The organism is Halalkalicoccus tibetensis, from assembly GCF_037996645.1.
Lineage (GTDB): Archaea > Halobacteriota > Halobacteria > Halobacteriales > Halalkalicoccaceae > Halalkalicoccus > Halalkalicoccus tibetensis.
Window position 1 is genome coordinate 114,302 of record NZ_JBBMXV010000006.1, and the last position, 57,671, is coordinate 171,972.

Annotated in this window: 50 protein-coding genes and 2 pseudogenes (2 of these 52 running past the window's edge); 29 read left to right on the plus strand and 23 right to left on the minus strand. The window is 50.6% G+C overall.

Going from position 1 to position 57,671, the window contains the following annotated elements; all coding sequences use genetic code 11:
• Positions 1–199, minus strand: a pseudogene (locus tag WOA58_RS17025) (IS5 family transposase); its annotated part reaches 556 nt to the left of the window's first position; the annotation flags it as partial.
• 172 nt (positions 200–371) lie between these two features.
• Positions 372–2,957 carry a penicillin acylase family protein gene (locus tag WOA58_RS17030; RefSeq protein ID WP_340605486.1) on the minus strand — a complete coding sequence of 862 codons (2,586 nt, stop codon included), beginning with the start codon at positions 2,955–2,957 and terminating at the stop codon, positions 372–374.
• 703 nt (positions 2,958–3,660) lie between these two features.
• On the opposite strand from WOA58_RS17030, the gene WOA58_RS17035 reads away from it, so the two are divergent.
• The gene (locus WOA58_RS17035; RefSeq protein ID WP_340605487.1) at positions 3,661–4,752 is read left to right on the plus strand and encodes a hypothetical protein; all 1,092 of its coding nucleotides are present in this window, start codon (positions 3,661–3,663) and stop codon (positions 4,750–4,752) included.
• Positions 4,753–5,196: 444 nt separating this feature from the next.
• On the opposite strand, the gene WOA58_RS17040 is transcribed toward WOA58_RS17035, so the two are convergent.
• Entirely contained in the window at positions 5,197–6,519 is a 1,323-nt protein-coding gene (locus WOA58_RS17040) for an adenine nucleotide alpha hydrolase family protein (protein WP_340605488.1), read from the minus strand.
• A 161-nt stretch (positions 6,520–6,680) separates the two neighbouring features.
• Positions 6,681–6,884: an HVO_0649 family zinc finger protein gene (locus WOA58_RS19125; protein WP_390220975.1), complete on the minus strand. Its 204-nt coding sequence runs from the start codon at positions 6,882–6,884 to the stop codon at positions 6,681–6,683.
• A gap of 338 nt (positions 6,885–7,222) precedes the next feature.
• Between WOA58_RS19125 and WOA58_RS17045 the strand changes: the two genes are divergently transcribed.
• The 3 genes from WOA58_RS17045 to WOA58_RS17055 all read left to right on the plus strand — a co-directional run bounded on the left by WOA58_RS17045 (position 7,223) and on the right by WOA58_RS17055 (position 7,906).
• Positions 7,223–7,396, plus strand: a complete 174-nt coding sequence (locus tag WOA58_RS17045) for a hypothetical protein (RefSeq protein ID WP_340605489.1) — start codon at positions 7,223–7,225, stop codon at positions 7,394–7,396.
• Positions 7,393–7,527 carry a hypothetical protein gene (locus WOA58_RS17050; protein ID WP_340605490.1) on the plus strand — a complete coding sequence of 45 codons (135 nt, stop codon included), beginning with the start codon at positions 7,393–7,395 and terminating at the stop codon, positions 7,525–7,527. The genes WOA58_RS17045 and WOA58_RS17050 overlap by 4 nt, the downstream gene beginning before the upstream one ends.
• Before the next feature lie 145 nt (positions 7,528–7,672).
• Complete coding sequence (locus WOA58_RS17055) at positions 7,673–7,906, plus strand: hypothetical protein (protein WP_340605491.1); 234 nt, start codon at positions 7,673–7,675, stop codon at positions 7,904–7,906.
• A 90-nt stretch (positions 7,907–7,996) separates the two neighbouring features.
• Here WOA58_RS17055 and WOA58_RS17060 read toward each other — a convergent pair whose 3' ends face one another.
• Positions 7,997–8,179: a hypothetical protein gene (locus tag WOA58_RS17060; RefSeq protein WP_340605492.1), complete on the minus strand. Its 183-nt coding sequence runs from the start codon at positions 8,177–8,179 to the stop codon at positions 7,997–7,999.
• Positions 8,180–8,670: 491 nt separating this feature from the next.
• Here WOA58_RS17060 and WOA58_RS17065 point away from each other — a divergent pair, with 491 nt between their 5' ends.
• The 4 genes from WOA58_RS17065 to WOA58_RS17080 all read left to right on the plus strand — a co-directional run bounded on the left by WOA58_RS17065 (position 8,671) and on the right by WOA58_RS17080 (position 12,245).
• Positions 8,671–9,663 carry a hypothetical protein gene (locus WOA58_RS17065; protein ID WP_340605493.1) on the plus strand — a complete coding sequence of 331 codons (993 nt, stop codon included), beginning with the start codon at positions 8,671–8,673 and terminating at the stop codon, positions 9,661–9,663.
• Positions 9,660–10,112, plus strand: coding sequence for a hypothetical protein (locus WOA58_RS17070; RefSeq protein WP_340605494.1), 453 nt, complete (start codon positions 9,660–9,662; stop codon positions 10,110–10,112). The genes WOA58_RS17065 and WOA58_RS17070 overlap by 4 nt, the downstream gene beginning before the upstream one ends.
• Before the next feature lie 180 nt (positions 10,113–10,292).
• Positions 10,293–11,255, plus strand: coding sequence for a DUF4268 domain-containing protein (locus tag WOA58_RS17075; RefSeq protein WP_340605495.1), 963 nt, complete (start codon positions 10,293–10,295; stop codon positions 11,253–11,255).
• A gap of 297 nt (positions 11,256–11,552) precedes the next feature.
• The gene (locus tag WOA58_RS17080; protein ID WP_340605496.1) at positions 11,553–12,245 is read left to right on the plus strand and encodes a hypothetical protein; all 693 of its coding nucleotides are present in this window, start codon (positions 11,553–11,555) and stop codon (positions 12,243–12,245) included.
• 291 nt (positions 12,246–12,536) lie between these two features.
• On the opposite strand, the gene WOA58_RS17085 is transcribed toward WOA58_RS17080, so the two are convergent.
• Positions 12,537–14,984 carry a protein NO VEIN domain-containing protein gene (locus WOA58_RS17085; RefSeq protein ID WP_340605497.1) on the minus strand — a complete coding sequence of 816 codons (2,448 nt, stop codon included), beginning with the start codon at positions 14,982–14,984 and terminating at the stop codon, positions 12,537–12,539.
• Between the two features lie 77 nt (positions 14,985–15,061).
• Positions 15,062–15,562 carry a hypothetical protein gene (locus tag WOA58_RS17090; protein ID WP_340605498.1) on the minus strand — a complete coding sequence of 167 codons (501 nt, stop codon included), beginning with the start codon at positions 15,560–15,562 and terminating at the stop codon, positions 15,062–15,064.
• Between the two features lie 175 nt (positions 15,563–15,737).
• Between WOA58_RS17090 and WOA58_RS17095 the strand changes: the two genes are divergently transcribed.
• On the plus strand, positions 15,738–16,610 hold the full coding sequence (locus WOA58_RS17095) for a hypothetical protein (RefSeq protein ID WP_340605499.1): 873 nt from the start codon (positions 15,738–15,740) through the stop codon (positions 16,608–16,610).
• Positions 16,611–16,677: 67 nt separating this feature from the next.
• Here WOA58_RS17095 and WOA58_RS17100 read toward each other — a convergent pair whose 3' ends face one another.
• The 5 genes from WOA58_RS17100 to WOA58_RS17120 all read right to left on the minus strand — a co-directional run bounded on the left by WOA58_RS17100 (position 16,678) and on the right by WOA58_RS17120 (position 25,235).
• Positions 16,678–17,739, minus strand: a complete 1,062-nt coding sequence (locus WOA58_RS17100; RefSeq protein WP_340605500.1) for an acetamidase/formamidase family protein — start codon at positions 17,737–17,739, stop codon at positions 16,678–16,680.
• 81 nt (positions 17,740–17,820) lie between these two features.
• A complete protein-coding gene (locus WOA58_RS17105; protein ID WP_340605501.1) occupies positions 17,821–19,143 on the minus strand; it encodes an amidase family protein in 1,323 nt (440 codons plus the stop codon).
• A gap of 251 nt (positions 19,144–19,394) precedes the next feature.
• Positions 19,395–22,379, minus strand: a complete 2,985-nt coding sequence (locus WOA58_RS17110) for a type I restriction endonuclease subunit R (RefSeq protein WP_340605502.1) — start codon at positions 22,377–22,379, stop codon at positions 19,395–19,397.
• 19 nt (positions 22,380–22,398) lie between these two features.
• Positions 22,399–23,661 (minus strand): restriction endonuclease subunit S, encoded by a 1,263-nt coding sequence (locus WOA58_RS17115; RefSeq protein WP_340605503.1) that lies wholly within the window; start codon positions 23,659–23,661, stop codon positions 22,399–22,401.
• A complete protein-coding gene (locus WOA58_RS17120; RefSeq protein WP_340605504.1) occupies positions 23,658–25,235 on the minus strand; it encodes a type I restriction-modification system subunit M in 1,578 nt (525 codons plus the stop codon). Before WOA58_RS17120 ends, WOA58_RS17115 begins: the two co-directional genes overlap by 4 nt.
• Positions 25,236–25,606: 371 nt before the next feature.
• Here WOA58_RS17120 and WOA58_RS17125 point away from each other — a divergent pair, with 371 nt between their 5' ends.
• Positions 25,607–26,149 (plus strand): TATA-box-binding protein, encoded by a 543-nt coding sequence (locus WOA58_RS17125; protein WP_340605505.1) that lies wholly within the window; start codon positions 25,607–25,609, stop codon positions 26,147–26,149.
• Between the two features lie 127 nt (positions 26,150–26,276).
• Complete coding sequence (locus tag WOA58_RS17130; protein ID WP_340605506.1) at positions 26,277–27,323, plus strand: N-6 DNA methylase; 1,047 nt, start codon at positions 26,277–26,279, stop codon at positions 27,321–27,323.
• 477 nt (positions 27,324–27,800) lie between these two features.
• On the opposite strand, the gene WOA58_RS17135 is transcribed toward WOA58_RS17130, so the two are convergent.
• Together WOA58_RS17135 and WOA58_RS17140 are read right to left on the minus strand one after the other, a co-directional pair.
• Positions 27,801–28,187, minus strand: a complete 387-nt coding sequence (locus tag WOA58_RS17135) for a hypothetical protein (RefSeq protein WP_340605507.1) — start codon at positions 28,185–28,187, stop codon at positions 27,801–27,803.
• A gap of 427 nt (positions 28,188–28,614) precedes the next feature.
• Positions 28,615–28,836 carry a winged helix-turn-helix domain-containing protein gene (locus WOA58_RS17140; RefSeq protein ID WP_340605508.1) on the minus strand — a complete coding sequence of 74 codons (222 nt, stop codon included), beginning with the start codon at positions 28,834–28,836 and terminating at the stop codon, positions 28,615–28,617.
• Positions 28,837–29,042: 206 nt separating this feature from the next.
• Here WOA58_RS17140 and WOA58_RS17145 point away from each other — a divergent pair, with 206 nt between their 5' ends.
• The 6 genes from WOA58_RS17145 to WOA58_RS17170 all read left to right on the plus strand — a co-directional run bounded on the left by WOA58_RS17145 (position 29,043) and on the right by WOA58_RS17170 (position 33,126).
• Complete coding sequence (locus WOA58_RS17145) at positions 29,043–29,249, plus strand: hypothetical protein (RefSeq protein ID WP_340605509.1); 207 nt, start codon at positions 29,043–29,045, stop codon at positions 29,247–29,249.
• Positions 29,243–29,995, plus strand: a complete 753-nt coding sequence (locus WOA58_RS17150) for a hypothetical protein (RefSeq protein ID WP_340605510.1) — start codon at positions 29,243–29,245, stop codon at positions 29,993–29,995. Before WOA58_RS17145 ends, WOA58_RS17150 begins: the two co-directional genes overlap by 7 nt.
• Before the next feature lie 175 nt (positions 29,996–30,170).
• Positions 30,171–30,890, plus strand: coding sequence for a hypothetical protein (locus WOA58_RS17155; protein ID WP_340605511.1), 720 nt, complete (start codon positions 30,171–30,173; stop codon positions 30,888–30,890).
• A gap of 948 nt (positions 30,891–31,838) precedes the next feature.
• Positions 31,839–32,393 carry a type 1 glutamine amidotransferase domain-containing protein gene (locus WOA58_RS17160; RefSeq protein ID WP_340605512.1) on the plus strand — a complete coding sequence of 185 codons (555 nt, stop codon included), beginning with the start codon at positions 31,839–31,841 and terminating at the stop codon, positions 32,391–32,393.
• Positions 32,394–32,572: 179 nt separating this feature from the next.
• A complete protein-coding gene (locus tag WOA58_RS17165; protein WP_340605513.1) occupies positions 32,573–32,833 on the plus strand; it encodes a hypothetical protein in 261 nt (86 codons plus the stop codon).
• Between the two features lie 98 nt (positions 32,834–32,931).
• The gene (locus WOA58_RS17170; RefSeq protein WP_122090876.1) at positions 32,932–33,126 is read left to right on the plus strand and encodes a cold-shock protein; all 195 of its coding nucleotides are present in this window, start codon (positions 32,932–32,934) and stop codon (positions 33,124–33,126) included.
• Positions 33,127–33,247: 121 nt separating this feature from the next.
• On the opposite strand, the gene WOA58_RS17175 is transcribed toward WOA58_RS17170, so the two are convergent.
• Together WOA58_RS17175 and WOA58_RS19130 are read right to left on the minus strand one after the other, a co-directional pair.
• The gene (locus WOA58_RS17175) at positions 33,248–33,580 is read right to left on the minus strand and encodes a DUF5789 family protein (protein WP_390220982.1); all 333 of its coding nucleotides are present in this window, start codon (positions 33,578–33,580) and stop codon (positions 33,248–33,250) included.
• 80 nt (positions 33,581–33,660) lie between these two features.
• Complete coding sequence (locus WOA58_RS19130) at positions 33,661–33,897, minus strand: hypothetical protein (RefSeq protein ID WP_390220976.1); 237 nt, start codon at positions 33,895–33,897, stop codon at positions 33,661–33,663.
• Positions 33,898–34,812: 915 nt separating this feature from the next.
• Here WOA58_RS19130 and WOA58_RS17180 point away from each other — a divergent pair.
• The gene (locus WOA58_RS17180) at positions 34,813–35,895 is read left to right on the plus strand and encodes a hypothetical protein (RefSeq protein ID WP_340605515.1); all 1,083 of its coding nucleotides are present in this window, start codon (positions 34,813–34,815) and stop codon (positions 35,893–35,895) included.
• A gap of 13 nt (positions 35,896–35,908) precedes the next feature.
• Here WOA58_RS17180 and WOA58_RS17185 read toward each other — a convergent pair whose 3' ends face one another.
• From WOA58_RS17185 to WOA58_RS17195, 3 genes and pseudogenes are all read right to left on the minus strand, one after another.
• The gene (locus tag WOA58_RS17185; RefSeq protein WP_340605516.1) at positions 35,909–36,217 is read right to left on the minus strand and encodes a hypothetical protein; all 309 of its coding nucleotides are present in this window, start codon (positions 36,215–36,217) and stop codon (positions 35,909–35,911) included.
• Between the two features lie 38 nt (positions 36,218–36,255).
• Positions 36,256–36,930: pseudogene (locus tag WOA58_RS17190) on the minus strand (cation:proton antiporter domain-containing protein); the annotation flags it as partial.
• 114 nt (positions 36,931–37,044) lie between these two features.
• Positions 37,045–37,527 (minus strand): cation:proton antiporter regulatory subunit, encoded by a 483-nt coding sequence (locus tag WOA58_RS17195; protein WP_340605518.1) that lies wholly within the window; start codon positions 37,525–37,527, stop codon positions 37,045–37,047.
• A 359-nt stretch (positions 37,528–37,886) separates the two neighbouring features.
• Here WOA58_RS17195 and WOA58_RS17200 point away from each other — a divergent pair, with 359 nt between their 5' ends.
• Both WOA58_RS17200 and WOA58_RS17205 read left to right on the plus strand, forming a co-directional pair.
• On the plus strand, positions 37,887–39,401 hold the full coding sequence (locus WOA58_RS17200) for an amino acid permease (RefSeq protein ID WP_340605519.1): 1,515 nt from the start codon (positions 37,887–37,889) through the stop codon (positions 39,399–39,401).
• 34 nt (positions 39,402–39,435) lie between these two features.
• Entirely contained in the window at positions 39,436–39,909 is a 474-nt protein-coding gene (locus tag WOA58_RS17205; RefSeq protein WP_340605520.1) for a hypothetical protein, read from the plus strand.
• A gap of 412 nt (positions 39,910–40,321) precedes the next feature.
• Here the strand turns inward: WOA58_RS17205 and WOA58_RS17210 are convergent, their stop codons facing one another.
• Positions 40,322–40,918 (minus strand): diadenylate cyclase, encoded by a 597-nt coding sequence (locus WOA58_RS17210; protein ID WP_340605521.1) that lies wholly within the window; start codon positions 40,916–40,918, stop codon positions 40,322–40,324.
• Positions 40,919–41,638: 720 nt separating this feature from the next.
• Here WOA58_RS17210 and WOA58_RS17215 point away from each other — a divergent pair.
• From WOA58_RS17215 to WOA58_RS19220, 6 genes are all read left to right on the plus strand, one after another.
• Positions 41,639–44,014, plus strand: a complete 2,376-nt coding sequence (locus WOA58_RS17215) for an amino acid permease (protein ID WP_340605522.1) — start codon at positions 41,639–41,641, stop codon at positions 44,012–44,014.
• A gap of 51 nt (positions 44,015–44,065) precedes the next feature.
• Positions 44,066–44,485 (plus strand): universal stress protein, encoded by a 420-nt coding sequence (locus WOA58_RS17220; RefSeq protein WP_340605523.1) that lies wholly within the window; start codon positions 44,066–44,068, stop codon positions 44,483–44,485.
• Positions 44,486–44,829: 344 nt separating this feature from the next.
• On the plus strand, positions 44,830–45,720 hold the full coding sequence (locus tag WOA58_RS17225) for a universal stress protein (protein WP_340605524.1): 891 nt from the start codon (positions 44,830–44,832) through the stop codon (positions 45,718–45,720).
• A gap of 1,159 nt (positions 45,721–46,879) precedes the next feature.
• Complete coding sequence (locus WOA58_RS17230) at positions 46,880–48,565, plus strand: cation:proton antiporter (RefSeq protein WP_340605525.1); 1,686 nt, start codon at positions 46,880–46,882, stop codon at positions 48,563–48,565.
• Positions 48,558–50,234 carry a cation:proton antiporter gene (locus WOA58_RS17235; protein ID WP_340605526.1) on the plus strand — a complete coding sequence of 559 codons (1,677 nt, stop codon included), beginning with the start codon at positions 48,558–48,560 and terminating at the stop codon, positions 50,232–50,234. The genes WOA58_RS17230 and WOA58_RS17235 overlap by 8 nt, the downstream gene beginning before the upstream one ends.
• A 1,888-nt stretch (positions 50,235–52,122) precedes the next feature.
• Positions 52,123–52,263, plus strand: a complete 141-nt coding sequence (locus WOA58_RS19220) for a DUF7563 family protein (protein ID WP_461782296.1) — start codon at positions 52,123–52,125, stop codon at positions 52,261–52,263.
• An 80-nt stretch (positions 52,264–52,343) separates the two neighbouring features.
• Here the strand turns inward: WOA58_RS19220 and WOA58_RS17240 are convergent, their stop codons facing one another.
• Positions 52,344–52,532, minus strand: a complete 189-nt coding sequence (locus WOA58_RS17240; RefSeq protein ID WP_340605527.1) for a hypothetical protein — start codon at positions 52,530–52,532, stop codon at positions 52,344–52,346.
• 816 nt (positions 52,533–53,348) lie between these two features.
• Here WOA58_RS17240 and WOA58_RS17245 point away from each other — a divergent pair.
• Both WOA58_RS17245 and WOA58_RS17250 read left to right on the plus strand, forming a co-directional pair.
• Complete coding sequence (locus WOA58_RS17245; protein WP_340605528.1) at positions 53,349–54,335, plus strand: ABC transporter ATP-binding protein; 987 nt, start codon at positions 53,349–53,351, stop codon at positions 54,333–54,335.
• Between the two features lie 110 nt (positions 54,336–54,445).
• Entirely contained in the window at positions 54,446–55,129 is a 684-nt protein-coding gene (locus WOA58_RS17250) for an ABC transporter permease (protein ID WP_340605529.1), read from the plus strand.
• 5 nt (positions 55,130–55,134) lie between these two features.
• Here WOA58_RS17250 and WOA58_RS17255 read toward each other — a convergent pair whose 3' ends face one another.
• Positions 55,135–55,881 carry a CPBP family intramembrane glutamic endopeptidase gene (locus tag WOA58_RS17255; protein ID WP_340605530.1) on the minus strand — a complete coding sequence of 249 codons (747 nt, stop codon included), beginning with the start codon at positions 55,879–55,881 and terminating at the stop codon, positions 55,135–55,137.
• A 207-nt stretch (positions 55,882–56,088) separates the two neighbouring features.
• On the opposite strand from WOA58_RS17255, the gene WOA58_RS17260 reads away from it, so the two are divergent.
• Positions 56,089–56,754: an HD domain-containing protein gene (locus tag WOA58_RS17260; protein WP_340605531.1), complete on the plus strand. Its 666-nt coding sequence runs from the start codon at positions 56,089–56,091 to the stop codon at positions 56,752–56,754.
• A 734-nt stretch (positions 56,755–57,488) separates the two neighbouring features.
• Here the strand turns inward: WOA58_RS17260 and WOA58_RS17265 are convergent.
• A protein-coding gene (locus WOA58_RS17265) for a hypothetical protein (protein ID WP_340605532.1) crosses the window boundary here: on the minus strand, positions 57,489–57,671 show its 3' portion. 342 nt of this gene lie beyond the right edge of the window; 183 of the gene's 525 nt are visible here — the last part of the coding sequence; its start codon lies off the right edge, out of view; its stop codon occupies positions 57,489–57,491.

The window sequence follows — 57,671 nt, forward strand, 5'->3', positions numbered from 1 at the left end:
CGGGGCATCTCGATGAGTTCGTCGAGAAGTGTTCGATACGTTGTGTCCTTCCGAACTTTGAGACACAGGAGAACGATGTGCTGATGGAGCGTGTAGCGTTGTTTCGAGAACTTCGAGGAGTATCGAGCCACGGCCCGTTGCGCTAACTGAAATGCTTCTCGACAAATCGGAACAACCGAGACTTTGGGAGGGTCTGCATCTACTCAAACTACCAACTGAATCTGTAACTCACTAAGGATTTCAACAAAGCCTCCTACCCCTCAATTCGGCGGACCACTGGCTACTCTGGTGATTCGACCCAACATTAGAAGAATAACATTTCGTAATCGCGTTTGCGATACAAATATACTCTAAATATTGTCGATCTCTGTCTATTCTTCGTCTGCAGGTTCAAGTGCGATATGTTGTGTGCATGCCCCTTCAATTGCGTTGCGAGTATACAAGAGTGGGAAGTACTCGCCAGCCACGAACTTATCAAGTAGATTGTCATAGAATGGACTTTCTGGATCCCCTGACTGGCCTGGAACGCTCATAGCCACTGAGTTGTTCCACTCGCCGACGTCAATAACCATTCGCCATGATGCTCCCGACGTCAACTGAAAGTCATCGTTGTAATTTGCGTTCCATACCGTGTATCCACTCCCGCCCATCGGTTGTGGACCCACGTTGAGCGATTCGGCCGACTCGTCGCTCACACCGGCTGCTAGTGCGTGTTCAAAGTACGCATGTTTGAGGTCGCCCCACTCCCATTCCTCGCGGTCTTCTCCTAACAGCTCTTCTACCTCACTGATCGCATCTTGGAGTGTCGAGAGCAACACGTCATCACGGGTTTCGACCGCATTTTCCTCGAAGTACTCCTCCGGATTTTCGACCGCCCCTAAAATCACCTGCACATCTGCTGTCCCAATGTGTTCAACCGCCTCTTCGTCGACGAGTTCAGCTGTAACCGCATCTTGAAGATGGTTCTCGAACCAGACTTCCGCAAGTGCTGCCTCGCTTGAGTCAGCATCAAGGACGTTATCCCACTCTGAGAGCCATTCTTGCATCTCAATCAACTGCTCTTCCTCCGGCTCTGTTTCAGCAAGCGCGTTCGTAAGGATCCGGATCGGGATCGAAAGGAAATCGGTCTGCAAGTCCGTAGAATCTTCGAGCGAGTGGGGCATCTCTTCGGAGAATTCCGACAGCACTTCCTCGATACGGTTGTAGCGATACGGTGCTGCCCAGCCGTCAAACCCGATTGGTGGGTCATCAACTGGATAGTCCTCAGGTAAGTTGAACTGGTTCGCTGTCGCAACCCACCCACGATCAGGGTTGACTTCTCGTGGGAGGTTCGACTGATGGAGATACCCATCCCATTCGTACCGTCCATCACCTGGGACAGGCAGCAAGCCGTCCCAGTTCTCGCGGACCGGTGTTCTCCCTCCAGGGAACCAACCGATGTTTCCATCTGTATCAGCAGCAACTTGGTTTTCTGGTGGCGCTCCCCAGCCTCTCATCTCATCTGTGAGTTCACCTTCCATCGCAGCCTGGAACTCATCAAGGTTTTCTGCGCGCATATAACCAAGACCACCGAAATACGCGTTCGTACCGGGATCTGTCCACACGGTACGGACGGCAAAGGCGACATTCCTCTCAGGATCCTCATGGATGACTGGGCCGTGTCTCGTGAATTTCAGTTCGATTTTACAGTCATCGCCGTCGCGGACTTCCAGAGTTTCTGTCTCTACGTCCATTGATTCCCATTCGTCCTCATAACGGTACTCGTTGGGATTATCTGGGTTCGTTTCATAGACGTACAGATCCTGCTGATCGATATAGATGATCGTTAGCCCAAATGCTGTGTGTCCGTTATGTCCAATTGAGATACCGGGGAGACCAGGTTCGCCTGCACCGATAACGTTGAATTCAGGCGAGCTGATGTGGGCTATATAGCGTAGTGAGGGGACACCATGCGCTCGGTGAGGATCGTTCGCTACGATTGGCCTCCCTGTCTCGGTCAGTTCCGGGCCAACAGCCCAGTTGTTACTCGCAGATGGACTCTCCATGTCCATCAGCTCCGGGACATCAGACGCTGTCGGTTCACCCACATTGTTCGCACGTTTTACTGTTGAGAGGTCATCAAGCACCTCTGAATTACGAACGTCTTCTTCCTCAAAGGAGATGCTCGTATGGGCCATCGTGGCCATGCTGAATACGTCGAGGACGTCTTCTGGGATGAGATCAAGGTCAAGTCCGTCCGGGATCTCGAGTTCCCAGTCTTCTGGATTGAGCCATTCTCGTACGCGTTCGACGTCTTCGTCGAACTCTCGGAGCGTTACTGCTCGTTGGACTTCATTCGATAAGTTGAGCGTAATTGCATGCGCACGCATTTGAACGATATCTTCGGGCGCCCATTGCCGGGGTTCATAGTCGAGCGCTTTGAATTCAACCGGCAACAGATCCGGGTTGTCAGCCGTTTTGTCGATAAATGCATTAACGCCATTTGCGAAACCCGTAGCAATTGTTTCGGCATCAGGTCCATATGCACCCCACTCATCATCCATGTCGTCACGATAGGTGAAGAGTCGCGCAGCGCGATCGTACTCAACCCAGTCATCTCCGAAAACTTCGGAGAGTTCACCGAGGTAGCGGCGATGCCAGAGATCGATCTGCCAGAGTCGGTCTCGAGCAGCGTTAAATCCTTGTACGAACGCAATATCCTCAATGTTATCTGCGTACATATGGGGCACTCCCCATTGATCGACGAGAATTTCTGCCGATTCTCGAAGGCCGTCTAACGTATAGGTGTCCGATTTTATTTTGCCTACTTTTTTGTCGCCACCGGCGGCGCCGACTCCAGTAAAGTATGGGGCTGTGAGTGCGCCTGCGGTGAGTCCACCGAATGCCCGGCGTGATAACCACCACTGGTTATCTTGTTGATCTTCTGCTCCTCCGTGGTTGGTGTTACCATTCACCATAATATTTCTTGATGAAGGACATCTACAAATAGTTTATTCGAACCTTTCAAAGTTTGAAGTATAGAATTAAATAATGCTACTACTATTTATCATATATTCTGATTCCACCATTGTTGAAACAGACCTATTCAACTTGAAACGAGTTTGATAGGTTCTACAGGTACTTACGGTAGGTATCCGGATCAGTAGGGCCGTATTTACCGTTCTCTTCGACACTCGTCTTCCGTACCTAGCCACTCTGTCGTGACTTGCCACTCTACTACTACTAAGGTGAGTCCAGTTCCTGCACCGATCGACTTCAGTATTTGCCTCCGATGCATAGAATACTGGAGCATAGATCATTAACAATAAGGATATGAATAGTTACTATGAAAATGACATGCTATCAATTTTCTGAAGACTGCACAGATGGTCTGTTGGAAGTGGTCAGATTGTCTATTATTTCCTTATCCGTTCTCAATTCTGTATTCATCATTGACATTTTCTCGGAACGTGATTGATACTTCAGTCCACCGGATGTGGCTGTCTTTTAGCTATTAGTAAGAAGATGAACGATTCTCATGCTATTGATAGAATAGCGCCAAAAAGCCCTGTAATCACGAGGCTAACTTTAACCGCAGAGTGTCCTACAGTTGGGGACTGGCTGTCTACAACGTAGATCATTACCGACACGTTTTATCTATCTATATATAATACTGCTCGCATGGATCGACGACAGTTCATTCAAACGAGTAGTGTACTACTGAGTGGAACGACGTTAGCAGGCTGCTTGGGTGGTGACAGTGACGAATCAGAAGACAATGGAACCGACGCAGCCGGCCCCGAGTTCCCCGCATACGATCTTCCCGGCTACAGTGCATGGCCACCGAACGATCCCCGGACAAATGATTTCGTCCTGTTCGGCCATCTCAATATCGAGCATCTTCATGGAACTGCTGGCGACGAGGAGGAGAGCCCCGATGAAGCCCCAACAGCTGCGGACGATGAGGACGTGTTACTCTCGTTGCCAGGCTACGGCTTTATTATCACAGCATTCTGGTTCCAGTTGGGACTGTGGGGCTATCCATGGGAAGGGACACTCGGTAGCGAAAACGAGCCCGATGGCATGGCGACAGAGGCACTGACAATGACCGAGGGAACGTTCGTTTTCCACGGGGAGTACGACCCGTCAGTGTTTGCAAACGAGTATGCTGAGGGGTTCGAAGAACGCGAGACCAACGAGTTCACGGTATTCGAGGGTCGAGATGGCGAAAATACGGAGGGGTTCGCATACGCCGTCTCAGAGAATGCAGTGGTGGTTGCCCTTTCCTCGGAGGATATTGAGGAACACGACGAGATCGTGGGTACTCTCGATGAGGCGCTTATGAATCGCGTTGATGAAGCCGGACGTATAGTGGATCAAGATGATGGCGAGTGGCTCTATGAGACAACTGGACCGGCGGATATGGTAACTGGGTTCTGGCGCGTCGAGGGCCTCGAAGAAGAGGATCTACAAACCGGTGACGAGGAAAGCGATGAGGTGGAGGAGGAGGCCGCCTCCATTGAGGACAATCCGGTTTTCGCTAACGTAGACAGCTTCATTAGCATGGTAGTGCTCCCTGAGTCGGAAGGAGGTGTCGGCGGTGACACTGTAGCAGCGCGATTTGCCGCACTATATCCCGAGGGAGAGGTCCCATCCGAGGACGAGCTCCGTGAAGAACTGATGGCCAGTGATCCTGACGGAGATCTCGATGTCATGACCACTGATGACCGGGCTCATGTGATGATCGAAGGCATTGACGACGATGTTCAGTAGCCAGACCGGGTTACTCTGGTCCTATTGAAATTCCCAAGGCGATGATCGGTTCAGACCTCTTCAAACTACCTCCATCGACCCAGTGGTAAGCAATGTGGTCGGGATATTATCGCAGGTAGTTGTCCTTCATTGACTCAAAAATCGGTATACGTCCTCTGGTGACGTCTGCAGCTCTCCCGTCCCTTTCAGTATCATCTCTCACATATCATCACGATGCCTCAAAATGTAGCTAGGGGACGATTCAGTTCCTCATATTTATCTCGCCGCTGTAGTGGTTTGTATGTGATACTCCAGCGGCCTACAGATATCTGATTCACTAAGCGTTTTTGGGAGTTAAGAGCATCAAGTACGGCTGATTCAAGGCTTCGAGCTTGAGTTCCTTACTCGCCTCGTTGCCGGTGTGAGATGCTTCCTCTACCGTTCACTGAAGCCTAGTATCCGTTATCAGGTATCCGTTCTGTCAAAATACCACCGAATAAGCCACGCATCAAGGGGATACGGAAGTTCTATGCAGAGCCGTCGTTTCATACTGATCTCGTACTCCGGTCTGGGTACTGGTAACGGTCGACTCCACTCGTTGGCGATCGTCGCGTCGGCGAGCCAAGCGACGAAATCCGTTACTCCCTCGTAGGGAAGGTCGACCTGTGAGGGGTCGGCCCGCTCTTGAAGCTCGAGCCAGAAGCGCAGTTTCCCGCTGTCCGAGTCGAACTCCCGGTCGCTAAGATGGGATTTGATCTCCTCGAACGTTCCTGTATCGATCTCGAATCCGAACGCTGCCGGATCGTAGTTCGCGACGATGAAGCCTGTAATCGTATGAAAGCAGGTCTCACAGTGGTTGCATGATACTGATGTGTCGCCGCCGTAGTCACAGCTACTGATCTCCCAGTTCATCTCTTTGCCTGTGAAGTGCGCACCGAGGAGTTCGATTTTGTCTTGACGCGTTAGCCCCTCTGCATCTGATTCAACTCTTGTTTTTCCCCATCGAAGATTGTCAACCAAAAGTGACTGTGTCGATTTCGGATATCGCGTATGAGGGAGATAATCCGCTGACTGGTAGATGTCCGTAAGGCCATGTTTGTATGCGAGAGGAGCCGTAAAACCGGGATAGCCGATCCCGAGAAACATCGCCCGATCCCAGGACTCGTTGAGGTGGTGGCGATGGTAGAGGTTCACCATGAACTTCTTGACCGTCGATTTGATGTTCGTCTCGATCGCGTGAGTTGTGAGTTCTTCTTCGGCCGCGAAAGCGCCGATCATCCGCCGACGTTGCTTCCATGCGTTCTCTCGAGTTTCCGTTTCCTTCCGGACCGTGATGAGATGTGGCTGCTGGTCTCGATGACGAAGGTACGTCGTCGTCGAGTCGACACCGCCTGTAAAGAGGACCCCTGAACGACTCTCTTCCGAATCGGGGTTAGATGAGCCGTTATCGACGAGGTCCTTGTAATGGAGGGAACTCTTCGCCTCGAATGGTGCAGTTGGATACAATTGTGCATATCCGTCGTGGAGTGCAGGAAGCGACCGGCAGAAGCTCTTGTCTATCTTATCAATGTAGATGTCGGCGCCTCTGATCCAGGCGACGGGACACAGCGTTGCCAAGAGGGGGACCGCAAGAATGCTTTCGGGAACGTCGGAGACGTCCTCGGAGTATCGTATATACGGGTCGATATCCCTCAAGAACCGCTGGAGACGCCGTGAATACGACAAGCTATATCGGACCTCGGTCTGGTCGTGAACAGAGATCTCGTCTACAGTGATTCGCGGTCTCATCGACACCGCTTGACCTCTCACTGTTATCAACATCTGGGATTAGGATCTACGCCGAGTTACCTGCAGACTGCTCTCGAACTGTAGTTTTGCCCCACTCTATCCAGGGATCCCCTTAGGCGTAGTATCGGTCTTCTCGCGGTGAATGACATAGTAGTGAGCTCCTATCTCTCGAGGTTGAACATATGACGACGGGTCGCCTCACAACTCGAGCATCGATACGTATACACGACGGTACGTCCGTTCGTTTCTGAGTTCCATTCGGCGTCTTCGTCGATATGACCACACTCCGGGCATTTTTTCTCCGAATTCTCGTACCGGTCGTGTACCCGTTCGAAGGGACTCCTCCCTGATAGCCTATGTGACATACTAGCACATCGCACTCGGACACCAAAAGTACCGGGGAATATTTCCGCATTACGTCTATGAGTGGAATGAGTTTCTTACAACCTGCTTTTTGCGGTGGCGAGTTCGGGAAAGGAGTCCGGTTTATTGATTCGAATAAGTATCTTTTCTCACCTATGGGGGAACACAGATTTAGTGGGTAAGATATAAGTTACTTACCCACAATAGTGTGGATAGAGACAGACCAATGATGGACTCTTCGCAGGCCTCAGCGTTCGATCAGGCCGTGATCGCTCACCTCGAAACAACGGATGACGCTGCCGCGACGTGGGCACGAAACGCACTCGGGGATAGCCAATCGATGAGTCCGACTCAGGTCGCTCGCGAAGAGTCGGTGGCGGCCGATCCTGACGATCAGGCGGCCGTTGAGACGGTTGGAGACGCCTACGAAGCCTGGGTGGGCGATATCGGCTATGATCCTGCAACGACCGATATGGCCGGCGGCGAGCTCGAAGGCCAGGAGAGCGAGGTATGAAGGTCTACGTCGAGTCGAAAGACCAGATCCTCGAGAAGCAAGCTGATAGTCGCGGCCGGGTGACGCTTGGCAGTGAGTACGCGAACAGGAAGGTGCAGTTGGCGGTGCTTGAGGTCGACGGCGAGGAGTAGTCTTCTCGGTGATCGAGCTTCGTGCCTTGTGCAACGAATTGGCTGACTATTGGAGCGTGTTGCACAAGGCAGGCTTGGAGTATGATGGTTTGCAGTCGGCTAGGAGCGTCGTCTACTGGGTATTTTCGGCGGGTACGAGGTCCTGGTGACGAAAAGCGAGTGGGAGTGTCTCGCCGGTCTCGAGTTCTTCGAGTCTGTAAGAGTAGGCATCTGTCGGCCGATCCGTTTGGACGTCGAGATCGTCGGCCAGTACGTCGACGACTTCACAGACCGTGCCGTGGGTATGGGCATCCGGATCAGTTGGATCCAGATAGATTTGGACCTCATCGCCGAGGGTGTAGGGGTCCGGTGCTGGCTGGGGGATGTCTTCCACTACTAGGGGGTGGTTCGATGTGGCGTATCAGTCTATCGCTGGGAAGAGACGGACCTGATTGGGGAGATACCTACGACCGCTTCTCGGGGTTCGCTGTCAGTGCAGTAATTGGGCCAGTTCGCGTTCGTCGAGGTCCCAATAGTGAGCAATGTCGTCGAGCAAGGCATCGATGGTATCGCACTTGTAGCACCGGCAGTTCTCGTGTGTTGCGTCGGTGAGTGCGCGGGCGATGAGTTGCCAGTCTTCGAACAGCCATTCGTCGGGAGTTCCGGCGGGCATACGCTGGAGTGGGTCCGTCTTCTGGTATACACTCTCGGAGAGTCTGGGGTGGTAGTCGAACGTGGGCGGTAATTGAGTGGGAATACGCGTCGAAAGCGGCCCACTGGGCGCGGGCCGACAGCAATCTCTGTCGATGGCAGGTACTCCGTCGACGACCGTGTTACGAGGTGACGTGAGTTAACTCCGTTGTTCTTTTTAGTGGTGCCTTGTGCAACGGCGTAGTTTTAGCACTGACGTTGCACATTTTCAACTGGACGACAACGTACTCTCGATCGGCTGTGGACCAGCTTTGAGCCAGTTGAAATCGTGGAAGATATTGGCCAGAATGGGCACGTGCATGCTATTGTGCCCCGCTCGATATCGACACGAAATTCGCGCTCGTTCAAAAACGAGGGAACACGTTTGGGACGAACTTGAGGTGGCTATAAGCGGGAGCACATCACTACCGGTGTAAGTATTATGTGTAATCGTGACGGACATGGCGGTAATAGATGCTGGACGATCAGAAAATTCAGCGGGAGATTCTAAAATTCCTCTACCAACAGTGGGTGGAAAACCCCCGCGGCCAGACGAACACTGGTGAAGTGGGTAAAGAACTGGAGGACATCTTCGAGAACGGGTATAAATACCATCTGACCCGGCTCAACGACAACGGCTATATCAACACTGAATCCTTATCGGCGCGGCACCAGTACGTGAACATCTCGATCACTGGTATCGAGAAGCTCACCCAAGACGGATACGAGACGATCCTGGTAGATGACCACCGATACGCGATTCTGCGCGTACTGTATGAGATCGATCGCCAAAAGGGAGGTGCAGCCCACAACCACGTGGGTATGGACATCCTCCAGGAAGAGATCGAGATTGACGACGAGACGTTGAAACAGAACATCTGGTACTTGGAGGAGAAAAGATTGGTAGAGACAGGGCCAGGTAGGATGTTATCCGTCCAAATCACTGCGAGGGGGCGGAACCGGTACGAAGAGCATCGGAACGACAACACGCAGATCCCACGGACCCATACTGGTGCAAGATGGACCCAGCATACAATCGCCCAGGGCGATTTCGAGAAGGCGAACAGCGTGTTCCGGGATTTCGTGGAACTCGCCCGGGATGAAGTGATTATCATCGACTCGTATGCCAAAGCAGGCCTCTACGAAATGCTCGAAGCCGTCCCGGGCACGGTTGACGTCCGGGTGATCGGTTCGGATCGACAGCTGAATGACGAACACAGGGAGGCATACCGTACATTCGCGAGGGGTCGGCCCGGGGAAACGGAACTACGATTTCTTGAGTACAACGAATGGCCGTTCCATGGCCGGTACATGATCCGAGATCGGGAGGATGGATATGTCTGGGATCACACCTTCGCCGACTCCGGTAGCGGCCATCACACGATCAGTGAGGTCCGCCCCGTGAACTTGGAAAATACCATGGCAGATTTTGACCAAGCATGGGGGCGAGGTGAGGTTGTGGAATGAAACACCACGAGGAATTCAACATCCCTATCCCGGCCGACGAGGGCGGAATGATCGGCCGTCAATGCCCACGATGCGCGAGAAAATTCGAGATCGAAGAAGAGACCTACTTGGATCAGGGTTACACGAACCTCCGGTGTCCATACTGTGAACTAATCGCAGAGCTTGATGCCTACTTTACCGAGGAACAAATCGAATATGTATATGGAGTGACCCAAGAACAGGGACGGCGAATCATGGAGGAGGTCATCGAAAGCACGCTCGGAGAGGTCCCCGAGGTGAAGGGCGACTTTATCGAATTCACCCACAACTTCGATGATGTCGATCTCGGGACAGTCGGTGCAGAATCCCCGCACCTCTCGATCGAGATGGACACCATTGAGTGCGATGAGTGCGGCTTTCGATATGCTGTCGAGGAAGGCCGAACCGGCGTGTGCCCCGTTTGCCGATAGAATTGTTATTCAAAAATTCGGAAATAGTACTCTGATATGCGCTCTATTATTTTACACGCCCCCTATGAACCATCTAATACAAACAGGTAAATCAGCCGAGTTCGGCCCTTCCAAGCCACAGTTGAAGCTACATTAAGACTACCCTGAAGGCTTTTGTAACTACATTGGCCAGTAGAGGCCATGAGACAAGGGTCACCCGAGGAATTCCATGAACTGGAACCACAGGACGTGCGCGAATATTGGACTCACGAGGCTCACGATTTCACGCCATGGTTGGCGAACTCAATCGAATCTGAAGAGGTCTCTCATCTCGAGGATATCCTCGGACTGGATTTGGAGGTGACCGAGATAGAGAAGAGTGTCGGAAAATACAATGTCGATATCGTAGCCGAAGTCGTCGACGACAGTCGCCAGGTCGTCATCGAGAACCAACTGAGTTCTTCCGATCACGACCACTTGGGGAAGTCTATTGCTTACGCGGCCGGTGTCGATGCGGACATTATCGTTTGGATCTCGCCGACGTTCAACGACGAGCACCGAGACGCTATCCAATGGTTGAACAAAAACAGCCGGGAGGGCGTCGACTTGTTCGCCATTCGGCTCGAAGTATGGCGGATCGGCGAATCACCTCCAGCAGTCCGATTCAATCCAGTCGAAGACCCCAGCGAGTGGAAGGAGAAAGCCAAGCGGTCTGAGGGCGAGTTGACGGAGACAAAGAAACTCCAGGAGGAGTACTGGACGCAGTTCCGCGATCTGATCGACAGCAAGGATACCCCGTTACGAGCGCGAAAGCCGAAGCCACAGCACTGGTACAACAATCCGATCGGGAAATCGGGCTACAAACTCCAGTTCACGGTCAACACGGTGGAGAATAGGCTGTACGCTCAGCTCATTATCAAGGACGACTCGGAGGCTTTCCAGTCCTTGGAGCAACAGAAAGAGCAGATCGAGGAGGAGATGGGTGAGTCGTTCATCTGGCACCCGCCAGAGGAGGCTCAGGGAGAGAGTAACCGGAGCAAGATTACGCTTCGTCGAGAGGGTCATCTAACGGAAAAGGGCGACTGGGATCAGTACCACCAATGGATGCTGAAGCGAGGAGAACAATTCCATGAGGTATTCGCTGGTCGGATTCAGACCGTTTGAAAAGATACAATAAGATCCTATTGACGATAGGTGCACGCTTTGCCGCTAAAACCTTACTTTACCGTACACTTATCTTATATACCGTTACCTGCTAGCCACTCACAAGACGATAGGTAACCTAACACTCATAAGCAGGTTAGTGCACCAGAGGCCCGAATCCCGCTGGCACGGGTGGCGGGCCGTCCCCGACCAATGGACCTCTGTTACGGTAGGATTGCATCCGACCCTCCACACCGGATCAAATTAAGGTTTTCTACCGTCGGGAGCATCATTTGCAGACCCCCAACGACAGACTACATGCAATATCCCAGTATAGAACACTGGATTCGAGTCGAAAACGAGCGGCAAACTAGCGTTGACGATCAGGTTACAACGGCAAGCTGGCTATACGAACGCGCGTATACCGCCCCAAATGAGCGGCAGATACGACGGCGAGAACTCAAAGAAGAGATTGGTGACCGTCTCGATCATACTCTCAAGACGATTCTCGACAACCTACTCGAGATCGGCGTTATCGAGAAAATGACTCTCCCGGGAGCACAGGCATTTGTTCTTCACGAACGGACCGGTAAATCCTTCTTCGGAGTGCAGTCGAGTCAGAACGAGATCCAAGTACTGCTGAACGAAGAGGTCTCACGACTCCTCGCGGATATTCGAGAGCAGAACCGTCCTCCTCGAGTTAGTGCTACCGCTGATGGTGGTACCATTGAGGGAGATTCGTCAGTTACTCTCCGTGAGTTCGTTGCTGATACACTTGATATCCCACCTGAGTCCGTTGAGTCGGAGTTGACCGCTATTGACGAGACAAATGAAGATCTGGACGCTACCTTTGATCGAATGACTCAGTTTGACGCGGTAGTTGCAGCGATAAAGGATAGTGACGAATTCTCACGTCAAAAGAACTATGACCAGATGGGATGGAGAAACCGAGCTCATCGTTGGACTCTCTCCGAGCAAGCTGTGAGAGTTGAAGCACAGGGACAAGCATAATGATCTGAGGATACGAGCGGTACATATCTACAGATTTCTTTTTAACAGCTCCGTCAGCCATCGAGCCGATTATTGACCTCTATCGACTATGATAGAACCAATCGTACCACTTACTGATGCCTACGAACTCATTTTTGAATTCCCTCGTGTCGTACTATTCGATCACTGCTATAACCGCTCTCGCGAATTCTTCTAGATCGCGATCAGGCAGCTTCCGGTTGAAGAACACAAAGACCCTGATAATTGCGCTGGTTGTAGAGTGGTTTGGGCTTCTTGAGACCGTTTGCATCCCTATAGTACGCTGTGTTCTGAGTCAGTGAGGTTCTGCAATTCGGAGTAGTCTATCTTGACAGATAGTTTAACATTTAGTATATTTTTGCCTTTGATAATAGAAACTGATGGGTTCTGTAGAGCATCCCTAACTATATATAAATAGTAGTTATCACTATTATCCTTCAATCGTCCGAATTGCTTCTGAGTCAGATTGACACTTGGCGATTCTTTTTTACTTCCTTTGACCTCAATAACTCTTGACTCGGATTGGATATCGTATCCTTCGATTTCTTCGTGTCGGGAGAGAGCCTTAGCATCTCTCCCTTCCTCCGCTTCAACTAACAGAGCGGACTCTATAGCCACCTGCTCGACGATCGAGATCTCGTTGAGGTTGCTTTCAACACCGATAGCATCAAAGAACTGCTTCCATTGGTGCACATCGGCTCTCTCTTCGAGATATTCGGTTGAGAGAAACAAGGTTCTGGTAGGAATCAGGCCCGCCGTATGAAGTGCTTCGATTCGGTGGTTAGGGTAGTACTCCGCTGGATATAGGATATCCTCTGGTGATACCCATTCTCCGTCTTTGCTCTTTACTTTGATATCGCCGAGGTCGGGTACAGTAACCACTCCCTCGTGAAACAGGTCTAAAATTTCTATCGTTTGCTCTATCTTCCGTTCCTCGGATAGATCCGACCATTCGGGCTCGAATTCGATTGGCTCCTCCCCAGAGGATGAATCAGTTGTTTTCGCCTGTTCGGAAACACCACCTCCACCCCCTTGCTCAAGCGACTTGATCGTATCCTTCCCACGCAACCTTTTGTCGATATCCGCCTGATCGAAAGTTTTGGCGCCGAGTAGTTCTAGCGTCTCTATCGCTGTTTCATCCGCTATTCTCGGGTGTAGAATCGTGATATCGTCTCGTATATCGCTCGATAGCTCAAGGTCGTCATCCAGCACACGCACATTTCGGGGTATTTCGAGCTCATCTGCCTCCGTGAGAGTAATCTCTTCTCTTCTGAGCTTGGTGCCCAACAGAGTATTTTCAGTCCACTCGCCTATCTCCCGGTACAGCTGCGAGAAAAAGTCGGTATCCCCCTCCTGTGCCTTTAATTCGAAAAGCCGGTTCATGCTATCGGATAAGCCCCTGTTCGGAGAGTAAGTCGGTCCGGAAGTCATCTCCTGTTCTAACGCAGCAGCAACCTCGCAATCGGGATGGAGTCGCGACTTGTTCGGATACAGCTTGTCAAACTCGTTGTCTGAGATTAACTCGCCGATTGAGGAGTCAATGTTCACGCAGCGGCAGGGTCGGCCGAACTCATCATTGACCGTCAGGAGTACCGGTGCGTCCTTGAGGTGGTCCTGTAATGGCCTATGAATCTCGTCGTCGAAAAGAGAATGCCCGCCTTTCTGCGGGTAGAGGACGGTAGTGAAGTTCTTGCGCCAATCCGAATCCTGCTTGAACGCCGGGATTGCTTGGCCTATAATCAGCTCAAATATCTCCTGTGCTAACCACCGATTCCACAGAGCATCTCGGTGAATTGTCTCTCGCCCAGGTGCCGTTAGGAAATCTGCTTGGACTAAGAAATTGAGACCGCTGGGAACCTCTTTTAGCGGCAGGAAGCTAAATACCCCGATATGCGCCGTCCCTTCCTGTTTTTGCAGAACGTTATCTGTATTGAGTTCGAAAGCAACGATGATCTCACGGTGGTTAATTGTATGCCTCTCCCACTGCTTGGTCATGCGGTCCTCTTTGACTCGCCCTGGTACCTCGACAGTGTCGGTAAATCGTAACCAGCGCGTCGTCTCAGTCTCGTCGTTTCTCTCGGTGGTGACCTCGACGATGTCGTATTCATCCCGGGTAGTGACTATCGATTTCGAGATGGTCTTTTCGACGCCGTTGACTTCATCGATGATCTCGATCTCCTCTAAATTCTTCAGGAATAAGATGGTCCGATCGGATATCTGGCCTACGTCCAATTCGCTCGTGAGCTTGTCGAACGTCTCCTGACTGATATCATCGGAAAATGGAATCTCGAATTTCGTGTTGTACTCATCCGGAAACGTCTGGGCATCATCGTGTATCCAGATGGGGATGATTTGCCACGGGCTCTGAGTGGGGTCAGACCAGCTGTGTTTGTCGAATTCGAACTGATACTCACCCGAGTATATCCGTGGATTATCCGAAATTAAAAAGACGGATTTGAAGCCGACACCAAGGTAGCCGATGTAGTCCTCACCTTTGTCAGGGTTCGCTTTTGAGGACTGCCCGACGTTACAGACACTTTCGACGTCGTCATAGTCAAATTCTCGCCCATCATTGAGTATAGTAACTGCATCTTCGGTAAGCCGCAGGGAGAAGGAATTGCTTTGGCTGTCGTCGGCGTTTTGGATAAATTCCATCAGGAAGTGCCATTGTTCGGGGAATGCTTTTTCCAGCCGATTGATTGCCCCCGCAAGAGCTGCCATGAGGCTCTCGTCGCTACTTTCTTGCCTGTTATTCAACCGACTGATGTGATTTTTGCCCGATATCATAGATAGATGGCCTAAGAGTGTTTGGCAAAGGCATCGACTATTTCAGGAAGACTCCCTATATTATTTTCAGATAAATGGGAGACATCGATCTCTATCCTTTCTACTTGTTCATTGTCCCAGTCCATTGTTTGAAGGAGATAACGCGCTTCTTCTTCGAATGAGATTACCCCCAGCTCGCTATGAAAGTCTGCTACGAACGTGAGCAACCGATATTTTCTATTTGGTTTTAGTTCGCGTAGATCGGCATGCCATCCACCAGGAATCACTTCATCTAACCAACTCTCTTTCATTGTATCTCTTTGTCGATAAGTGAAGCCATTCGTGTCGATGAATTCTAAAGCGCTCTGATCCCATTCACACGTTTCATCACTGTGGTTTTCGACTACAACCCCTATCAGTAACCCACTGTAAGTCATATCTTGATTATACATGTTCAGTGTCATGTCGATGTATTCTATTCCAATTAGCTGAAGAGATAGGAACTGACCCCGATCCATTAATTCGCCAGGCATGAATAGACACTCATATTCAGGTCATATAATCATTTCCTATACGTAACACTTTGGAGGAACTGAGAGCGGACCTAAATTGCCTTTAAAAAGCGTCGCAGCTCGTTTCAATTCCGGACTTCCTTCGTACTTTTGGCAGCTACAGAGTCCGGATACGCATCCAGTCTACTATACCTCGATGCGGCGAGCACTGTCGGACTTAGCGATCTGGGAGCCAGCAGACGATCTTGCAGAGACGTACCTTCAGTTTCGCGCGCTGAACGAACGAATGCGGGATATCCTTACTGAGTATACCGGCGAGGATATCCACCTCTGGGATATTGAGCATGCTTTTTACTACTGGCAACACCGCGAAGAGGCGGAGGTAGAGGCGACTACGGAGTCGGAGCCAGCTAGTCAACCAGAGCCTGAGACGGTAGCTGTAGCCGAACCAGCCGAGACACTGCCGAGTAGTTACATCCCGCCGATCGTCTCGATCCTCCCCGACTTGGCGAGACGGACAGACCAGATGATAGCTCTGGCAGAGCAAAACGGGAAGACCGTTGAGTCACTATTCGAGAATCGGCTTGCAGTGTGTTTCCGCATTCTTGGCTACAAGGTCGAAGATTTAGGGCAAGGGAGTGGGCGCAACCCAGATGGAATCTTCACTTACCGAGGGAACGACAGCAGTTATGCGGTTATCTACGATGCTAAATCGAGTCCTGAGCCCTATCGATTACGGACAGGGGACGAACGGCAGTTTGAAGACTACATCAATCAGCATATTGGGGAGCTCCAACGGCGAGGCTTCGACAACATCTATTTCGCCGTTATTTCGGGATCGTTCGTTGATGAGGCTCGTGAAGCAATTCGTGGGCTGAAGATCCGGATGCCGATTCGTGAGGTCCGACTGCTTGAGGCGATGGCTGTTATTGAACTGCTTGAGAACTCGCTTCGGGATCCGGAATTTCGACTTGGACCCGGTGGATATCAGGGCGTTGGGTTGCAAGACTTCTTTGTTGAGAGTGGGGTTCTTACTGAGGCCGATGTTCGGGAAGAGCTTGGGTTGTAAGGGTACTGTCGTGGTTACTCAATGATTGCATCGAGCTAGAATACGTTCCGAAGTGGGTTGGGGCCGATTACTCTGAGAATTGCTCAAGCATTTCTTTATTGAGCTTTACTCCAACAGTGAAAAATTTGGGGCGAATAAATTGGTAGGTTCGAGCTGTAATACCGGGGTTGACACTCATCTGAATATAGGCCTCACGTTCGCTGAATCCGTGATTAGTTACCAGCTCGTTCATCATCGCGATAAAGCAGTTATCGAGAGCAGCCCAGGGATTACCAGCGTTCTGGGAAGAATCGACGTGGATGATATGATCATCGTCTTCAATTCGGAAAATTCCGGGTACTTCCTCATCGACTACTTCAACGCTCAGTACGATCTCTGACCAGGTTTCAACAGCAATGCCGGTATATTCGGAATCACTTTGCGAAGCATGTACATCACCAGCGAAGAGTAAGCCCCCGTCATTGTACGAGTTGAGATAGACCGTACTTCCTTGAGAAAGATCGCGAACATCCATATTCCCTCCCCAGGGGCCCTGTGTCGTGAGAGGTTCTTGGACGGTACGTCCGGGCGCTGTCACTATTGTTCCGCTATGAGGATTGAGTTCCCACTCCCAGTCGTGGTTATTAATCTCGAACCGAGCAGTGCCATCAGCAGTCGTTCCGCTTGGTCCCGGTTCAAGTTCGATCTCATGAGCGCGATTTACCTTACAATCGTCCCATCCTTCTTTCCCGGGCAGATTCCCCAAATTCTCGAGTGTCGTCGTGAACCCTCGTTGTGGTCGGATCTCTTCGACATGGACTGCAATTGTATCACCGTTTTCGACACCGTTGACGTACACGGGTCCGCTGACGGGGTTAGCGTCGAATCCCGGTGGAGGCGAATTCATGACCGGAATGTCTTCGGTAGTAAAGTCGCCGAGTCCGTGGTCGAAAAGCTGTCCCTTGAATGGGTCCCATGTCTCGATCTTGAAACTCTCCCCTGGATCAACAGTGATGACCGGTTCCATGTCTCGACCGAACTCGAAGACACCCGATTCTTCTCGTGTGATGGTTTTCATACTTCTGTAGAAGAACGCTCGGCTCCTGTGTAAATAATTGTGTGGTATGAAAGGATGACGAGGAAAAGCCATTGAACTTCGCCCGTCCGGTTTAATGACTGTAGCCGAGATGCACTAGAGATGGCTGCCGAATTGTGCTACTCTTCTGGGAGCTTATTCCATTAGTGGACCAAATTCCTCTGGCGGCTGGCGATGCTGCGTTCCCTGTTCGTAGGCATACGCAACCTCAAACAGCGTCGGTTCATCGAACGGCCGACAGAGGAATTCCATACCAACAGGCACGCCTCCTTCTGAAAATCCGCCCGGAACCGTAATTGAGGAAAACCCTGTTCCGGAACTGAGAAAGCCATTCCGCCCCAGCTGATCGTCGCCGATCTCGGCAACAAGCTGCTTCTGATGCGGGAAGAAAAACACGTCAAGCTCATCTGCGGCCATGATATCATACAACCGTTCTACGAATTGGGCACGGCGGTAGAGCCGTTCGAAGTACTCTGGTTTGTCCGTCGGTGACTCAATTTCCAGCGCCGCCTGTAACCCGGACTCAAGCGATTCGTGATATTCGCCAGCCTCAACGAAGTCTTCGAACGTTTCGATTGGGGCTCCTGATCCAAGACTATCGAGATACTCGTTGAACTGCTCTTGTTGCTCGAAGCTCCCCACATGGAACGAGTCGATCAGTTCATCTACATCGATCTCTGCATCAACTTCGATCATCTTCGCGCCTAACGCTTTGAGATCGGCAACAGCCTCCTCAGCGACTTTAACAACCGGCTCGGATTCAGGACCACTGCTGAAGACGGTTCGAAGAATACCGATCCGGGCACCGTCCAAGCCATTCGGATTGAGATAATCCATATAGCTATCGGGAATATGTTCGACTCCCTTCGCAGTTGACGGATCTTCTGGATCATACCCAGCGATAACGTCGAGCATTCTTGCAGCATCAGTAACCGATTGAGTGATCGGTCCAACCATGTCCTGGGTGAGCGCTACTAGAATTGTTCCTTCCCGGCTCACCAGTCCTATACTTGGCCGCAATCCGACTAGATTGCAGGCTGAGGCAGGTGACCGGACCGAGCTCACGGTATCGGTCCCGAATCCGATCGGCGCCATATTTGTTGCCAGTGCCGCACCGGTTCCACCGCTTGATCCACCAGGTGTGCGGTCCAAGTCGTATGGATTCCGTGCTTGGCCACCTAATGAACTAACACTGGTCCCGCCACCGGCGAGTTCATGCAGATTTGCCTTCGCGAGAATGATTGCTCCGGCGTCGCGCATTTGCTTGACAACGAACGCATCCTCGGGTGCCATTGACTCTTCGAGCGTCACGGCGCCGCCCGTTGTCGGCATGTCCTTGGTATTTTGATTATCCTTCAGAATCGTAGGAATACCGTGCAGGGGACCGGCGAGCTTGCCGTCTTTGAGTTCTTCATCTAGTTCATCGGCGCGGTCAAGCGCATTCGAATTAACGGTCACGATCGCGTTCAGCTCATCGCTATACGCTTCAACCCGCTCTAAATCGACTCAAATCTCTTGAGGAGCAGAATTTACTTCGCTCGAAAAAAGTGGGTGGCCGAAGTACAGTATGGTGGTGGCCAGGGTATACAGAGACAAAGCCCTGAATAGTATAAATCGTGATTTGGTTAAGACAATTAGATGAGCCTTGTGGAGAGTAGAATACCTAGCTTGGAAAAGAGAAGAAATCCTCATAGTTTAGAGATGGATATTCACGCGGCAGCCCCGCCATAGAAAGCTTCGGCCTGCGCCACGATTGGATCAACTAGTTCCTCATGCTTGTAGAGACTTAGACCATTACTTCTCAGTACACCCTTTACCTCCGTCTTGATTTCGGCCCTAATTTTCTCCCGACTCGTCCAATCAAGCTCGACACTGTCTTTCAGATTCTGCTTGAGCTCCCGAGCGATAGCTTTCAACGTCTCTTCGTCGATTTCCGTGTCGGTATTAGACGAAATAGCATCGTAGAACGCGAGTTCCTCATCGCTCAAATCGAGTTCATCTTGCCGATCATCCGTTTCTTGAATCTGTTCAGCATAATCCCTTAGCTCGTCTATCATCTGTTGAGTAGAAAGGAAACCCTCGTTATAATCATTGATCGTCTTCTGAAGCCCTTCCTCGAACGACTCGTACTTCGCCAAGTTACCCTTCTTCCTAGTGTTAATCTCGTTCTCAAGCAACTGTCGAAGCATCTTCACCTGCAGATTCTCAAACTCGACTTTCTCCACGTCCTGGAGGAACTCATCACTGAGCACCGGCTTCTCTTTCTCCCACTTGTCGAAACCGGTCACCTCTATCATATCTTCGATGCCAACACCCTCAGCTACTAACTCCTTCATCGCAGAATCCACGTCCTCCAACTCATCCGGATTCCCAGATTCCTCAATACTGTTTATCGCCCCGAGAACTGCTTCAAAGAAGGCGACATCCGCACGAATATCGCTTGCCGCAGAATGTGGCGTGACCAGCGCATGAGCTTTCTTCAACTCCTTCATTGAATCCCGGAATTGATCCTCGCGTTCCTCAGTAACCAATACCTCATTTTGCGCCTTGTAGAGCAACCGCTTTCGCTCTAATCGGTCAAGCTGTGGCCAGTCATCATAATCCACTGCTCCAAAGAAATTAGCTACCTTCTGATGCTTCTCCTTCATCACTTTCACAGCCTTCTCAATATCTAGCATCGCATCACTTCGAATATCTGAAGTGTACTTATCCAAGGCCTGCTTCAGCCGCTTACTGATACCGATATAGTCTACAATCAGTCCACCTGGCTTGTCTTTGTAAACACGATTAACCCTGCCGATTGCCTGAAGTAAATTATGATTCTTCATCGGCTTATCTAGATAGAGTGTATGCAAATGGGGTGCATCAAAGCCAGTTAACCACTTATCGCAGACGACAGCGATTTTGAATAGATCGTCTTCGTCTTTGAAACGGCGTTTCAACACCTCGTTTGAGATGGGGTCATCAATGAAATCCTCCGCGCCAGAGATCACCACGCGTGTCTCAGGAGCATTTGGGTTACTCCTGATTTTCTGGCTCAGGTTTACTGCGGCTTGGCGGCTAATTGCGACCACCATTCCCTTACCTTCTATTTCTCGATTGCTGAAGTGCTCAACGACATCATCAGCAATCATCTCGGTTCGTTCTTCACTATTTTCGATAACGCGGCGAAGCTGAGTCCACTTCCGCTTCATCTCTTCCTTTAAGTTATCTGACTTCGACTCCATCAACTCGTTAAACCGGTTCTCAATCTCTGGATTATTGATCTGGAGCTTAGCCAATCGACTCTCGTAGTAAATTGGAACAGTGGACTCATCCTTCTCAGATTCCTTAATCGTGTACTGACTGATGTAGCCGCCGAACGTGTTCGTAGTGGATCGGTCCTCCTTTTCTATCGGGGTAGCAGTAAATCCGAGGTGAGAAGCGTTCGGTAGACCATCACGGACGTTTGTAGCTAAGCTCTTGTACTGTGTGCGGTGAGCCTCGTCAGCCACTACAATCACATTCTTGCGGTCGTTGACCTCCGGATATTGAATTTCATCATCCGTAGTCTGGAATTTTTGGATCGTCGCAAAGATAATACCGCCAGCTTCTCGATCCAGCCTGTCCCGAAGTTCAATCCGGTTGTCGCTGTCTGCCCACTCTGCCTCTAAACCGTGGCTTTTGAACTCCCTGTATAGTTGGTCGTCAAGATCGTTCCGGTCAGTTAAAAAGACAAGCGTCGGGTTCTTCATCGAGTGTTCCTGGCGAATCTTCTTAGCGTAGAAAACCATCGATAGCGATTTCCCGGACCCCTGAGTATGCCAGACAAGCCCTATACGATCTTCATCCGGATTTGGGACGACTTCTCTACTGCTCTCAACAGCGTTGTTTACCGCGTAGAACTGGTGGTAGGCTGCAAGCTTCTTCCCGAGCTTTCCGTCTTCATCAGCGTATAGTATGAAATTCTGAATAAGATCTAACAGTCTTTCTTTATCGAAAGCGCCACGGATCAATACCTCTGAAGGTGGTAGCTCGTTGGTAGCGTCTTTCTCCTCGTCGATGTACCGCCAAGGTGAGAACCACTCCCAACCTGCACTGAGACATCCGAGCTGGGCATTGTTCATGTCCATGATGCCGATAAGCTCGTTGTAGTGGAACAAGTCCGGAATATCGTTCACGTAACGATCTGTGACCTGCTTATACGCATTACTCATTGACGCCTGAGGATTCGTCGGGTCCTTCATCTCCAAGACGCCGATAGGAAGACCGTTGACGAACATGATGACGTCGGGCTTCCGCTGTGGACCCTCCGCAATTTGAATGATGACCTGATTAGAGACGAGAAAATCATTCGTCTCCGGCTCATCAAAGTTGAAGACGTCGACGAAGTTCCCTCTAGGTTCCCCATCTACCTCATACTCAACTTGGATGCCGCTAACCAGCTTCTCGTGGAAATTCTTATTATTCTTGAGTAGAACAGGTGAATTGAAACCGAGAAGCTGAGAAATCGCATCCTCAATAGCTTCATCTGGCAGAGATGGGTTGAACTCGCAGAGCTTCTGTTCAAGACGGCCACGCAGCACCACATCAGAAAGTGAGGCGCGCTCTGGGTCGTCACTATTCGGCCCAAGCTCAGAACCAGGCTTGTAGTCATATCCGATGTCTTGGAAAACCTGTAGGGCCGGTTTCTCCGCCAACTCCATCTCATTCATAGACATATATTATATTACCTCAATTTCGATCCTCCATCTTGAAATTACTTATATTAGTATTTCTAGACATAAATTCTTCCAAGAGTAGGTTCCGAGATTTCTGTAGTCTATTAGACTCATAAATGTTGTTTATTATTAAATCTATGTATGGGCGAATCTCCTCGCTGAATTCCTGAACTTTATTTATCGGCGGTACTGGAATCGTGTAATCGCACATATCATCCCATCCTACTCTGGGCATACGGGTTCCTGTTGACACTCTATCACAATAATCAATAAACTGCGAGTTTGTTAGCTGGCAAAGTAGGAATTCTCGCCAAAATTCGCCCTCCCCAGGTTCAATGACTTGTATGTCAGTAGAACATACTCCATCGGTTGGTGCAACACCGACTTTGCAGAAGTAGGGTCTTAGGCGACCAAAGAGAATTTGACCTTCCTTGAATTCATATTTAGTGCTTTTACTTTCTTTAGCATATCCCCATTCATCTAGGCTAATTGAACCTTTCGACATATGTTTGAGGCTTAAATAAGGCATCAATTCAGGTTTTTCAGTTGGGTCTACTCTTTCAATAATTTTATTCATGAAATCTCCTAATTTCCCAGACTCCCATTCTTTTGGAAGTTGTGATTCATCAATATCATCCTGACCCGTATTTGGATTGAACTTATCAAAGTTGTGATTGAATCTCGTCTGGATAATATTCTGTGAAATTTTATTTATTTTCCTGTTTATCTGTATTTTTTCATCAAAATCTTTTAACGAATCTCCGATCTTTTTCTGAGTCTCCAAGCTCGGTAACTCAGGTAGTTTAAAAGATCGGAGATCTTCCAGATTAAGATGGTCAACCGTAGATCCAGTGCTTAAAGAATGAAGCCTATTTTGTATATTATCGCTCAATAATAGATATCGAAGATATTGTTCGTCGACCTCTTTAGAATCAGCTCTTATTAGAACAGTCCGTTGTCCTAAACATACTTTCTTTCCGTTTGGTACCAATCCGACGCGTCCGACTGGAGCTTCTCTTGTAAGAATAATGTCGCCAGGTTTTGGCGTTAGCCTATTGGTCCAATCTTGGTAAATATCCTCTTCAACACGTGCTATATTCTGAAAATCAATACGCCCATCCTCCAAATCTGAAGTTTTGATAAGCGGGTAACCTTCCTCACTTTCAGGGGCAGACTTGTGTTCAGAGTCAACGATATGAGTAGCTACTTTTCTTAGCTCTAAATGAAGAGTTGAATCTTCATCCGCTTCATCTAAAGCCTGAGATTCTGAATTCAAAATCCCACCTCTCGTAGTGTGTCATCAATTTTTTCTTGTAATCTGCTAGAATCAGCAAATTTTTTGCGTAATTCAGCAGATAATGTTTCCATTTGCTTTTCGAACTCTTCACTATTATCCTCAGATTTCGTCCCTACATACCTCCCAGGAGTGACAATGTATCGGTTAGTGGAGATCTCGTCAATATCTACCACTTTACAAAAACCAGCCACATCTTCATATTCGTCAACCCCATCCTTCCCGTGGTAGGATTTTACAGCTTTGGAAATTTTTTGGATATGGTCGTCACTAAGCTTATTCTGGGTTCTACCTACGGTTTCATAGAGATTTGTCGCGTCAATAAAAAGAACCTTTTTTCCTCGATCCCGATGTTGGTCGTTTTCTTTCCCCTTACTGAGAATAAAGATACATGCAGGAATGCTGGTTGTATAGAATAATTCTTTCGGGAGAGCAATTACGGCATCAAGCAGATCGTCTTCAATAATCCCTTCTCGAATCTTTCCTTCGCTGTTCTGGGCGGACATAGCTCCGTTTGCCATGACTGTAGCTGCCATCCCGGTGTTGTTGAGATGGTGTATCATATGCTGGATGAAAGCATAGTTGGCGTTATTGGATGGCGGCATTCCATATTTAAAGCGAGGATCATCATCTGCGACTGAATCTCTACCCCACTCGCTCATATTGAATGGAGGATTTGTGATGACGTAGTCCGCTTCGAGACCTTTGTGCTGGTCGTTGAGAATGCTGTCTCCCTGTTTGATATTCCCATCTAGGCCTCGAAGATAAAGGTTCATCTTGGAGATCTGGAGAGTGCTTTCCTTCACTTCTTGGCCATAAATGGAGATTTTGTCAGTATCGCCGCCGTGGCTCTCGATGAATTTCTGACTCTGGACGAACATTCCTCCGGAACCGCTGAAAGGGTCGAATATCCGGCCCTCATACGGTTCTAAGATTTCGACCATTAGCTCAACGACGCTTTTCGGTGTGTAGAATTCTCCCCCTTTTTGGCCGCCTTCCATCGCGAACTGCTTGATGAAATATTCGTAGATGCGACCGAAGATGTCCTCGTCTTGATCGCCATTCTCTGCTTCCATATTGACGTCTGCGAAGAGATTGATCAGACCTTCTAGTGCATTAGAAGAGTTGCTGGAAAGCGAAGAACGGGAGTAGCCTTTCGGTAAAATTCCTTTGAGACGCGGATTTTCGTCTTCAATTGACCGCATTGCGTCATCAATCTTTTTCCCGATCTGTGGGTCTGTGGCGTTATCGACGAAGTATTGCCAGCGGGTTCCCTCTGGTAGATAGAATACGTTTTCTCGTTTGTATTCGTCCTCGTCCGTTAGTATGTATTTGCGTTCTTTCTCGTCTTCAGTGTAGTAGTGGGAATCCTCGTCGTGTGTCTTCTCTTCAAGTTCCTGTCTGCGGGCTTCGAAGGAGTCGGACATACTCTTGAGGAACAGTAGGCCGAGTGCGAAGTCCTTGTATTCGGAGGGATCGACTGGTCCTCGAAGCTTTTCGGCGGTTTGCCAGAGTTTCTTTTCAAGTTCCCCATTAGAATTTTCCGCAATAGCCATAGGTAGAATGTCAATCAGACTCTGATAAGAGTTGTGGTCTATTAGCAACCTTTTAACTCCGCGCTACAAATTTGGAATATGCCTGTTTGATAGATGGTATAGGCTGGTCTCATCGTAGGACCCTGAAAATTCGTGTCTACGAACTCACCGAGATGGCCCTCTAACTTGGACACAAGAGTCTCCAAGCCATTTTTCGTCCAAGCGATCTACTTTACATCGTACTGGTATTATCATTCAATGTTCAGGCTGCTACTAACACGTCATCTGTGGCTGGCGAATATAAGTTCTCGTTCTCTTCTTGGAAACTCGTGGGGGCCATTACAAGATTTAACTGAGGGTATTAATACAATCTGAGACAGAGAGACTGTAAGATGGTAGAGGTCGTCAATGTTGTCGCTTCGGGATCTCTGGGTGTAGAACTGGACCTTGAAGCTATTGCTGGCGACTTAGACAGCATCGTGGACTATGATCCGGACAAATACCCTGGGGCGTATTTTCGGTTCGGGGACTCCGCTCCACTAATCACTCTCTATCGTACTGGTAAATACATCATTACTGGCGCGAGTTCAGAGAAGGAGGCTCGCACCGTCCGTGAGGAATTCCTGAACATCCTTAGTGGTCGCAAGATTCTGCCGTCAGCTGAGGATGACTGGTTCCAATTGCAGAACTATGTGTGTATGTCCGAGGTTGGTGAGAATCTCAATCTGTCTGCTCTTGCAATCGGGTTGGGTTTAGAAGTTACAGAATACGAACCAGAGCAATTCCCAGGGTTAGTATATCGACCGGCTGAGCACGACTGTGTATTACTTGTATTCGGTTCAGGAAAGGTCATTATAACAGGGGCCACAAGTATCCAAGATACGGAAGAAGCATTTAATACATTTCAAAAACGTATAGTGGATCTATTTCCGTAGGTCATCTAATTCAATTGTGTCTACTAATTATACGCTGTCGTCCGATTTTATCTCCTTGGTGACAATCAAATCTCGATTTTGATAGTCCTAGACAATACCTAAGTACTTCATCAACGCTCGCACTAATATGAACGAAATTGAGTCCCTCGAAGAGGCGATCAGCCTTCTGGAAGACCAGTATAGCGAAGAGCAGGTCGTTGTTGAGCCCACACTGAGGGCGAAGCAGGCCGTCTATCCTGATATTGCTGTATTCCAAGATTCCAATCACACAAAACCATTTCTGCTCGTAGAATGGAGTAGTCTCCGTACAAGCCACCGGGCAGAACAAGATCTGAGTGATATCTCAGAGGCTGTTGCAGGAACCGAGGCACCATATGGTGCTCTTCTCTCTCCTGGAGTTCAATTCATTTTCTCCGGAACTAGTCCTGGCTACCAATCCTACGCTCATTTTCCAGATATCGATAAAAAGGAACCAGCTGATAAACGAGCTGTTCAATCCTCAGCAGAGCTTGACTTCTTGATTGACCGCTGTCTGGGAGCACAGGAAGCGGTTCGTCCCAATCACGCGCGGAACGATCAAGCTGCTGACGAATTTCTAGAGTCACTACATCTGTTACTTGAACTTCGGAATACAGACGGAGCGAGTCCAAAAGGGATTGAGCAATCTACGATTTCCACTCTCTACTCCCAGATTGATGATCGATACCAATGGTACCAGCGTGGTGAGGAACTTGATAATCAATTTCTGATTGCTGCCGCAGGAATATTTAATGGATTCTCACTGGACGAAACAGACAACGACATTCTGATGTCTCTCTTTGAAATTTCTGATGATGATCGTCGTGGCGGAGAATACGCTACTCCACTAGAGGTCGCCAGACAGATGGTTCGGCTATCTGGGCCGAGTTCGGACGACCTCGTCCTCGATCCAGCAGCGGGGCGGGGGACGGTTCTTTCATTGGTTGCTAAAGAGGGTGCTAGTGGAGTTGGCGTAGAAATTAATCCTGCTATATTGCGTATTGCGACGTTCTACGTCGACCTTCTCAAGCACGATATTGAATTCACAGTAGGTAATTTCTTCAAGATGAGGAAAGACCTCAGGTCCTTTGGAGATCTACTTTTAATATCTGCTCGCTTTTCCACTTTAGTTTCTTGGAGTCGAACCTTCCCGTGATAGTGGCTATAACAGCTCTCCAGGGTGGCAATACAAGACTGATAACAAAAATGGGATCCGATTGAAAGATTTTTAGTATGAATAGCCTTCTAATCAGATCCTGCAAGCTAACTATCCAATTCTCTGTATTCTTCGAACTCTCTTCTTTTGGGATCCGCAGTACCTGATTACCTATATCAATCCACTGAGTACGCGCCCGTCTAACCTCAATCGGACGAAGGCCAGTATCCAAACTTACAGCTACCAGTGACGGTATCTTCCATCCGTTCGCACGATCCCAATCAGCAGGCGTTACATCCCTCTTTGGCTTTCCGTACCGCTGGGAGAGATATGTCCGCCACTGATCTCGCTCATCCGGACTCAAATCACTATAACTCGGAATCGACCCATACTCAAGTGCAGCCTCTCGGAGTTTGCTCCGCTCTTTTTCCGTGAAGTAATCTCGTGGCTGGCTCGCACTATCTGTCGTCGAAAATGTTAGATGGGGCTTCCAAGAATCAAGCCCATGCTCATGTTCGCGCCACTTGAATAGCATTTCACCGCCTTCTGATGATTAGATTTGTCCACGTTGCTTGTGTCTCGATAGGCAAGATATTCCATATAGGCATCCGCATGGTCGTGAGTGATGTCTGCAGTATAGTGCCCTTCTTCAGTCCAGACCCAGCGATAGAACATATCCATTCGATTCCCTCGTGACTTGACGGTCTCAAACGCATATCCATTAGCTTGGTCTGGGTCTTTTCCAAACGTTAGCAGCCATTTCAAACAGTTAGCACGTTGAGATTGGTAGTCAATAAGCTGCCGTTCATTTAGATAGTCCTCCGAAAGTCCAGTAGCTATCGTGACCCCGTCCAGTATACTCATCCGAGATCACCTGCAGATTCAGGTGGTCTGCACGTAGTGTCTGTAGATGTAGTAATAGTCGGAAACCAAGTCGAAACAACTCGAGAGAATTCAGCTATTTCGGGTTGAATTTCCTGCGGGCTTAGCGCTGTTGTAGTCTGTTGTTTGAGCCCGTCAGTGATGGATAGGGAGTCGTAATTTAATCCGGCGAATCGGTATGCCGGGCAACATGAGGAAAACGCATGACTGCGTGGCGATACACTGGTTTGAGTTTCGTGTTTGCCCTGTGGTGGCATTGTTGTTTCTCCGTTACCACAGCTCGTAATCACAAGAGCGCGGAAGAATGGGATGCTCCGTCAGGGATTCGAACCCTGGTCATTGCCGTGAGAGGGCAATAAAACTCAGACATGGCATTAATGTTCTATCTGTATGTTTGGTCCACACTCTGTTATTGACCTTCCTTTAACCTCTCTGGATCATCTATAAGCTGATATAATCCACTCTTGTGGATTTTTTCAACATGACCTGCAGCAACAAGGACGTTAAGACGATTATGAATAGTTTGGTTTGATAGGTTTGTCCAATCTGTAAGTGCAGCGGGTGTGCAACGGCCTTTTCGAAGCTCTCTCAAAATTTCTCTATCACTCTGCTGAAGGTCCTCTGAATTCATTTCTAGTGCTCATACTCATGGCCTTCTGCATAGTGATAACGGATCTATGTTTGACATCTACCACTGGCCCATACTGATAGGATTGGCTAATAGTAAATACTAAGGAGTTGCTTACTCTTGTCTAAGTAGGAAGCGCGGTATCGTCAATTGAGAGAATTGGCCCGGTGTAGGAGCACCGGACCGCGCTTCTGGAGGTCCCAGAAGCAATGAGCACTAGCAACTCAGCCGCAGAAAACAGTATCGCCTCCGAACAGACCAACCGAATCACCGGTCCCCACCGCGAACCGCCGACGGTCGCAAACGCCACCACCTACTGGCGCTGCGAAGCCTGCGACCGCGAATCCATCCGCGAGCAGGACCTTCACCGCGAGGCCTTCCACGCCAACGACTGTGAGGTGGCCGAGCGATGCTGACCGAAATCCCCACCAACAGTACCCAACTGTTCGCCGGCGCGCGACTCTCGAAGACTAACCCCGACTGCACGGCCTGCAACCGAACCCTGCGCGAAGGCGAACAGGTCACGATCTACGCCGCGCGCCAAGAGGACGCCCCCACATTCACGATCGAACGCTGCTACTGTCGGGAGTGCGCCCCTGAGGAACTCACGAACCCAACGCTGGGCCTGAGCGAACACCTCCTCCAAACACGCCTCACCCGAACGCTCGACGTTCGCACTCAAAGTGAGTTCCAGACACTCGGCGAGATCCAGACGCTCGATGTAAGCGCCCCGAGCCAGGGCAGTGCCGAAGCCCACGACGAACCCCCGACGGCACTCCTTCGAGACACCCACACGCAGAACCCCGCAAGCGCGGTCTATCACATCGACGACGGCGAGGGCCAGCCGCTGTGTAACTGCGAGACGAACGCCCAGTATACGCCGGTCCCGCTGGCGGAAGCCGAGGCGAGTACGGCCCGCCAGTGCGAGAACTGCCAGATCGCCCGCCAGGGCGAACAGGCCACCAAACCCTGTCCTCACTGTAACGTGCCGGTTGGGATGAGCGCCTGGCCCCAACACGTCCGGGCGTGTACGGGTGATCCAACCGACGCCGCCGACGAAACCGATCCCAACGGCGATCCTGCGATCACCCAGACCCCGCAGGCCACGAGCCCGACCACACGCACGGGCGTTCGCACACAGCTCCACCAGCACCAGGAGTAACCCGCACCAGCAATGGGCGGGCTCTCGCACAACGCCAGCGCTGCACGCCTATCGAGAGCCCTGCCTGTAGCACCCCGAATCTCGAGTGGAGGGACGCCACTGAGCCACGCGTTCAGATCGCTCGCCAGCCACGGGACGGGCCCGATCGTCCTACTTGCGACACACCACGTTTCCGATGAGTGAATCCACACCCACGACCACGAGTACCGAGAGTACCGCCACCGACCAGCCCGCGACTGAGACCGCAGAGCCAACCCTTGAGTCGGTCTGTGAACAGCTCGAGGCGCTCACCGATCGCGTTGCAGAACTCGAGGCCCAAATCGAACGAAAAGACGAGCGCATCGAAGAGCTGGAAGCAGAGCTTACCGAGTACAAGCGCTTTGCGGGCTCGGAGTTCGCCAACGTTCGCGGGCGGATCACCGACGTCGAAGACCAGACCGAAGAGCTCGAAACCATGCTTCAGGAGACGCCCATAGAGACCACCAACGTTGACGCCGAAGAGAACGACTCTCAGACCACGACCACGGAGACACCCTTAGAGCGGATCTGTACGCTCCCCGAGCACGTCGCCGATCGCGAGCTCACAACGAACCAGAAGCGAGCGCGCTTCATCGCTCGGGACGTGAAAGACTACGCCGAGAAGGCGCCTGCTGGGCTCGTGCTCGATAGCCAGACGATTGCGAAGGTCATCACCGCCGCCGAAGGGTCGAAGCCTCACACGCAAACTGTGGCCCGAGTCATGGACTTCCTCGAGAAGCTCGGGAAGGACGACGTTGAGCAGACGAAACGTCGCGGGAAGAAGCTCGTTGTGGTTGACGAAGATGTGGCCAACCGATATCACGATCGTTGTGATCGGGCAAACGAACAACCGCCCGCAGGAGGCGTGATGTCCTAACAACGGGACAATACGAAGGCGTATAGCTCACGACAACCACCCCGGGTAAGCCGTCCCGTCTTAGTTACAACTCCGAGCAGCCTCTTCCTGATTGAGTAGTAGTAGAGGGAGTAGAAACGGTTTCGTCGGTTCTGCCTTCGGAAGTATATCACACCACGGTGTGATCAATCAGGTTGCATCGACAAAAGCGTCGAAGGCCCCGCTCTGGAGTGGACATGACAGTACGTTCCGAGCATCTCGTACTCATAGAGTCCCTCGTGACTGTCTCGGAGTGCTTGGATCCAGAGAATAGAACACCTCATTTCCGGAAATTCGTATCATCAGACTCCAGCATGGATATCGAAACGTCCGTCACAATCCGTTTTCCGTACGCCGTATCGTCGCCCCCTTCGGGTACTGTTCTGCGCGATACATCGTCAATTCGCTCGTTTTCGTATGTTACGACCGTTTGCTCATCGTTTGCGGGCGCTGAGCGAGATGCTCTTCACGGCAGTTTTCGATTGCATTCTCGATACGGGATCCTCGTTGATCCCTGGATTCACCTCTCTCTCTGGGGATCGAGGCTATAGCCGTTGAGTCTTGTATCATCGTCGATCCAGAGCGAGAGTTATACCAAGCACATATAGGCCGGTGTCGCTCTCGTTTCGATGGGAAGGGGTGAGTCCACAATGCTCATGGCAAGCACATCAGATGGACTCACCCAAGCTAGGGGTCTACACACCTCATGTATGCTATCGCTAATGGGCAATACACGATAACATACGGACTCATGGCTAACCAGCAACGCGTCCAAATCACCGGCATGGAACAGCACTATATAGAGTCCAGGTTCTTGACCGACTCACTGGCTCTGTAGATCGTACATGAAATGTCTATCAATGCGGTCGCAGTGGCAGGCTCTCTTTTTAACTGGAATCAGGCTATCTAGCCCTGTGGAGAATACTCACAATGGCAGATCCACTTAGCGATACAACCGTCGCGATCTTTCTCGCACAGAGAGGTACTGAAGAGGTTGAGTTCACCGAACCAAAGGAAGCCGTCGAGAACGCCGGAGCCGATGTTGAGGTTCTCGGTACGGAAACCGGCGAGGTACAAACCGTCAATAACGATCTCGAACCGGGCGATTCCTACGAGATAGAGAAGACCTTCTCGGAGATTTCCGCGGACGACTATGACGCGTTGATCGTTCCGGGCGGCGCGGTTGGAGCTGATACTCTTCGGGTGGACGAAGATGCAGTGGACTTAGTTGGTGAGTTTGCTGAAGCGCAAATGCCACTGGGGATAATCTGTCATGGACCGTGGGTACTAGTCGAGGCGGACGCGGTCGAGGGCCGGACCGTAACCTCCTACCCCAGCCTGCAGACCGACATTCGGAATGCAGGCGGCGAGTGGGTCGACGAAGAGGTCGTCGTTGACGAAGGACTGGTAACCAGTCGCAATCCCGATGACTTGCCTGCCTTCTGCGATAAGATTATCGAGGAATTCGAAGAAGGGCAGCATTAGCGAGTTTGGCAGCCGAGTAGCGGTATCGCCATTTCAGGATGTCATATCCGACGAGATCGACGATCGTCCACCTTTCCAGATGTACCGTCACCAGTCTTCGTTTTGACGCTACCTATACATCTGGCTAGCCCTTGAAATCCTCCCCTACTGTTTAGATGGTAGATGCTGTAGCGCAGACGATGCCCGAAATACAATCCGTTGAGACCGAGGACGACTATATCCACGTGCGCTTTCGCGATCCCGATCAGTATGAGACGATCCGAACGCCTGATTGGGCGAAAGAGCCCGCCGAATCCGTTTCAGAGGGCGCCGAGGTGCGGACCGGTCAGAAGGAAGGCAGTGATGACTGGGAGGTTCAAAGCGTCCTGATCAAGAAGACCGTTGGCGAGGATAAAGCAAAACAGCAAGCAACAGAGATCGTCGAAAAGATCCAGTCATAACAGAATGGATGGAAAGAGCCGCACTCGCACTCGACTGCGGTCGTGATACCGTGACTCTCGGAACTGTTATCCGTGTTACGAGTCTATGTTTGTTTGCAATGGCAAACGGAAAAGTTGATTTTTTCAACGACACTGGCGGCTACGGATTTATTTCCACTGAGGATGCGGATGATGACGTTTTCTTCCACATGGAGGACGTTGGCGGTCCGGACCTCGAAGAAGGCACAGACATCGAATTCGACATCGAACAGGCCCCCAAGGGCCCCCGAGCGACCAACGTCGTTCGCGCCTAATACGGCGCAGTAGCCCGCCATCAACTGGCGGCACTACCATACAGCAGACCTTTTATTGATATCACAGACCGTGGCTAGTGCTCTCTATAGTGTCTCTCACGAGCAGGAAAGAGCAACCCACTTAGCGATGTAGTAATCCCTGTATTCGATTTCGAACATCGTCAGCGGATTCATACGATTCGTTGTTGACCGGAGCAAGTACTTCTTCAACGGGTTTTGCCCCATCCTGTGTTTCGACCTCACGGCCGCCGTGGGCTCTGATGAGCTCGTCGGTGGTTATCGGATAGGTGTGGATTTCAAGTGCTTCATCTAACTCGCCGAGCTGTTCGGTGGACTCGTCGTTTATCGGCTCGGGTTCATCGCCGCGGTCACGTGCCTCCTGCAGTTCCCGTTCTCGCTGGCGTCGTTCTTCGTCATCCGCTTGCTTGTCTCTCGAGTTTTTATTGTCTGCCATCCGTTGACATGGATGCGCGAGCGGGATAACCTTGTGGTCGTTCATCGGTCTGTTCCTCGTAAATTCATGGGTCTGTCAGATCAGTCAGAATAGTCTCTACTCGGTGAAAACTGCCTTTCGATGTGGAGACTGCACACAGAATCGTTTCTGTCGGTATCCCGCATGACGGTCCAGGTTTCGGTATAGGTACCGGTAGTCTCTGTCTTCGTCTCGACGATAGTTGCTGCTAATTCGGTCAAACGCTCAAGTTTAGCTTCACAATCCTTACTGGTAAGACCGAGGTGGATCGGGATATATTCCGGTGAGGAGCGTGGCATTTTCTTAAAGAACAGTCGAGGTCCTTGCTCAGACGGGTCTATAGCCGTAGCGGGCGCCTCTCGGCGTTAAACTCGGAGCACTCTACATCTCCACGTCGAAGCGACTCGTAGCCATAGTTCTCGCACCCGTACTACGTCGCGCCACCCTGCTCCGGCAGTTCGAGGTGCGGGCCGATGATGAGCGTCCCCTCATCGCTGGGGGTTACCTTGTGCAACAATCGCCTTGATTGGAAGAAGTGTGTTGCACAAGGCCCCATAGCGGTGAATCCGTTTGATATCGTGGGTGGTAGGCCAAGTTGGGGAACTATGCCTATTGCTACCGAATTATCTTATCTGACCCAACCATACGAGATTCGCAGTGAGCGGGAACTACAACGGGAGCTATCGCGCCTCTTTCAATCCGCCTACAGGAATGACGTGCCAATTGGACCCACATGGGTTTGTGAGTACACGGACCGGCCAGATCTGGAACTAATGGCGATCGAGCTTGCGGAGAACCGACACCAGAAAGGCAAGTCTTGAGATAGAGATCTCGGACACCTCCTTTCGGCTCCTATCACACGCTGACAGACTTGCTGACTTTGGTTATTTCCCCTGCTTGCAGTTTTAGGAGACTCACACTCTTTACCCCACATACCTACCGTCGGTACTATTCCGCTCAGCGTCAGAACGGTGGTTGCGGACTACTTTTGTGAGAACACAGGCAATATCTCACTAGATGGATTACTGCTATAGTCATAGCCGTGACTGCCAGGGGGAATTCGTTCCCCGCAGACCATCACCGGAGGCTACTAAAAAAGAGACGAGCAACCCGAAAGTCAAACTCACCGAGATAGATGTCGACAGCCGAGAGTTTGCTGGCCCGATCGAGCACCTGGTATCTAACCGATCCAGATTTCCTGACACTGGTGACGTATGAGTGCGAACCCAGACGCTGGAACAGATGTTGACGCGGATCCAGACGCTGACATAGAAATTGAGACCGACGCTGAATCAGACATCGGGACCGCCAATACGATGCGCGAACGCTCGAATGAAAGCCGGATCAAACTCTGGCTGGTCCTTAACGGGAGCCGCCCTCTTGTAACGGGACTCCTTGCAGTGGGCTTTTTCGTCTCCTTTGTCGGTATTGGAGCCCTATTCATTCCGAACTTCGAGTCGACGCTCCGCTCCGACGACATGATCAACTACATGTTCTCGACGATGATCAGCGCGATCATCACCGGGACGACGCTGGTCGTCACGATCAGCCAGCTCGTGATTTCCCAAGAGAACGGCCCGCTAGGCGAACAGCGAGAACGAATGAGCAACACGATGGACTTTCGGGAGTATACCGAGGAGATGATCGGCTCGCCGAGCCCCGCCGACCCATCAGCGTTCCTGCATGATATTGTCAACCTGAGCGAGCGTCAGGCTAAGCTATTACGTGAGTCGATTACCGACAATGACGATGAGCAGCTCAAGGCCAAGGTCGACGAGTATACTGAGAGTCTGATCGGCAATGCCCAAGAGGTTCAAGATCAACTGGATGGTGCGAGCTTTGGCTCGTTTGACGTCGTCACCGCTTCGCTCAACTACAATTACGGAACCAAGATTTTTCATCTGGAGCGCATCGCAAACGACCATCCTGATAGCCTTTCCGACGAGGATATGACGCTCCTTGATGAGCTGAAGTCGACACTATCGATGTTCGGGCCGGCGCGTGAACACATCAAAACGCTGTATTTTGAGTGGGCGCTGATTGATCTCTCACAGCTGATCCTGTACGTCTCAGTGCCAGCATTACTTGTCGCGGGCAGCATGCTTGGATTTTATAGTGGGATTTCGTTCCCGAACACAACCGTTGGGGTGAACAATTCGATTCTTATTGTCGGTGCGGCGTTCACCGTTACACTATTGCCGTTTTTCTTACTTATCTCATATATTGCACGGGTGGCAACAGTCGCTAAACGGACTCTTGCCATTGGCCCGCTTATCCTTCGAGAATCCGCACGGTGAACTACACCCTATCCTACTCGCTTACGACGTTTGCAGCTCGCTTCTTGAGGGAGGGCTTCCTGTTTTCACAACGCGCTTTGTAGACACCACATGAATGTTCAGAGGGAGCGCAGTCTCCATAGGTATTGAATCGGAGTAAATCACTCTCCTTGATCGAATCCTCACTGTTCCGCAAAAACTCCCGATCGGCTTCGGTTAGGATCCCGTTGATCGCGGAGAGGCGATGATCGAGGAGATCGCTGAGGACGCTAGTATCGAGCCCAATGAGTACGACGCGAAGGTTGTCATGGACGATGACGTCAGGTCGGCGATCCTCGCTCATACAGAGCTACGATACGGTTTGTGTTGTTGGCCTCTCTGAGCAGCGGTCAGTCTCACGGATCCTCTTCGGCTCACTCGCCGAACGGATCGCGACCCAGGTAGGAGGTAGCGCGAGGAGGCGATTGAGAAGACCGCGATGAGCGAGATCAAGATAGTGATCGTCGCGAGCGTGAACCCGATCTCGGCGACACTGTCGAGCCCGCCGGCGGCGAGCATCGCGAGCATGAAGACGAGGTAGATGTCCTGGACGATCAGCACGCCGACGTCGATCTTTCCGGGGAGAGCGGTGATCTCGTCCTTGTCGGTGAGGATCTTCACGATGATCGGCGTTGCGCCGAAGACGGTCACGAGCGCGATGATGATCGTCTCGATAAAGGTGAAGCCAAGGACCCACGCAACCGCAAACGCGAGCGCGGTCTGGAGGATCGTCTGCCAGACGGCGATGTTGATGATCGGGCGCAGGATCTCCTTAACGTCGTCGAGCCGCATCTTGATGCCCAGCAGAAAGAGCAAAAAGCCCAGCCCGAGCTCGGCCATCAGCTCGACAAGTCCCTCCTCGGTGACGACATCGAGGAAGACGGGACCGAGGATGATCCCGGTAAGAATATAGGCGATGATCGTCGGCTGGCCCGTCTGCTTCGCGAGAAAGCCGATGACTGTCGCCGTGACGATGATGATGGCGAAATCGGCGGCGAGGGCAATCTGGGTAACCATCCAGTCTCTATCCGTTTAACGACAGGTGATAGAGAACAAAACTGTTTTGCACTCCATTAAGGGGTTCATACAGTCATACAGGATGGACGTATATTTTTGGTGCTGTAATCCTGTTCAGATCTTCCGGAGAACTGCGTTCAGCTTATCGTGTGTCTCATCCGTGCCAATAACCATGAGTCGATCGCCAGCTTTGAAGTCGAAATCATCACCGGGAACGGAATCGATTTCCCCATCACGATCGACCCCTAGTATCTTGACCCCCGTTTTTCGCTCCATATCGCTCTTATTCATATGTTGGATTGGTGAATTTTCAGTGATGGCGTACCACTCGATGTGTTCTCCGCGTGCAGTTTCTTCGGAAAGCCTCGCCGCGACGGGTTGGTAGTAGGCGCCCACCAGAAAGAGGCCCAGTGTTCGTGCCTGTGGATCGGTCAACTCCATCACTTCCTCGTAGTCCTCGCTGGGATCGTCCCGGCAAAACACTTGACGACTACCATTTGATTGGATGACCACCGCGATACTGCGATCTTCGTTGAGATACATCTCGTATCTTTTCCCGACACCGGGAAGCGTCGTTTCCTCGATTTCAAACGGCATGACTCGGTATTTGTGTGGGACCCATTTACAGTCTTCTCCGGTAATTACTCAAGGGTTTAAATCGAACACGAGTGCCTCTCCCCTGGCTTTGTTTTCAAGTCGTCTTCCCTGTTGCTACTACGGCCTTGTTTGCGTGGTTCGCTCTCGTGGTCTATTCTCGTCGATGGGGCGCTATCCGCTCGAGATCACTCGTCGTCGATCCCAGTCGGGTGGATATAGAAAAGAGAGGTAGACTCGAACGGATGTTCCTGAGCTACACTCTTCTACATGCTAAAACCGCAGTTGAGGGAAATGGTATTTCAGGCATAAACTCTTGTTTCAGCGTAGATTAAATAAATGATCAACACAGAACGTAGATCATGAGTGGAGAGGAGGGGGAACTCGCCCGTAACCTCGGCTTTCTCGAGGCGATGACGATGGGAGGCGGGACGATGATTGGTGCGGGGATCTTTATACTCCCGGGGATCGCTGCGGAGGGTGCCGGACCGGCGAGCTCGATCTCGTTCGCGATTGCCGGACTCGTTGCACTGTTCGCGGCGGTCTCACTGGCAGAACTGGCAACCGGGATGCCGATTGCCGGTGGGAGCTACCACTACGTCAACCGCGCGCTCGGGAGCTTCTTTGGCAGCATCGTCGGCTGGGGGATGTGGACTGGGCTGATGTTCGCGAGTGCCTTCTACATGATCGGATTCGGCCAGTACCTCGTTGATCCGGTCCCCTTTCTCGACGGACGGGTCCTCATCATCCTATTTGGCCTCCTCGGACTCTCCTTTCTCGTCGGCGTCAACTACTACGGCACCGAGGAGTCGAGCACCTTCCAGAACGTGATGATCGGGAGCGAGACGGTCATCATCCTCATCTACCTCACCGTCGGCGTGTTCTTCGTCAAGCCCGCCAACCTCGATCCGTTCGCGCCAACGGGTCCGAGTGGCATCATCGCGACCACGGGGCTGGTGTTCGTCACGTTCCTTGGCTTCGAGATCATCGCCACCGTCGCCGAGGAGGTCAAGAATCCTGGGAGGAACATCCCGCTGACGATGATTCTCTCGGTGGTCTCAGTGTCAATCCTCTACGTAGTCGTCATGGTGATTAGCACCGGGGTCGTCCCGTACGACCAACTCGGCGAGTCGCTGGTCCCGGTCTCCGATGTCGCGGAGATCTCGATGGGGTTCGCGGGCGTGGTCGCGATCGTCGCCTCCGCGGTGATCGCGGCGATTTCGAGCTCGAACTCCTCGATCCTCGCGGCCGCGCGCGTCGTGATCCGACGTGCCGACCCTGACGGCTACGAGCCCGACTTCGAGGTTCCCGGCGCGCTGTATCCGGCAGTGCCGGTGCTGGGTGTGATCCTGTCGGTCGTCATCATCACGCAGATGGAGCCGGTCGTAATCGCCATCGGGCTGGGGATCGTCGCGCTCGGCGCCCTCTGGTACGTCCTCTACGTCAGAAACAGGGACATCGACGAGAGCCTCATGGGCGAGGCGATTGTCCCTGCCGAGAGAGGGAGGCCGAGCGGCGCGGGCGGTCCAAACGGGGCGACGGACGCCTACCGGGTCGTCGTCCCGATCGCGAACCCCGGAACCCAGAAGGGGCTATTGAGGCTCGCCGCCGCCAGCGCCCATACCCACTCCGAGGTCGAAACCCCGGAGATTGTCGCCGTCAACGTCCTCCAGGTCCCCTCACAGACCTCCCTCGAGCAGAAGCTCCAGTTCGAGGAAGAACATGTCGAGACCCAGCGCCAGTTGCTCGAGAGCGCCCGGGACGCAGCCACGGATATGGACGTCACCCTCAGAACCCGTGCGATTGTCGGACCAGATCCTCATCGGTTCGCACAAACCGGCGAACAGACGCCAACACGTCTTCGGGTCGAAGCTTGACATTGTGCTCAAGAACGCACCGTGTGAGGTCTCGATGGTTGACCTCAAGAGCGAAGAGATCGGCACGCCTGTGGCACTCGCCGGTCCCGGCCCGCACGCACCAGTGGCCGCTCGCCGGGCCTCCGAGTTCGCGACGATCGACGGGACAATGCCAACTCTACTGAATGTCCAGCACCCCGAGAACGAGGACACGGACGAACCCGATCCTGTCGAACGGGGCGAAGAAGTGATTGTAGAGATGGCCGAACGGGCGGGGCTGGAACCAGACGAGTACGAGAGCGAAGTCCTCGTCCATGATGACATCAAGTCCGCAATTCTCGGGACGGTCGATGATTACGATACAGTTTGTGCTGGGGTCTCCACACAGATATCCGCCACGCAGATCCTGTTTGGGTCGCTCGCAGAGCAGATCGAGCAGCAGACGGCCGGTAACGTCGTAATGGTGCGCGGTTCGTACGAGACTCATCCGTCCATCCGGGAAGCGATCGCCGAACGGCTCACGGCCTGACTCCACGGGATGGACGGACTGCCGCGGTCGGGAATGAGACTTCCGCTATCCATCTTGGCGATACTGTATGCAAATACGAAGGCCTTGTTCGTAAGATCAACAACGAATTCAGCGGACGCCCTCTCACGAATACTTGGCCGATTTCTCCCCTCGTCGAGCTCCGCCCGCTTAAGAGTGAGAAACGGTCTCTGATTGAACCGCGTCATGCGTTCCATTTCCTCACTGAGGGTCAGCGTCGAGACCACCTCTTCTCGCCTCGAGGCATCGGGCACCCCTCTTCTATCCCATCTTATTTGATCTATACATTGAAATAGAAAATTATCTATATCCGAAATTTAAATGTATAATATATATACCCACTGCGGATGATATAATTGTCATAATTCTAACGCATATTGCTTAGTACTGTTGGTTATTCTGACGAATTCCAGTCCCCACCCAGTTCTGTCCGGTTAAAAGTAAGAAATGATCCGCGGTTAAATTGTGTTACTCGTCCTGTTTCCTCACTCAGCGTCACGGTTGAGATAACATTTTCTCGTTTCGACGTGTCTAAGGCACTCATATGGCGTGCACCCATCCAGGCCTCATAGTCGCTCGCAGTGACTGTTTCTGGGTTGATCTGCTCCGGAGAAACATCTCTGAATCGCACCATTTGCTCGTGAATCACACCGTCTACACTGACAACAACCGCCCCATCACTGGTCAAAGCAACTTCTTTTGCAGTCTCGTACAGCGCATCTAAATCCCCAAGAACGTCGTTAGACTGCTCTAGTGGCCATTGATTGCTGCCCATCGGATCCGCGAACTCATCGATTGATCGTCCAGTAACAACTGCGATATAGAGCCCCGGACCTTTTGCATATTTATCATCCCACTGATTGAATTCGACACTGATGCTCTCAAGTGTATAAAAAAGACGATCAAGGATTTCTTGTACACGACGGTGAGTCTCGTATTCGATTCGAAGAGCAGAGGTAGTCACAATTGCAGAGACGGAGTAGACTGACATAATGGCTGGGTATGGAATGACATTTATATAATTGATATGATATCATCTTGTAGGTAATGGTATAATACGCGCGATTAGACTCTCGAATTGCCATTTTATAGGATGAATATTGTAGAGAACTCGCTCATTAGCCCTGTGGTGACCCCTGCAACAGTTCACTACTATGAGGCTCTGCCGAATAAAAATCATATTGTATTTAATAGGATTGCTCTGAGGTCTGTTCTTAACCAAGACTGTGAAAACGTGTTGTTATAGGAAACCGCACGGCGGAAAGAGGGTTTCAACAAAATCTATTATGACTATATCTGATTTATACTCGATGTTGCTCTTCGGTGGGACCACCCTCAATAGATGAGATCACTAATGTCGGGAAAGCCAAACGACAAAGAGTGGTTTTAGCAGGATCTCATACGGTGTTTCATAGCAGCGAACGATCTGTCCCATTAATACAGGATACACTAACCTAAACTCCGTAGATGACATGAGCGGTCCTGCAGATACCTCATTTGCGAAGAATTTTCCATGGTACTTATACCGTGTGAGACGGTAGAGAATTGCATGACTTATTTTTGGATAGTATCACAGACCCAAGGAAGATCGACGGTAGTGTATGAATCTCCCTAAGATCAATGGTACTGCATGAACCAATATCGGTCAGCAGTCCTTTCTTCCGAGACCAGGTTAGAATCGTTAGTGGTTGCCAGAGAAGAGATCAAATGAATGAGTAGCGACGAAGAGCTCGCAAAGGACCTTGGACCACTTGCCGCCCTAACAATTGGAATTGGGACGATGGTCGGTGCCGGTATCTTCGTCCTGCCTGGAACTGCCGTCGCGCGAGCGGGACCACTCGCCACAGTGACGTTTGTTCTCGGTGGGATCATTGCACTGTTCACGGCACTGTCTGCCTCAGAGCTCGGTACTGCAATGCCAAAATCAGGTGGTGCGTACTTCTACATCAATCGCGCCCTTGGGCCACTATTCGGGTCGATCAGTGGATGGGCTAACTGGTTAGGGCTAGCGTTCGCCTCCGCATTTTACATGTATGGATTCGGTGAGTACGTCAACACACTCATCGGAGTTCCTGGAATTACACTCGGACCAATTGTGCTTGAGGCAGCCCAGCTCATCGGACTGGCCGGTGCACTGCTTTTTATTGGTATCAACTATTTTGGCGCTAAGGAAACCGGCGGGATACAGATCGTCATTGTCCTTCTCCTATTGGGTATCCTCGCCGTGTTCACCGTCGTTGGCTTGTTGAACGCTAATCTTAATTCTTTACAGCCAATCGCGCCGGCAGGAACGACCAGTGAAGTCCTTCCGGTGACCGCCATTGTCTTCGTCTCATACCTTGGTTTTGTCCAGATTACGTCCGTAGCTGAGGAGATCAAAGATCCCGGTAAGAATCTACCGCGTGCAGTCATTGGTTCGGTAGTGATTGTCACTGTAATATACGCGCTTTTTTTAGTCGTCCTTCTCGCGGCGGTCCCGACGGATTTGGTCGCTGATAACGACACTGCGGTCGTCGATGCGGCACAACTTCTGTTCAGTCAATACAGTCTCTTTGGAATTGATATGGGTATTCTCGGCTGGGCACTGCTACTGTTCGGTGGGCTACTTGCAACGGCTTCCTCAGCCAACGCCTCGATCCTCTCATCGTCGCGTATCAATTTCGCAATGGGGCGCGAGAAAATTGTCACACCGTCCCTTAATGAGATCCATCCGAAATTCGGGACACCGTACAAATCAATCGCAATCACCGGGGGCCTAATTCTGCTGTTTTTGTTCGTAGGCAACCTTGAACTGCTAGCAACTGCAGGGTCTGTCCTTCATCTTCTTGTCTACGGCCTCCTAAATCTTGCACTCATTGTGATGCGGGAAGCTGAGCCTTCGGGTTATAATCCTGATTTCAAGGTACCTCTTTATCCAATCGTCCCACTTGTCGGTGCAGTCACGTCGTTCGCGCTTATTGCATATATTGAACCACTGGTGATCGGGCTCTCCCTATTGCTCGTCATCTTTGCCGCACTCTGGTACTTCGTTTATGCCCGATCGCGGGTTGAAAATCCTGGTGTTCTCGCAGACTGGGTACTCGATCGATCGGAAGAACTGCCGGAATCTGCAGTTTCTGTCACCACTTCAGTCCAACCTGAAGGCGACGACTACCGAGTAATGGTCCCGCTTGCAAACCCGGCTACCGAGAAACACCTCATTACACTGGCATCGGCAATCGCAAATCAGCATAATGGAACGGTTGTTGCTGTCAATATTGCGAATGTTCCAGATCAGACTTCACTGGCGGCTGCCCGCGAGCGTGGTGCTCATACCGCCGCCCATAATCTTCTTGATCAAGCGCAGAAAGACGCTGAAACGTTCGGTATTGACATAGAGACACACGTTGTTCTTTCACATCGCACCTTTGAGGAGATTTTCGATGCTGCACGTACATACGGTGCTGATATGTGTGTGATGGGATGGGGAGAAGACTCACACGGTTCTCCTGGTCGTGCCGAATCGGCGATTGACGAGCTCGCCCACACGCTGCCCTGTGACTTTCTAGTGTTCCGTGATCGGGGCTTCGAAACCTCACGTATCCTTGTTCCAACGGCTGGTGGTCCTGATTCCGACCTCTCAGCTGCGATAGCACGTACCTTGCAGATCGAATTCGACGCCGCTGTGACACTGTTACACGTTACCGACGACGAGGAGGCTGGTCGTATGTTCCTCCAAGAGTGGGCAGCCAAACACGAGTTATTGGATACCGAGTTGCGCATCGAAACCGGCGACGTCGAAACATCTATCGAACGGGCTGCCACGGATGCAACACTACTCATTATTGGAGCGACAGAGAAAGGACTACTGTCTCGGTTGGTTCGCGGTTCACTAGTGTTGCAAGTGCTTGATGATGTTGACTGCTCCGTACTGCTTGCTGAGAAAAAACACCAGCGCAGTCTATTCGGTCGATTCTTTGGGACAGACACGCAGGTGGATGCACCGTCTAAAACGGGCGTTACGACGGAGCCTAGTACGCCTGATACTGACGACATCGAGAATATGGGCGATGAAAACGCTTCCGACTCGACTACCAGTACGGTTTAACGATGTCCTCGCCAAACAAGGAGTATGAATGCGGACCTCTTTCGGACAGTAATGGTACCGATTGCGGACCCAGACGACGCTCGGGAGACGGCACGAGCAATCCGTACATACCTCAGCCCAAACTCTGAGATTATCGTTACTCATGTCGTGCCAAAGGGAGAGGGAGTGCCAGACAAGGCATCAGTCGCTCAACGAAAGGATTTCGCGCAGGATGCTTACGAAAATTTTCTCAATGTACTCGCAGCAGACAAGAGCCGCATTACACCGTTGACATTATACGGCCGGGACGTTACAGACACGATTATTGAAGGGGCTCTGGAAACAGATACCACTACTATTGCTTTCACGCCACGGGGCGCGAGCAGATGGACGAAGTTGATTACGGGCAATATTTCTGAATCGCTGATTCGGAACTCTAGTGTTCCAGTACTCGTTCTGCCGCCGCAAGAAGAGTATGAGCCGCTCGAGTAAGCGCGCTTGGCACTTGGCTCACTCTCTTGCTCTTGTCACGTGGGCAATCGGGATAACTGACGCTTCATTGCATACCACACAGATCTCGGGCTTAGTTTTGTATGGTACTCCACAGCGTTGGCATGCGTATCTCCAGGAATGTTTGTCTGTGTTCTGTACGTCGTAAGTCATCTACACCCTACCATTATAGACTAAGTTAGTGTTATATTAACATCTTCCCCTTGTTACCTCGAGATATGTGACTGGAATATAGAATGATCTAAATCATCAGAACCACACACAAACATACACAACACTAAAGTAATCCAAATATATATGCTGGTTGAGAAATATACACTGATGTAATGCTGAACATCTCATCTTCGAAGGCTGCTATTCTCGTTCCTATCGCAAACCCAGAGACAGCCACGCATCTCGTATCCACAGCGATCGATCTTGCTATTGATAGGGATCTCCGGATTGAACTCCTGACTGTCATTCGCGTCCCAGAGCAGCTCCCACTTGCTGCTGGAAAACGACTTATCGACACTGAACAGGATGTCCTCAATGATGCTACGGAACTCGTCCAAGATCACGATATCGAAGTAACAGGACGTATCCGTTTTGCTCGATCAGTTGCGAGTGGAATTCTGACGACTATTGACGAGTATGATATAGAACTCACGTTACTCGGTTGGCGAGGACGCCCTCGCCGACGAGATATCGTGCTTGGATCGCACCTTGATCAGATACTCAAGAATGCTACCTGCGATGTATTAGTCGAACGTATCGATGAATCGAGGAAATTAGACTCTATCCTCCTCCCGGTGGCTGGTGGACCAAATACTAAATTGGCAGCAACTGTCGCGGGCGCCCTTGCTCGAGTTCATGCTGCAGAGCTTCATGTAGTAACAATTCGCTCTCCAACGAATACGTCTCGTGAGCAAAAGAAGGCAGAAGAAATGCAAACTCGAATTATTGGGAATTTTACTGGGGTTTCTGTTATTAAACAAGATATTATCGAACATCCTTCTGTTACTGATATACTCATTGACCAATCTACAAACTATGATCTCATGGTACTTGGTGCCGCCTCCAGTACGCTTTTCAAACGTTCGTTAGTTGGTTCGCTACCAGAACACGTTGGACGAGAATCGCAGTGTCCAGTAATTATCACAAAGCGCTATCAAAACGCTCGCTCGCTAATGGCACGTACAGTCTCTCAAACCCGAAATCGATTACCACTATTCAGATGACTAATTCTCATTTCTTTCACTATATGACTGTATAGATGGCCAAGGAATTACTTTCGCAAGTATAATATGCGTGACAGCGCCCCGATCTTTCGTCTTTTGAACGACTGTTAGAGCAGATCGTAGTGGGGGCAGGCAACGATGTATATAGTGATCGCATTCGAGGGAATCATCTCAAAGAGGTATATGAACTCGAAACGCTGGGTTTCGGTTCAAGGAGCCAATCAGCCCGGTATGAAGTCGATCGGCATGAAGTCCAGTCAACTAAGCCCCTCCACAACGTACTCTTCTTACAGACGATGGAATTGAGGCTAGGACCGATCTCGTCGCATTCGCTTTCAGGAATACTGATTATATGCCTTGCATGGATCGGCCTTGTCTGGCTGTCTCTTCGATACACGATGATTCCGGATTTAGTGTATATATTTGGGACGTTCGCTATCATCTGCTGGATAGGATGGGTGATCTTCTATATGTTGGCGACACCTTACCAGTATACTAACTCTGCAAAACAGAATTCGGCCCCAGAGAGCAAACCACCAACAGTGTGTCCCTCATGCCAATCAAAACACTCCTATCGAGCCCGATTTACCACTGGTGGTGGATGGCGAGTCTCTGAGTATGTCTGTGAAAACTGTGGTCGACGAGAAAAGCGATACTGATCGTGGTCTGTGCACGTTGTTTCCAAATATACGAACAATGGACAGCCGATATTGGCGCAGCGTATGAAATTGCTCGACATACTGTCGAAAATATCGAGATGGTTGCAGGAGCACCATTTCCATCTGTGTTAGGCGAGAAGCTAAACGATTCGGAGGCGACACTTCGTATTCGGTTCTGGGTTAATCGGCCAAATGCAGAAAAACTCTGGTAAGTTGAAGATGAGATACTTCGTAGGGTAAAAGCAGCTCTGGACGAAAACGGAATTAATATTCTATATCTGCATCAGCGAATCGTTAGGATGAGAAGTAATCAAATGGTAGCTACCAAAATCCCGACAGTCGCTTCGGGGAGGTTCAGAAGTAGAGTTCCAATCCGTTCCGTCCTGAACTATCAATATTGATAGAACTTGAATGATCAGCCCCAATATACTGTTTCGTGAATCGGGAATGAACAAGATCATACCATACTGGAAGACTACATAAATACAAGAAGAGATCTAATGGTCGAGACAGTCGCACTGGCGACGGATTTTGCCCTCATCATTGGCGTAGCAGTTCTGCTGAGCTATATCGCCCGACTCACTGGACAACCGATCCTGATCGCATACCTCCTTACGGGGCTACTTGTTGGGCCGGTCTTTCTTGGCATTGTCATCGAAACTGACCTCATCGATTTGATGGCCGAGCTCGGGCTCGGATTCTTGCTCTTTCTAATCGGCCTGCGGATGCAAATTGACGAAATCCAAGAGATCTTCCGGCCCATTCTCAATCTCACGATCCTCGGAACAGTGTTGCAAACGCTGTTTGGCCTGCTCGTTGCGGTACTCTTCGGCTTCTCGCCGACCGAAATCCTCGTTATCGGACTCGCCTCAGTGTTTGGTGCAACACCGATTATCGTCAAGCTGCTTGCCGACAACGATCAGATCAACACGTTACCCGGACGGATTGATGTCGGTGTACTGGTTGTTCAGAACATCTATCTTGTTCTCTTGCTTGCACTCTTCGGAGCGGGGTCGCTCGATAGTCCCCTCGGAATTGCCATCAGTATCTTGACGGTGTTTGCACTCGTCGGTGCAATCGGGGCATTTGCCTACGTTGCTGCACGATACATTCTTCCAGGCCTGATCCAGTCGGTCGCGGACAACGATGAGATACTTTTTGTCGTCGGAATCGCATGGGCGTTCCTGTTTATCGTTGGTGCAGAAGAACTCGGTCTCTCGATTGAGATGGGAGCGTTTTTAGCTGGAATCAGCCTCGCACAGGTCCCCCAGAGTGCGCAACTCGCAGAACAGGTCCAGCCGATTACAGACTTTTTCATGATGGTATTCTTTACAAGTATTGGTCTCCAACTCGAGGCCGAGCAATTACTTGCGTTCTGGGTCGAGGCACTTATCGCCTCCGGCGTTCTAATGGGCGCGAACTTCGCTGGCTTTGCGCTGCTCATCTACCGAGAGGGGTTTTCTCCCGAAACCTCCTTCATCGGGAGTCTCAACATGGTCCAACTCAGTGAGTTTTCACTCGTGCTCGGCTCGCTCGCGGTCGCCCAAGGCTTCGTCGGCACTGAAGTGCTCGGTTATTTGAGCCTACTCGCGATCGTGACAATGAGTGTTTCGACGTACTTCATCAACTACAACTACGAGCTGTATCGGTACGCCGAGCCGTATCTCGATCGCTTCTCTCGCGAGGATGATCACACGATGGATGTAAGCACTCGTGAGAATCACGCCGTCGTTATTGGGCACGACGATGTGACCAGTGACGTACTGCCACTGCTTGGAAGACAATTCCACGATGTTGTGATCATTGACCGTAGTCAAGAATATCTCAACAAGCTCGACGAGACAGAGTATGATCTCATCTATGGCGATTTCAGCCATACCGAACACCGGAACGCGGCCAACCTCGACCGCGCGGCGTTCGTCCTCAGTTCGTCCGTACAGCGCGAAGTAAACCGAACACTGCTTGAGGAAGTAAACGATGAGGCGACGGTATTCATCGAGGCCGAACAAATCAAGGATGCTTTTGACCTTTACGAGCGGGGAGCAGACTACGTTATCATAAGTACGGTATTGGCCCGCGAGATGATTGGCGAACACTTGCGTCAGTATCTTACCGATCACGAGGCGTTCATGGACGTACGTGATCGGGACATCGGTCGAATGTTATGGAGGCTTGGCGATGACTGATCTGCTCGGTGCGCTTGGGCTGATCTTCGTGGTTTCAGCAGTATTGCTTGTTGTCGCCCATCAATTTTCGATTCCAGTGGTGCCAGTCTATATTATCACTGGCCTCATGCTTCCTCCACTTGTCGGCCAAGATCTAACGCTGGAACTCGCTCAGTGGGGGATCGCGTTTCTTGTATTCGTTTTCGGTGTCAATGTCGAGCCCACGCGATTGGAAGCAGTCACAGGAGATAGTGAATTTGTCGCTGCCGAATCAGTACTCATTCTTGGAGGATTTGGCTATGGAGCGGCGCTGTTGCTCGGTCTCGATGCACTCAACGCAATATATTTCAGCATTGCAGCCGCTCTGAGTTCGTCACTCGTTGGTCAGGATTTGATTCGTCGTGAGATTTACATTAATCTGCTCTACGGCCGGCTCGTCCAGTCAGTCCATTTCATTCAAGATCTCATCGCCATTGTATTGATCCTCGTGTTGAGTGCGTCAGTATTCACACCCGATGCGATTGCAGCAGCACTTGGCTACGGCGTTCTTCTGCTCCTTATCGCAGTTGTGGTTCGTGTCTACTTGTTTGGAACACTAATTCGACTCTCAGGTGGGTCGGACGAGCTGCTGATCCTTACCGCTATTGGCATGCTCATCGGATTTATCATCGGTTCGGAGCTCGCGGGCGTCTCAATCGCTATTGGAGCCTTTGCGGCCGGGCTCGCGATCACGAAAGAGTTCACGCAGAATCTCGCGCTGCTTAATGGACTCGATTCGCTTGAATCATTCTTCAGTGCGATTTTCTTCGTTGTACTTGGGAGTCTGGTGACGGTCCCGACTCTTGATGTGGTGATTGTTGCAGCCACGCTAATAGTGCTAATCGCCATCCTGAAGCCGATCGTAACCATATACCTCCTTCTGTATCGAGGGTACGAAACGCGAACAGCATGTCTCACGAGCTTTAGCCTCGATCAAGTAAGCGAATTTAGTCTCATCATCGCAATTCAAGCGTTTATTCTTGGACGGATCGCCCCTGATATATTTCAGGCGATTATCCTTGCCTCAGCGGTAACGATGATCACCTCGACAGCGACAAAACAGTTCGAAGAGGAACTGTATCGATTCATTTCTCGCTATCCGATATTTACTTCTGCACACGAAAAAATGGCTGAACAGAGCAACGTCGAATCTGATCTGAGTGATCACATTGTTCTTATTGGCTACGGCAAGCTTGGTACACAAGTCGGGAAGGTCTGTCATGAGCTCGAAGAGGACCTTGTTGTCGTTGATCACGATCCCGACCAACTTGCATGGGCACGGCGAGAACACAGCAACTATGTCTTCGGTGATGCAATGGATCCAGAAACGTGGCAACGCGCTGGTATTGACTCGTGTCGACTAATCTATTCAACGGTTCCAGACCGACGTCTTTCGGAGCGACTGCTAGAAATTGAAACAGAGGCAGACGTGATCGTGCGCGCAGATCGAACTGATGAGGCACTCGACTTATTCGAACAAGGAGCGGCTTACGTGAACGTCCCCGATTTCCTTGCGTCTGAACGACTCACCGACACCGTCAGAGACCTCTTAGCGGGCGAGAGGACGACTGAAACGCTCAGAGACGATGGAACAGCTTCGCTTCGAGACACTCAAGTCGACCTCCAAGAAGCCGGCCCGTGGAATCGGTAGCCTTCGACATCAGTTGTGTTCTCCACTCACGAATGCGTACTAATCTGTAGTTTAACTACAATTAAATCTGACTTATTGCTGATCTGCGTAGTTAGAACAGAGCCAATGCCGATCTAAGCCGGAGTGGAATAAAAACTGCGCCTAAAGTATCTACGTCCCAACTACATTAATTTAACCTCTCCAGTACCGTAAAACACGACTGGTGGTAGAAATGTGAGTTCTAATTCAATCAGGTCCTCCCCTCCTAGTTACAACTCTGAGCAGCCTTCCCTCGGTGTAGTAGTAGTAGTAGTAGTAGTAGAGGGAGTAGAAACAGTTTCGTTGGTTCTGCCTTCGAAAGCATATCCCACCACGGTGTGATGAGTCAGACAGTTCCTTGTGCAACAGCTGTCCTGTTATGACTTCCAGAGTGTTGCACAAGGACACTCAACAATAGTGGAGAATTCAAATCATCGGCACGGGATGTAGTCTGTGGTTCTCTAAAAAATTTCTCTCGGCAACTATCCAATGCGGCGTTTCCGTTTGGAGCACTCATCTTTCGAAGTCACTTCGAGAGAGGATCCAGAAGAGTTCCAATGTCATGTGTTTAAAGCCCAAACATCGCTGAGCCACTCGGTGGATAGATAACACTAACAGCTGGTACGCTGAACTCCACGCTGTGTCGGGCACAACTGCTCCTCATTCCTATCGTGATTTTATCGATCCGTCAGCACCGATGTACCGATCGGACCAAGAGATACTGGACCAACTTTGTACCCACTCTCAACGAAGTGCCAATCAACTCTCCGAAAACCGGTTCCGAGAGAACGTCATCCGATTACAACTCAAGGATCTCGCTCGCATAGGAGCGATACGAGAAACCGGCTACGAAACGTACGCAATCACCGCCTATGGAACAGACTTGTTCCATGATCCGTCTACTGTTCCAATAACTGACGGTCTCTTCGAGGTGCAAGAAATCGCGCCAAAGTAGTTCCCGTCAGACAGCCAGCGTCTCTGTGATTTTAGCTCACTGGATGGACAAACAGTGAAGGCGATCAATCTCGAGCTTAGCAAAGAATCAGAGCAGACCTATGGGTGGATCCGCAACGACCGAGATCTAACGCGCCGCCGAATACGGAATGTCCAAGACACAGCGATCCACCGGCTCATTCGAGAATTTCCGACGAACGATCCACTGCCAGCACAGAGTGCTCATTGGGTTCGTGCACTAGTTGGACTGCATCTATTTCCGGATGCTAATCACCGAACGGCGACAAACACACTCGAATATCTTACCGAACAAGAGCTGGGGGTGGCAACTGCTGTGGTCCAAGAGTCGATCGATCGCACTGTCCTGCAGTCGAAGTATATTCGAACGTTTCACGCTGACGTTCGTTGTAACCGACTCTGGGAACGCGATGAACTCTTTCAGCTGTGGCATCGCTACTTTACCAAAGCGTTCACGGAGACAATTGAGAGTCGACGACCGAATGACCCACCGATATCGGTACTTGACCGAATTCTAGAAGATGCACGTGAGACGCTCACTGAGCTGACGTCGGTGGAGAACTGACTGAGACACCGTGGTCGGGATTATTCGTCGGTAGCGCTACCGGAGCCGACCTGTCCCATCTTCTTGTAGAGATCGGACTTTTCCTTGCGGAGTTCACGCATCCGCTTGACTGCCTCTTCGTTCACACTAGTATATTGCAGTGTGATCATATATAATCGTTGTGAGGCACCCGGTGCTCTGGATCAGTGTGAAAGTATTCGAGTCTGTTCTAGGGCGCCGTCTACCGAATACACGATTCACGGTATTATCGCGTACGAGATCGTGTTCTTCGAGCGCTGCTATAGTCCATCATGCAGCCAAAAGTTGATAATCACCCTATACGATAAGCGGAATATGCCTCAGTGCGATAAGTGTGGTCAGCACGTAACTGCCGATTTCCACCGCGTCTTTGCTGATAATGACGGGACCCTCTCTGGCTGTCCCAGCTGTCTGAGTGCGACGGCGATCAAGAATGGGGAAGCAACTGGCCACTGAGCGCCTCAGCGATTAGTGATCACTGCAGCGAACGGAGTGAAGAGGCTAGACAGGACTGACGGCATCGACTAGGAAGGATCTCAGGCTTGTGCCCGCTCGACAGCCTCCTCGAGGTGCTGTTCGCAGGTGTATTCTGAGAGGACGTCATCAGTCAGCACGTAGTAATCGGCCTCATACTCACAATCATCGGTCACACATGGCCGTGGCGTATTTTCCTTGCCGAGTCTAAGAACGAGATCAACACCAGGCCGGTCAAGATGATCTACCATAGCTAGATGCCCTCCTGTAGGACACATAGTTCCCCGTATCCAATATGGGAATAAGTGCACAAGATGAACTATCAGAGATGCCCAGCGCCACATACAGGACTACTATCGAGTAACACTCTCATAGAGAAATACACCACCAATCACGGTTCCGATGACTCCTGCAATGAGCAGTCGGTTTCTTCCACCACTAGCCGAAATAGCGAGGGCTTGAGTAAGAAGAAAGCCACTGACTATGATAAAGAGAATACCCATCACAGCAAGCGCGATCATCTCAATCGTGGATTGATTCATAGTATTGAATTTCATGTATGTGGATCAGTTCTATGAGTACAGTCGATATGTTCTTCCTCGTGTACTCCCATCTGCGATTATAATGTTATAATGTTGTATCTTCGATATGAACAGCAACCACGGGGTCGTTGTAAGCGCAATTAGGAACGAGTGGAGAATCCGCGCTCGCTCATCATCACCGAACAATAGGTGTGCGTCGGAAGAGTTCTGATTCATAAGATGAATTTGGAATTTTGTTTCGTCGCGCGCGGTTGAGACGCGACCACAACAGCACAGCCCCGCGACCGCCCCGCAGAGGAATCCCGGGTAAAGGCTCGGCCAGAGCCCGACCGCGTACCCACCCTCCACATCACTCACGATGCTCGCTCTCGTCCACCTCCATAATGGTGGTTGACGGGTATGCCGTCTGAGGAGGAATAATGTGGATTAAATTTACTCAGTCTATACAATCGTTCTGTACTCAGAACACTGGAGATACATGAGGATTGCAAGCAATTTACTAACCCAGGCAGAAATGTTCTTGTCATGGAAGCTACGTCGACAGCTGATAGAGACACCACTATCGACCCAGCTATCGAGGTCGACGGTCTCACAAAGACGTTCGGTAGTAGTGATGACTCCGTGGTTGCAGTTGAGGATGTGTCGTTTACCATTCACCCTGGATCAGTCGTTGGAGTACTCGGTCCGAATGGAGCAGGGAAAACAACGACTATCAAGTCCATTCTCGGATTGATACGTCCTGACAAGGGAACAGTCTATATCGATGGTGTCAATATCGCCGAACGTCCACAAGAGGCGTTTAGTCGAGTTGATGCAATGCTAGAGGGGGCACGCAATGACTACTGGCGACTCACGATTCGAGAGAACCTCCGCTATTTTGCGACTATCGGTGGGGACAATCCAGACGTAGTCGCCGACAGACATGATCGGCTGCTTAACAAGCTTGACTTAGCTGAGAAAGCTGATGAGCCTGTCCGGGACCTTTCCCGAGGGATGAAACAGAAAGTGTCCTTGGCGAGCGTCCTTGCCAGTGATGTTTCAGTAGCGTTTCTCGATGAGCCGACTCTTGGATTGGACATCGAGAGTTCGCTCACACTGCGCCAAGAATTAGGACGTATTGTCGAGGATCGCGGCCTTACTGTCGTTCTTTCGAGCCACGATATGGATGTTATCGAAGACGTCTGTGATCGCGTAATCATCATGAACGACGGCCAAATCATTGTTGACAACGAGGTAGAGGAGCTACTTGAGAAGGTTGAGACACAACGATATCGTATTACCGTTCGAGAGGCCAGTCAGAAAGCGATGTCTACGCTTGATGGGCGCTACCAGATTACGAATTGTGAACGGTTTGATAAGAGGACACGTTTTGAGCTCACTGCTACCAACGAGATATTTTACCAATTGACGCGTGATCTTGAGCAGGCTGATTTGACACTCGATACTATTGAGACAATTCAACCCGATCTAGAAGAAATCTTTCTCGAAATTACCGAGGAAGACACGTCATGAGAGGCTCTTCAGCTAGCAGAAGCGCTGGGTATCGGCAGCTCACGTACGCCGTTCTCTATCGTGATTTCGTAAATTGGGTGCGATACCCGGTCAATGCGATCGGTGTAATCATGGGACAATTCGTGTTTTTCGCAATGGTGTTCTTTGGCGGGCAGGCAGTTGCCGGTCCAACGTTCTCTGATTCGATTGAGGCGCTTATTATTGGATACTTCCTGTGGACACTTTCGGGCCAGTCCTATCAGGGCGTGGTAACTATAATCACACGTGAAGCCTCCTGGGGAACTCTTGAACGACATTTTATCAGTCCCTTTGGTTTTGGACCGGTGTTGCTCGCAAAAGTTGCTGCACGGGTTCTGAGAGTGGTTGTTGTTTCATTGATTGTTCTGGTGTTAATGATGCTTCTCACATGGACGTGGTTAGACATGCACGTATTGACTGTTGTACCCATTCTCACGCTCAGTATTCTCTCAGTAATTGGTCTTGGATTCGCTATGGGGGGATTGGCGGTGCTCTACAAGCAGATCGATAGCATTACGGCTCTATTTAACTTCATATTGATTGGTCTGATCGGTGCTCCTGTTCTTAATGTGGAATGGTTACGGGCATTCCCCTTGGTTCAAGGGAGTGCGATGCTCCAAGAAGCAATAACCGATGGGATCCGCATCTGGGAATTTGATCTGGTAGCGTTGGGAATTCTTGGAGCCGTTGCTGTAGGGTATTTCGTGATTGGGTTCCTAGGATTCTACATCACCCAACGTAGGGCGCGGAATCTAGGTGTCCTTGGCGATTACTGACATTATCAGATTATGAGTATTTGAGACTCGCTTGTTACCACCAAGTAAATGATAATAAATTGAACTGCATTGAACAACCCATGGATCATTGAGGGGACAACAAGATTTTCACTATACTCATAGCTCACTCCAAGAATAACGCTCAAGAGAACATAAGTAATGAGCGTCGGAAAGAGTCCTTCACCACTGAGTGAGCCGACATGAGCAATGGAAAAGATCACGCTTGCAATAGTGATTCCAATAATAGTTCCAAAACGAATTCGAAGTAACTGCTGAATAACACCACGAAAGAGGAGCTCCTCACCAGGGCCGACAAGGAGAATCGACAATGGAACGAGTATGAGGAGGAGTTCAGGATTCTGCATGCCACGTTCAACGAGACCGTGATCAGCCGACTGAATACCAAACGCCGTCTGGACGATTTGAACTCCGACTAGCACGACAAATAGCGAGACTAACCCACTGATGATCGCAAGTAGGTCACGGAAGTCTGGTATCGATACCATGAGCAAATCCATTCCCTCATTACGAGTCAGTAGATAGAACAGTGCGACTGAACCAAAGCCAAGACCTTGGAGTGCAAGAACATTGATAACGATCAGCAGGACCGACTGTTCGAAAACGTCAACTCCGAAGACACTGAGAATACCAATGCCAACAGAGGTTAGCACTGCGCCGAGAAGGAATCCCGCAATCGCAATGAGGAGCACGGTTACAAGCGTGATAACGGAATTCTGGAGGGTCAGATTCATTGTTCGAGATCTCATTGTTAGGTAGTAAGACTACTATGCCTTTTTCGCTGTTGTTTGAACGCAACATACAATTATACGACACTCAAAGAATAAACAAACTAAATACGGAACTAGAAGAAGCAAGTCGCTACATACAGGTTGTCCAGAGAATGCCCGCCTTGAGAATCATAACAACTATGTGTAGTGGATATGACTTTTTCTCCTTCCATGAAGCAGGAACTGGGCCTACTCGCTCGAGAGATATCGTTGCCGTATTATGACGATGCTCTACCAGCACACGATAAGTTTCATGCGCAACGAGTCCATGACTTGGCAATTCGGTTAGCAAATGACCATAAGACGACTGTTGACAGAGATGTTCTTTCTGCAGCAACCTGGTTACATGATATTGGTCGACCACGAGAACGGAGGGGTCTAATTGATGATCACGACAAATGGGCTGCAAGAAAAGCTGGGCAGCTTTTAAAGGCTGAAGGAGCCACATCTGATCAAACTGAAGCCGTCAAGCACTGCATCAAAGCACACAGCATTCGGCCGAGTTCTCCAGAGCCTGAGTCCCTTGAGGCACAATTACTCTTTGATGCAGACAAGCTGGAAGCTGCTGGTGCCCGTGGTATCATTCGTCTGGCTTGCATTATTGGCGAGAGGTCGGGCAGAACAGGGGAAAAGTACGCAATAATCGATGACTCATCCGTTTCTGAATCGGCTACCTCGGATACCCCAGATATCGAGTTACTAAGAGACTGGGCAAGGGAACGCCTGGATCTCCTGTACACGCGACCAGGTCGTCGACTTGGAACATCCCGATGGAACTTTATGAACGAATTCTTCTCTCAATTTGAGAGAGAAATCGGGATAGAAGGCGAGAGATAAGTCATCCAAGTGATTGTGATTGCTACATTTGCATTTCTACAGAACGGTTGTCTCACCGATTAACGTGCCCACCTAATAGGATTTCAACAGAGCCACTCATCCCTCTTAATCGTCTTCAGGACTCATCGGAGCGCACACCTCTCGGTGTGGAACTCCGAGCGCTCTACGTCCCTGAGTCAGAGCGACCCGCGGCCGCAGTCCTCACACCGGTAGTACGCGCGCCACCTTGCTTCGGGGGCTCGAGGTGCGGGCCAGTAATGAGCGTCTCGTCATTCCAGAGGAATCCGAAATTCCCGGTGAGACCACATTCGAGATGGACCCACCGGAGACAGCTGACGTCAGTGGTGAGTGATATCCCCGAATCCTAATCCCCGCGAGAGCGGATCAGATCTCTAACGGGACACGACTCCACTCCCACGAATGTAGTTGCTCGTACGGTACGATTACTAGTGGGTACGTCCCGTGAACGGCTGGTGACGGCTTTAGCCAAGGACCCTTCTGGAAGGTTCCATTCCCGACAACGGTTGACCATGGAGATACCGCTCGCCTCTGTTAATAATTATCATACATGTTATCATTTCTGCCGATAAGAACTGCAGAAGAACCCGCTGTATGCGTATTTTCGCTGTTTTCTCTGAGTGAGAGGATCAACTCAGATGCCTATAGCACGTGAGTAGTCTCCACTTGAGTGGATCTCAAGTAGTATCCCGTTGGTGCTTGACTGGGACGGGCGGCTACAGGTCGTCTCGCTGCTGTTGCAGCGTGGATTTCGCACGTGCAACATAGGTGTTTGCTGACCAGCTACGCGCGTTGCTCATCTCGTCCAAGAATGCCTCGGCAGCATCCGCGGTGAGCATGTCGTTTCGAACGAGTGCTGTAAGAATGACCGGTGTCGTTACGAGGCGTGTATCCACCAA

What these genes read in the sequence shown, in the direction of transcription:
- WOA58_RS17030 (WP_340605486.1), bottom strand. Translation starts at nt 2,957, where the DNA reads ATGGTGAATGGTAACACCAACCACGGAGGAGCAGAAGATCAACAAGAT.
- WOA58_RS17035 (WP_340605487.1), top strand. Translation starts at nt 3,661, where the DNA reads ATGGATCGACGACAGTTCATTCAAACGAGTAGTGTACTACTGAGTGGA.
- WOA58_RS17040 (WP_340605488.1), bottom strand. Translation starts at nt 6,519, where the DNA reads ATGAGACCGCGAATCACTGTAGACGAGATCTCTGTTCACGACCAGACC.
- WOA58_RS19125 (WP_390220975.1), bottom strand. Translation starts at nt 6,884, where the DNA reads ATGTCACATAGGCTATCAGGGAGGAGTCCCTTCGAACGGGTACACGAC.
- WOA58_RS17045 (WP_340605489.1), top strand. Translation starts at nt 7,223, where the DNA reads ATGAGTCCGACTCAGGTCGCTCGCGAAGAGTCGGTGGCGGCCGATCCT.
- WOA58_RS17050 (WP_340605490.1), top strand. Translation starts at nt 7,393, where the DNA reads ATGAAGGTCTACGTCGAGTCGAAAGACCAGATCCTCGAGAAGCAAGCT.
- WOA58_RS17060 (WP_340605492.1), bottom strand. Translation starts at nt 8,179, where the DNA reads ATGCCCGCCGGAACTCCCGACGAATGGCTGTTCGAAGACTGGCAACTC.
- WOA58_RS17065 (WP_340605493.1), top strand. Translation starts at nt 8,671, where the DNA reads ATGCTGGACGATCAGAAAATTCAGCGGGAGATTCTAAAATTCCTCTAC.
- WOA58_RS17070 (WP_340605494.1), top strand. Translation starts at nt 9,660, where the DNA reads ATGAAACACCACGAGGAATTCAACATCCCTATCCCGGCCGACGAGGGC.
- WOA58_RS17075 (WP_340605495.1), top strand. Translation starts at nt 10,293, where the DNA reads ATGAGACAAGGGTCACCCGAGGAATTCCATGAACTGGAACCACAGGAC.
- WOA58_RS17080 (WP_340605496.1), top strand. Translation starts at nt 11,553, where the DNA reads ATGCAATATCCCAGTATAGAACACTGGATTCGAGTCGAAAACGAGCGG.
- WOA58_RS17085 (WP_340605497.1), bottom strand. Translation starts at nt 14,984, where the DNA reads ATGGCAGCTCTTGCGGGGGCAATCAATCGGCTGGAAAAAGCATTCCCC.
- WOA58_RS17090 (WP_340605498.1), bottom strand. Translation starts at nt 15,562, where the DNA reads ATGCCTGGCGAATTAATGGATCGGGGTCAGTTCCTATCTCTTCAGCTA.
- WOA58_RS17095 (WP_340605499.1), top strand. Translation starts at nt 15,738, where the DNA reads ATGCGGCGAGCACTGTCGGACTTAGCGATCTGGGAGCCAGCAGACGAT.
- WOA58_RS17100 (WP_340605500.1), bottom strand. Translation starts at nt 17,739, where the DNA reads ATGGCTTTTCCTCGTCATCCTTTCATACCACACAATTATTTACACAGG.
- WOA58_RS17110 (WP_340605502.1), bottom strand. Translation starts at nt 22,379, where the DNA reads ATGAATGAGATGGAGTTGGCGGAGAAACCGGCCCTACAGGTTTTCCAA.
- WOA58_RS17120 (WP_340605504.1), bottom strand. Translation starts at nt 25,235, where the DNA reads ATGGCTATTGCGGAAAATTCTAATGGGGAACTTGAAAAGAAACTCTGG.
- WOA58_RS17125 (WP_340605505.1), top strand. Translation starts at nt 25,607, where the DNA reads ATGGTAGAGGTCGTCAATGTTGTCGCTTCGGGATCTCTGGGTGTAGAA.
- WOA58_RS17130 (WP_340605506.1), top strand. Translation starts at nt 26,277, where the DNA reads ATGAACGAAATTGAGTCCCTCGAAGAGGCGATCAGCCTTCTGGAAGAC.
- WOA58_RS17135 (WP_340605507.1), bottom strand. Translation starts at nt 28,187, where the DNA reads ATGAGTATACTGGACGGGGTCACGATAGCTACTGGACTTTCGGAGGAC.
- WOA58_RS17140 (WP_340605508.1), bottom strand. Translation starts at nt 28,836, where the DNA reads ATGAATTCAGAGGACCTTCAGCAGAGTGATAGAGAAATTTTGAGAGAG.
- WOA58_RS17145 (WP_340605509.1), top strand. Translation starts at nt 29,043, where the DNA reads ATGAGCACTAGCAACTCAGCCGCAGAAAACAGTATCGCCTCCGAACAG.
- WOA58_RS17150 (WP_340605510.1), top strand. Translation starts at nt 29,243, where the DNA reads ATGCTGACCGAAATCCCCACCAACAGTACCCAACTGTTCGCCGGCGCG.
- WOA58_RS17155 (WP_340605511.1), top strand. Translation starts at nt 30,171, where the DNA reads ATGAGTGAATCCACACCCACGACCACGAGTACCGAGAGTACCGCCACC.
- WOA58_RS17160 (WP_340605512.1), top strand. Translation starts at nt 31,839, where the DNA reads ATGGCAGATCCACTTAGCGATACAACCGTCGCGATCTTTCTCGCACAG.
- WOA58_RS17165 (WP_340605513.1), top strand. Translation starts at nt 32,573, where the DNA reads ATGCCCGAAATACAATCCGTTGAGACCGAGGACGACTATATCCACGTG.
- WOA58_RS17170 (WP_122090876.1), top strand. Translation starts at nt 32,932, where the DNA reads ATGGCAAACGGAAAAGTTGATTTTTTCAACGACACTGGCGGCTACGGA.
- WOA58_RS17175 (WP_390220982.1), bottom strand. Translation starts at nt 33,580, where the DNA reads ATGGCAGACAATAAAAACTCGAGAGACAAGCAAGCGGATGACGAAGAA.
- WOA58_RS19130 (WP_390220976.1), bottom strand. Translation starts at nt 33,897, where the DNA reads ATGCCACGCTCCTCACCGGAATATATCCCGATCCACCTCGGTCTTACC.
- WOA58_RS17180 (WP_340605515.1), top strand. Translation starts at nt 34,813, where the DNA reads ATGAGTGCGAACCCAGACGCTGGAACAGATGTTGACGCGGATCCAGAC.
- WOA58_RS17185 (WP_340605516.1), bottom strand. Translation starts at nt 36,217, where the DNA reads ATGAGCGAGGATCGCCGACCTGACGTCATCGTCCATGACAACCTTCGC.
- WOA58_RS17195 (WP_340605518.1), bottom strand. Translation starts at nt 37,527, where the DNA reads ATGCCGTTTGAAATCGAGGAAACGACGCTTCCCGGTGTCGGGAAAAGA.
- WOA58_RS17200 (WP_340605519.1), top strand. Translation starts at nt 37,887, where the DNA reads ATGAGTGGAGAGGAGGGGGAACTCGCCCGTAACCTCGGCTTTCTCGAG.
- WOA58_RS17205 (WP_340605520.1), top strand. Translation starts at nt 39,436, where the DNA reads ATGGTTGACCTCAAGAGCGAAGAGATCGGCACGCCTGTGGCACTCGCC.
- WOA58_RS17210 (WP_340605521.1), bottom strand. Translation starts at nt 40,918, where the DNA reads ATGTCAGTCTACTCCGTCTCTGCAATTGTGACTACCTCTGCTCTTCGA.
- WOA58_RS17215 (WP_340605522.1), top strand. Translation starts at nt 41,639, where the DNA reads ATGAGTAGCGACGAAGAGCTCGCAAAGGACCTTGGACCACTTGCCGCC.
- WOA58_RS17220 (WP_340605523.1), top strand. Translation starts at nt 44,066, where the DNA reads ATGGTACCGATTGCGGACCCAGACGACGCTCGGGAGACGGCACGAGCA.
- WOA58_RS17225 (WP_340605524.1), top strand. Translation starts at nt 44,830, where the DNA reads ATGCTGAACATCTCATCTTCGAAGGCTGCTATTCTCGTTCCTATCGCA.
- WOA58_RS17230 (WP_340605525.1), top strand. Translation starts at nt 46,880, where the DNA reads ATGGTCGAGACAGTCGCACTGGCGACGGATTTTGCCCTCATCATTGGC.
- WOA58_RS17235 (WP_340605526.1), top strand. Translation starts at nt 48,558, where the DNA reads ATGACTGATCTGCTCGGTGCGCTTGGGCTGATCTTCGTGGTTTCAGCA.
- WOA58_RS19220 (WP_461782296.1), top strand. Translation starts at nt 52,123, where the DNA reads ATGCCTCAGTGCGATAAGTGTGGTCAGCACGTAACTGCCGATTTCCAC.
- WOA58_RS17240 (WP_340605527.1), bottom strand. Translation starts at nt 52,532, where the DNA reads ATGGTAGATCATCTTGACCGGCCTGGTGTTGATCTCGTTCTTAGACTC.
- WOA58_RS17245 (WP_340605528.1), top strand. Translation starts at nt 53,349, where the DNA reads ATGGAAGCTACGTCGACAGCTGATAGAGACACCACTATCGACCCAGCT.
- WOA58_RS17250 (WP_340605529.1), top strand. Translation starts at nt 54,446, where the DNA reads ATGGGACAATTCGTGTTTTTCGCAATGGTGTTCTTTGGCGGGCAGGCA.
- WOA58_RS17255 (WP_340605530.1), bottom strand. Translation starts at nt 55,881, where the DNA reads ATGAATCTGACCCTCCAGAATTCCGTTATCACGCTTGTAACCGTGCTC.
- WOA58_RS17260 (WP_340605531.1), top strand. Translation starts at nt 56,089, where the DNA reads ATGAAGCAGGAACTGGGCCTACTCGCTCGAGAGATATCGTTGCCGTAT.